This window comes from Imperialibacter sp., assembly GCF_040222815.1.
GTDB lineage: Bacteria > Bacteroidota > Bacteroidia > Cytophagales > Cyclobacteriaceae > Imperialibacter.
Genome location: NZ_JAVKCH010000015.1, coordinates 287,264 through 344,934 on the forward strand (window position 1 = coordinate 287,264; position 57,671 = coordinate 344,934).

The following is a 57,671-nucleotide window of genomic DNA, read 5'->3' on the forward strand; positions in this document are numbered from 1 at the left end:
GCTCTTTTTCAAGATTCCCCCTCATTTCTCTGTCCAATCTGTCTGCCTCCATTTTCGAGAGCTCCTCCACCACCGACTTGTACTTCTTGTACTCCAGCAGGTGTTTAACAAGCTCCTCTCTTGGGTCAATTTCATTGCCTAGCTCGTCCAGCACTGGCCTGGGTAGCAGCATCTTTGCCTTTATGCGCATCAACGTAGCTGCTACTAATATAAACTCACTGGCCACCTCAATATTCATTGACTCGAGGTGCTGCAGGTAGTCAAGAAAGTCGGCCGTAATTTTAGAAATGGGAATGTCATGAATATCCAGCTCGTCTCTTTCAATGAAGAACAAGAGCAGGTCAAACGGCCCTTCGAACAATGCCAATTTGATTTCAAACTTTGAAGAATCTGTTTGTGAGATATCCATTTTCTGTAAGGTAGCATCAAATTTACCAACTCAGTAAATAATAGTAAGCCTTTAGCCAAAAAAATGTACCTTTGCCACCTCGATTGACTCATAAAGAGAAAAAAGTTATAATAAACATTTAAGGAACTGGTTAGTTGATTACCTTATATCACAACCTGCGAATAGTATGCTGATACAGCCCGGCGAGCTTCTTTCCACTATCAATTACCCTTCTGACGTCAGAAAACTTGATCCATCACAGCTAGTGCAGCTAGCGGATGAATTACGTCAATTCATTGTCGACAATGTGTCAGTATATGGTGGGCATTTTGGAGCCAGCCTTGGCGTTGTGGAGCTTACCGTCGCCCTTCACTATGCATTTAATACGCCAAATGATCAGCTGGTTTGGGACGTGGGGCATCAGGCATACGGGCATAAAATTCTCACAGGAAGAAAGGAGGTATTCCACACCAACCGTTTTTATGGTGGGATATCCGGCTTCCCCAAAAGAAAGGAAAGTGAATATGACGCCTTTGGGGTAGGTCACTCTTCAACATCTATTTCTGCGGCGCTTGGGATGGCAGTGGCTTCCCACTACAAAAAAGAAAAGCAGAAGCAACATGTAGCTGTAATAGGCGACGGTGCCCTTACTGGTGGAATGGCCTTCGAAGCCATGAACCATGCGGGTGTAGCCAACAGCAACCTGCTGATAGTGTTGAACGACAATTGCATGTCGATAGACCCCAATGTGGGCGCACTAAAGGATTACCTTACTGACATCACCACCTCCCACACCTACAACAAGGTGAAGGATGAAGTGTGGAACATCCTCGGAAAAATCAGCAAGTTTGGGCCAAATGCGCAGGAAATTGCTTCCAAGGTAGAAAACAGTGTAAAGGGCTTTTTGATAAAGAGCAGCAACCTCTTTGAATCCCTCAACTTAAGATATTTTGGGCCGGTAGACGGCCACGACGTTACGCATCTGGCACAGATTTTTAATGACCTGAAAGACATTCCCGGGCCTAAGATTCTGCATTGCGTAACAGTGAAAGGCAAGGGCTTCGCTTTAGCGGAAAAAGACCAAACAAAATGGCATGCGCCGGGTAAGTTCGATAAGCTGACAGGAGAGATTCACAAGAAAGTTTATGATGCGCCACAACCGCCCAAGTATCAGGACGTGTTTGGACATACACTTGTTGAGCTGGCCGAAAAGAACGAAAAGATAATGGGGATCACCCCAGCGATGCCCTCTGGCTCCTCTATGAACATCATGATGAAAGCCATGCCAGACAGGGCTTTTGATGTAGGCATTGCCGAGCAGCATGCGGTCACTTTCTCTGCCGGCCTGGCTACGCAGGGGTTAACACCGTTCTGTAATATCTACAGCACATTTATGCAACGTGCTTACGACCAGGTGATCCACGATGTATGCCTTCAAAATCTGCCGGTGGTATTCTGCCTCGACAGGGCCGGCTTTTCAGGAGCTGACGGGCCCACCCACCATGGGGCTTACGATATTGCTTTCATGCGCTGCATCCCTAATATGATCGTTTCCTCACCAATGAATGAGGAGGAGCTTCGAAACCTGATGTATACCGCCCAGCTGCAAAAAGAAGGTGCATTCACTATCAGGTATCCAAGAGGCAACGGGGTAATGCCCAATTGGAAGACCCCTTTCAAAGAAATACCAATTGGCCAGGGCAGAAAGCTTAGAGAAGGCGATGACCTGGCTATCCTAACCCTAGGGCACATTGGGAACTATGCCACCGAAGCATGCCATATGTTAGAAGAGGATCATGTGGATGCAGCCCATTACGATATGCGGTTCGTGAAGCCATTGGATGAGGCGATGCTGCACGAGGTCTTCAAAACTCACAAATATGTAATCACAGTCGAAGATGGCTGCCTACAGGGCGGTTTCGGCAGTGCCATCATTGAGTTTATGGCCGACAACGGCTATACAGCCAAAATTGTGCGGCTGGGAATCCCTGACGACGTGATTGAGCACGGAGAACAGCATGAACTGCACCACGAGTGTGGCTTCGATGCGCAAGGGATTTACGACGCAGCTGTCAAACTACTTGAGCCGTCCGGCGTACTAAAATAATCTTACTATATTGGCTCTATGGGCCTATTTGTAAAGAAACTGTCACCAGAAGAGGAACTACCGTCTTCTATCCACCCTCCTGTACTTTTGCTTCACGGTTTTTGTGAGGATCACACCATTTGGGAAAATATGCTGTCGGCTTTTCCTGGCAGAACAATCTATCTTGTCGACCTTCCCGGCTTTGGGAAGAGCAAGGTAGAGCTACCCAACCCACTTTCCATCGATTGGGTGGCTGAGGTTATTTACCGTCAGGTGATTGATCCTGAAAAGATTGAACCGATTGTTGTCGGGCATTCACTGGGAGGCTATGTGGCGCTGGCTATGGCAGAAAAATATGGGAATAGCCTGAAAGGCCTGTGTCTGTTTCACTCCACTGTCTTTGCTGATTCAGGGGAAAAGAAAGCAACAAGAAACAAAGTGATTGATTACGTCACCAAAAGCGGAGTAGAAAGCTTTACCACTGAGTTTGTTCCCGGTCTTTTCCACAGCCTCTTTAGAAGGAAGAATCCGGACATTGTGGAGCAAGTAGTTGGCCTGGCATCAGGAACCAGGCTTGATACCCTGACCGCCTACACTGCTGCCATGCGGGACAGGCCCGAAAGAAGCGAAGTGTTGAAGATGTTTGAGCAGCCAAAGCTCATCATTGCTGGAGAAAAAGACGGGGCTGTGCCATTAGAACAAAGTCTGCTGATGACGGAAATGGTTGGCTCTGATCAATTTGTGCTTTTGGAGGAGACAGCCCACATGGGCATGTACGAACAACCTGAAGCGTGCAAAAAGGCGCTTAGCTCGTTGGCGTAAAAAAAGAAAGGCCACCCCGATGGAGTGGCCCCTGTATTTTACCTAAAAGCAAATTTTAGTCTTCAGATGGCTCTATCTTAACTGTAACAGTAATCGATCTGTTGGTTCCAGAAGTCCCATCAGTTTTGACAACTTTTACAAGACCTTTCTTTGATCCTCTTGCAGAAGCTTGGACAAAAGCAAACACTTTACCAGCCTCAAGGTTATTCACCTTAGAAGCGTCTGCTGCCACTTCGCCATAGGCACTGGCTAGTGCGTCCACATCTCCGATTGCGTCGAATTGTGCAGCAGTCAGGGCAGTTACCTTAAACTTGGTAGCGTTTTTAGTTGGCATTATTGCCGATAGCGCATTGGTAACGTTTAGTGCAGAAGAAAATGCAGTATTTGCGTCGGCATCATCCATTGCAGCAATTGCGTACTTATTAGTGTCGCCATAGAAAAACAAGAAGTCGACGCTGGCTGAATGAGTCTCTCTCGTTTCAGCGTACTTATAAACTTTGTTCTCCTCTGCATCATAAAAGCTTCCTAGCGTTGCATTAGACTGACCACCAATAAGTGTTTCAGTATACACAACTACTTCAACGGGAGCTGCTTCAACGGTAGCTGTAAAAGTTTTTGAAGCTTCCTGCGCCTCATCGTCAACTCCCACAAATTCCCAAGATAGCTCCTTACCAACGTCTTCGGCATCAAACTCATAAGTCACGACAACCGTCCCGACAGTACCTTCCTCAGTAAGTGTCACCGCTGCTTCATCTTTTCCAATAAATTGTGCTGTTCCTGCAACCCCATCAACGGATGGTACAATCTTTAAGGTATTAAACAGCCCTTCTGCGGTAACAACAACTGTGAAGGTAGCTGTCTCACCTTCAACAGCGGAAATCGCAGATCCCGATACTTCAACACCTTCTACTTCTACTTCAATCGAAGGTGCAGTTGGTAGTGGCTCTTCTTCGTCACCACCGCAACTTGCCAAAATGGCTACAGATCCGATTGCACTAAAGAACAATAAATTTCTAAATAGTTTTTTCATGGTTAAATAATTTGAATTGGTTTGCAAGATTATGAATTATATCGTAAAAATTAAAGTTTATACCCAGTTAATACTATTTTTAAATTTTACCAACGTTTTTATCAGGTCAAATGAGATTTTACAAAAAAATTACACTTTGATAACAAACAGAGGCCTAATTGCCCTTAGGGTTAAAAATTTGGGTTGCTAACAACATCTATGCTCCCAATTTATATTGAGGCATTCTAAATAATTATGGTTGGCTTTGGGGTAATGAAATTGAAGAGTCAATAAACTACCCAAAGGTACCAATAACCACATGCAAATTCCATACCTAATAATAGGTATTTCTACTATTGAACCAGATTTTCATCAAAAAGTTGCGAAAGAGAGTGCTATTTCTGCTTTCCGGAAGAAAACCAAACAGCTATGCCTGCCTTTTCGTTTTGCATATTACATTGAGTAGCAGCCCAAAACGACCCGCCCCGACATTCTGATACTTTTGGTTGCCGTCAATTTTTTTTTAATTTTAGCTGTTTATAAGATTGAATAAATGCTGAATTAAATATATTTGTACATTGCAATACTGTAAATGTGCAATTCTCACAACGAAAGAGCTATTTAATTGCCACATAAACCTTACATCGAACAAAACTTACTTTTGAACCTATTAACGTCGAATCGCTATGCAAGAAATTTCACCTAGTCTGCTTGAAGCTTGGAACACCTATGGGAAATATGGGGCTTATGCTTTAGTTGCTATCGGTTTAGTTGTCCTTATTTATCATTTCCTCAGATTAGCTTCTATCGGTGATAAGAAAACTAAATATGACTATATCAACAAAAACGAGATTAACTTTTTGTGGTATGCCTTTCTTCTTATAATCATTGGTGCTGCTTTGTATTCAAATACGCTTGTAGAACAAACAGGTGTTCTTTGGTTCTTCGTAAGGATATTCGTTAGTTCCATGCTTGGTATCATTGCAGGTGTGGTTGTTCAAAATGTACTCAAGTTTTACTACCCCTTCTATATTGAGAAGCGTCTGAAGAAATTGAGATACTCTCCAAGGCTCTCTCCCGATGGCCGCAAGATGAAGCTTCTGAGTGAAGAAGAGGAAGATGAATACCTTGACGAAGGTATGCAGGCTGAAGAACTTGCCTTCTCCGTAGACTATGACGTTTGGATTGATGAAGTGTCAGGTTACGTGAAGATTGAAAAATACAATGGTCGACTTCATGCACTACAGTGCAGCGAGTGTAACTATCAAACCCTCAGAGTGATGAAAGAGGAAGTTACAAGGACGGCTACGAATGATGAAGATGGTGAAATGATGAAATACTATGAGTGCTCTTACTGCGGACATAAGGAGCGTAAGCCATTCAAAATCAACAGACTTAAGCCAGAAGGCGAAGCTGTTTAATCGCTCACTCCGACTTATAAAAAATAAAAGGCCTCAGTTGAGGCCTTTCTTTTTATAGTTTGATGCAAATGTTTTGGGCTTCGGTGAAAAACCGCAGCGACTCGAAACCACCCTCTCTACCCAAACCAGAGTTCTTCATTCCGCCAAAAGGAGTGCGAAGATCCCGCAAAAGCCAGGTATTGACCCATACAATACCAAAATTCAGCTTGTGAGAAACATTGTGTGCTTTCTTCAGGTCAGACGTCCAAATATTTGCCGCCAGGCCATACGATGACTCGTTGCCCAGGCTAATGGCCTGATCGGCCCCTTTAAAAGGTTGAACGGTTACTATTGGCCCAAATATCTCCTCCTGATTTGTCCGGCATGAGTTTGGCAACCCAACAATCACAGTAGGCTGCACAAAATAGCCCCCTTCACATCTGCCAGCAACCATTTCCATGCCGCCGCCACACAAAACATGCCCACCTTCCTGTTTCGCTACCTCCAGATACTGTAGCACCTTCTGTTGATGTTGTTGAGAAATAAGTGCCCCTATCTTTACGTCGCCGTCCAATGGATCGCCCACCTTCAAACCGCCAACCTGTTTTACAAATTCACTCAAAAACTTCTCATAAATACCTTCCTCGACATAAATTCTCGAACCACAGAGGCATATTTCACCCTGATTGGTGAAGGAAGATCGAACAGCGCTCTCAACAGCCAAATCAAATTCACAATCTTCAAAAATGATGGTTGGGTTCTTGCCACCAAGCTCAAGGGATGTCCTTTTAAATGTCTCGGCAGCCATAAGAGCAATCTTTCTTCCAGTGGCAGTTCCTCCTGTAAACGACACGGCTTTGACCTCGCCGTGCTGGACGATGGACTGGCCAACCTTGCCGCCAGCCCCGTGTACAATATTCAGGACGCCAGGAGGCAGCCCGGCCTTTATACAAATTTCTGACAACAGAAAGGCAGTGTAGGGAGTGAGCTCAGAGGGTTTGGCGACCACTGTGTTGCCTACAGCTAACGCCGGCGCTACCTTCCAGGTGAAGAGGTACAAGGGCAGATTCCAGGGAGAAATGCACCCAACCACCCCAAGAGGGCCACGTCGGGTATAATTCAGTGCAACACCGTCCTCCAAATGCGATTCGGAGGCAAATTGGGTTATAGCGTGCCCAAAGAAACGGAAATTAGCTGCTGCCCTGGGAATATCCATGGCATTTGAAAGCCACAGGGGCTTTCCTGTATCGGTTGTTTCAGCAAGAGCAAGCTCTGCCTGGCACAGTTCCACAGCGTCTGCAATTTTAATAAGGTACTGTGACCGCTCCCCGGGAGTGAGGGTAGACCACCCCGGAAATGCTCCTTTTGCTGCGGCTACTGCCTCCTCAACGTCTTCATGGCTACTATCAGGCAACAAACTATAGACTTCGCCCGTCGCCGGATTATAGTTATCCAGATAGTCTTTTGACTTTGGGGTCACCAGCTTTCCGTCGATATAGTTGGCAAACTTCTTCACTTCAATGACGAGTAATAACCAATCGCATTCTTATAGGCAATTCCATCTTCAAAATGCTCCCCACCCCTCTCCCTCATTTCGGCGAGAATTTTCTGATACCAGGAGGCGTTGTCCTGTCCTTGAAAATAGATTGGGTAGCGAGACGGGTCAGGGTGATTCAATGCATAAAAGAAGTCGGCACCAAATGCCAGAAGGTGCTGCGCCCCAAGCTTTGTGCCATGGTCAATGTGATCATACAACACTCCAGGATCGGTGTCGTTGATATAGTTACGCAGAAAATTAATGCCGATCAGTCCACTTTGCCTTATCAGCTCCATAGCAAGCTCATCCGGAAGGTTTCTGACATGGTTGTGAATCTTTCGAAAGTTGGAGTGGCTAGCTAGCACCGGGATATTAAGGCTCCTTTTATCGATATAATTCAGAATGCCGTAAGCCAGCTTGTCACTCGTATGTGCCAAATCAACAGGAATCCTTTTCCCGTCCAGAAAGTCAAGCAGCACTTCACCATCGGCCTTTAGCCCAACATCCGAATAGTTTCCACCGCCAAAACGGTTTTCATAGTGATGAGTCATGATAATATAGGCCAGTGGCCCTGACGAGGCGTCCATTTGCTCCAGCCGAAGTAAGCCTGCGCCGAGGCTCTCGTCCTCTTCACAAAAGGCTGATCCATTTTCTATTGCCAACCATGCGTAGCAGCCAGAGTGGTTCTCCAGTGTCTCCGGAGAAAGTGCACTGCTTGTAAAACGACTAAAAAAACCGTTGGAGAGAATAGGTAGCTCGTCAAAAAGCTTTCGCTGTTTCTCACCAGCCGCACTACTTCCTGCTTTGGTATCGGTGTAGATGGCCATTACCTGAAGTTTAACATTGCCAGCCTTTAAATGCGGTACGGCGGCACCAAATTCCATAGCCTTATCTACCCGGGCACCTGGTACTGACGACAGGTAGGATAGCAAATCGCAATGAAGGTCAACAATAGGCTGCTTCATATCAAATGGAGCCAGTTCTTCCACCATCCACCGGGATGCTTGTGCCGTTAATATAAGCCGCAGCCGGCGTCGCCAAAAAAGCGACCAGCCCCGCAATTTCCTCTGAGGTACCAAAACGCCCCGCAGGTGCCTCCATCTTCATCGACCTGGCCACTTCCTCTTCCGATTTGCCTTCTTTTTCAGCCTTCGATCTGATGAGGGAAAAGAGTCTCTCAGTTTCAGTGAAGCCGGGCAACACATTGTTTACCGTTATTCCAAAAGGTGCCAACTCAAGTGAGAGCGTTTTTGCCCAGCTTGCTACTGCCCCTCTCACGGTATTGGAAACACCCAAACCGTTGATAGGTATTTTGACTGAGGTGCTTATTACGTTAACGATTCTTCCAAACTTCTTTTCCTTCATCCCCGGTGACAGCTTCTGCACAAGTATGTGGTTGCAATGCAGGTGCGCCTCCATGGCATCAAACACCTGCGAATAATTTGCGTCGAGCAATGGCCCGCCCGGAGGTCCGCCGGTGTTATTGATTAGTATATCGAAGCGAGCTCCCCTGTTGATGGCGGCTGTGACGGCTACCTCAACACTAGAGGGGCTACTGAAGTCGGCCGAAAGGTAATTGTGCGATTGCCCATGTTCAGCAGCCAGGCTAGCGACAATTTTTTTCATGGCCGCCTCATTTCGGGCCAGGAGCGTAACTTCAGCGCCGAGCCTGGCCAGCTCAATGGCACTGGCGAGGCCAATTCCCTGGGTACTGCCACAAACCAACGCTTTCCTTCCTTTTAAATCTAAATCCATAGTTTAGTAACCGTTACCGTTTTTCCCCTGATACTACCTTTTCCTAAATGGGTATTATTCGTTATTTTTAGAAAAATACGAAAACATTATTCGTTTAGCTATGACTATTAAAAGACCCTTCAATTTTAAAGGTTGGATAGATGAAAATCGACATTTGTTAAAGCCTCCGGTAGGAAACCAGCAAGTTTATAAAGGAAACGATGATTTTATAGTGATGGTAGTTGGGGGGCCCAACTCCCGAAAGGATTATCACTATAATGAAACGGAAGAATTCTTCTATCAGGTGGAAGGAGATATAAAATTGAAAATAATAGAAGATGGGAGGCCGCTTGACCTGATCATTAAGGAGGGAGATATTTTCTTGCTGCCTGCCAGGGTGCCTCACTCACCGCAAAGGCCAGCTAATACTGTGGGGCTGGTAATGGAAGTGTACCGGGGAGAAAAACACAAGGATGGCTTCATGTGGTTTTGTGAAGAGTGTGGTCACAAACTCCATGAGAAGTTTGAGGTGATTACCGACATCGTTTCGCAACTGCCTCCAATCATGGAGGAGTTTTACGAGAGCGAAGAAAAAAGAACCTGTGGCAACTGCGGCACTGTGATGGAGCCACCAACAAGAACCTAACTTTGTGTTTACGTGGATACTGATTTCAAAATAGACATACACACGCATATTCTCCCGGAGAAATGGCCGGATTTGAAGGAAAAGTATGGCTATGGCGGGTGGATCAGGCTTGAGCACCACAAGCCTTGCTGCGCCCGTATGATGATCGACAATAAGTTTTTCAGGGAGGTAGAAGACAATACATGGGATCCGGCGAGGAGAATTCATGAATGTGACCAGCATGGAGTGGGTGTGCAGGTGCTGTCGACTGTGCCAGTTATGTTTAACTACTGGGCCAAGGCAGAAGATGCTCACGATCTTTCGATGCTGCTAAACGATCACATCGCTTCCATTGTGCAGGAATATCCCGACAGATATATCGGTCTCGGCACCCTGCCTTTGCAGGACACCAGGCTCGCAGTGAAGGAGCTGGAAAGGTGCGTGAAGCAACTGGGCTTGCATGGGATTGAGATAGGCACACACGTAAATAAGCTCAACCTGGACGCAGAAGAGCTTTTCCCCGTTTTTCAGGCAGCAGAAGAGCTGGGAGCTTCGGTATTTGTTCATCCATGGGACATGATGGGCAAAGAGGACATGCCAAAGTATTGGCTGCCATGGCTTGTAGGAATGCCGGCAGAGACCTCCAGGGCCATTTGCTCACTTATTTTCGGGGGAGTTTTCGAAAGGCTTCCAAACCTTAGAATAGCCTTTGCCCACGGAGGGGGTTCATTTCCCTCAACCATTGGCAGAATTGAGCATGGCTTCAATGTGCGTCCTGACCTTTGTGCTGTTGACAACCCAGTTAACCCGAGAAATTATATAGGTAAATTTTACCTCGACTCGCTGGTTTATGATCAAATGGCTTTGGACATGCTGGTGAAGCTGGTCGGAGAGGATCACATTGTTCTGGGATCGGACTATCCGTTCCCCCTGGGTGAGCACGAGCCTGGAAAACTTATACAGTCAATGCCGTATTCGAAGAGCACCCGGCAGAAGTTACTTCACAAAAACGCCCTCAACTGGCTGGGAATCCATCAGAACAAACTGGCCAAGGCGTGAAAATTAGCTGCTCTCATCACTCCAACCTGCCTAATTTACCTATTTTTGCCTTTGGCAGGTGCTAAAAGGAGGCTGACTTCAAACCTTCAGGCGTTACTGCTCATTGCGAGGACGGCGCATTGACCATAGATTTTATCGACAACTTTAGCCAAACAATACATGAGCATCCCTTATAAACATTCTCTTAGCTTCGCCCGGGAGCTCGACGAGAGTGATCCTATGAATTCGTTCCGTCCTCTGTTCAAAATCCCTCAAAGAAATGGAAAGGATTGTATCTACTTCTGCGGCAATTCACTTGGCCTCCAGCCAAAAGCTGCAACCAACAGCATAGCAGAGCAAATGGATAATTGGGCACATTTTGCGGTAGAAGGTCACTTTGAGGGAGCGACACCCTGGATGACCTATCACAAACAAGCCAGGAAAACGTTGAGCCGCCTCGTTGGGGCGAAAGAGCACGAAGTCGTGGCGATGAACAGCTTAACGGTGAACCTGCACCTGCTGCTTGTCACCTTTTACCAGCCTAAAGGGAAGCGAAGAAAAATTCTGATGGAGAAGGGTGCCTTTCCATCCGACCAATATGCCCTGGAAAGCCATTTGAAATGGTATGGCTACGATCCGGAAGAGTGCATCATAGAAGTGGAACCAGATATCGACGCCAACCTTTACTCTACAAATCATATAACAAATGAAATATCGAAGGCCGGAGACGAACTTGCTTTGGTGCTGTTCAGTGGGATACAGTACTATACCGGCCAGCTTTTCGACATGACTGCCCTTACCAAAGCAGCCCATGAGGTCGGAGCGCTGGCGGGCTTTGATTTGGCCCATGCCATGGGGAATGTGCCGATGTTTTTGCATGATGCTGAGGTTGACTTTGCGACCTGGTGTTCTTACAAGTACCTGAATTCCAGTCCGGGAGGCATTTCGGGAATTTATATCCATGAAAAACATGCCGCTAACAAGGAGTTGAATCGCTTTGGGGGATGGTGGGGACATAATGAACAGGAGCGGTTCAAGATGAAAAAAGGGTTCGACCCAACACCCAATGCCGACGGGTGGCAATTAAGTAATGCCCCAGTTTTATTGCTGGCGGCGCATATGGCCTCGCTGGATATTTTTGAAAAAGCAGGCATTGATAAGCTGAGAAAGAAGAGTGTGGCCCTCACCGGCTTTTTGGAGTTTCTGCTCAGGGAGCTTAATGAGGACGACGAAACTGTTCAAATTATTACACCTTCCAATCCTGAAGAAAGAGGTAGCCAGTTGAGTTTATTCATTACGAACGGGAACAAAGAGGTTTTCAACGCTATCCAAAGAAGGGGAGTTATTGCAGACTGGCGTGAGCCGAATGTCATAAGAATTGCTCCCGCTCCACTATACAATACCTTTGAGGAGGTCTTTCAGTTTGTGGAAATTCTTAAAGAAGAACTTTTAAAGTTAGCATCAATAAAACATGGCTAAAGAAAAAATACTGATCCTGGGTGCGGGGCTGGTTGGTTCGCTGCTGTCCATTTTTTTAGCTAAGAAGGGTTTCAAAGTTGAAGTTTTTGAAAAACGCCCTGATCCAAGAAAAAATGATGTGCTGGGAGGAAGATCTATCAATCTGGCTTTAAGCGACAGGGGCTTGCTGGCTTTGGAAAAGGCAGGGGTCACCAAAAATCTCGACAAGGTGATGTTGCCTATGCATGGTCGTATGATTCACCAGTTGGACTCACAGGTTCATTTTCAGCCTTACGGAAAGGCCAACCAGGCTATCAACTCGGTATCGAGGGGTTTGCTGAATGAATACCTTATTGGTGAAGCAGAAGGTGCCGGTGCTTCCTTCAGGTTCGGACACAAATGTGAGCAGGCCGATATCGATGACTCTGTACTTTCCTTCTCAACGGGTGGGAAAACAAAGGAGTATCGTGGTGACGTTATTATTGGAGCTGACGGTGCCTATTCTGTTCTAAGAGCCTCCTTTTTACATTCCGACAGATTCAACTTTTCGCAAGACTACCTGCCACATGGGTACAAAGAGTTAAACATTCCTGCAGGGAAAAATGGGGAGTTCCAGATTGACCCCAATGCCCTCCACATTTGGCCAAGGGGCAAATTCATGCTCATTGCCCTGCCCAACATCGACAAGAGCTTTACTTGTACGCTCTTTCTTCCATTTGAAGGGGCCTCCTCTTTTGACGCATTAAATACACCAGAAAAAGTGGGTGCTTTCTTTTCAGAAGTTTTCCCTGATACGCTACCGGTTATTCCCAATCTCACCGATCAGTTTTTCACCAACCCCACCTCCTCGCTGGTCACCATTCAATGCTACCCGTGGGGTAAAAAAAGAAGCCTGCTGCTTGGTGATGCCTCCCATGCCATTGTTCCTTTCTTTGGGCAGGGGATGAATGCAGGCTTTGAAGACTGTCGGATACTGGATGAGATCATAGATGCTGAATACCCAAACTGGGAAACAGTGTTTCAATCTTTCGAAAAGGAACGCAAGCCAAATACTGATGCCATAGCCAAGCTTGCTAATGACAACTTTATTGAGATGCGGGACAAGGTAGCGGATGCGGGCTTTATCTGGCAGAAAAAGCTGGAAGCGAGGATTCACGAAAAATATCCTGACAAATGGACACCGCTTTACACCATGGTGACGTTTTCGAACATGCCTTACAGCAAGGCACTTGAGCGTGGCAACAGGCAGGAGTCGATTATGCGTAAAATAAGGGAGGTGTACCCAATGAGCACACCTCCGGAAGCTATCGACCTGGAAAAAATCGTTGGTTGGCTGGACTAGTTATTTAAATCCAGCCTGCTTGACAGTTCGTCAATCAATTTTTGCTCAGCACCTGAAATCCCGTCCGTAGCATTGGCAAACAGATACATTGATTCCAGTACCAAATCCTTTGCTGTTGGGTCTTCCTTAAGGAAGTCATTCAGTGCATTAATAAATTTCTTTCTCCAGCGTTCGCTATTGTCAATCAGGTAGCGAAACTCTGTTTTGTACACATCGGAAAGGGATTCGACTTCGTCGGGGCTAGCTGCCAGGTTCTTGCCTAAATTTTCGGCAGCCCTTAGCACAGCATCCCATTCCTCTTTGTCCAACACCCCATCGCTCATAGAAACCAGAAGCGAAGGAAACATTTGAACCAAATAAGTAAATTGCTCAAGAGTAAGCTTGGCAGGGCGGTACCTCTGGTATTCCTGCTGTAATCGGTCGATGGCGTAAGACATGGTGTCGTTAATTGCGTTCATTTTAAGTAGAAATCTAACTGCTGGTTGTCTTTACATCATCGATTAATACGCCTTACAAAATAAAGGTAACCAATTTTTAGAAACTATCTTATAAAAAATATAATTTTTTTTAGTAAAATTTTCCTGTGCGAAAAAATTGTGCTTAGAGAATAACCTAAGCCTGACTTTAATGTTACTAAGAAAATACATTTAATGGAAAAAACCGTCGGAATTATTGGAGCGGGTATAGCAGGCATGGCTGCGGGTATCAGGTTGGCTAACAAAGGATATCAGGTTTCAATTTTTGAAGGAAACGATTATCCGGGAGGTAAATTGACTCAACTCAGGCTTGGGAAATATAGATTTGATGCTGGCCCTTCCCTATTTACAATGCCACATTTTGTTGATGAGTTATTCAAAATATCAAAAAAAGATCCGAAAAATCACTTCGCCTACAAGCGACTCTCAACCACCGCTAATTATTTCTTCGATGACGGGATTTCTCTGAAGGCCTCTGCTAACCCACAACTACTGGCCACAGAGCTCGAGGAAAAGCTGGGAGAGCCAGCCGCAAACACACTGGCAGCTCTCAAGCACAGCTCATTTTTGTACGAGCACCTGGCCGACCTCTTTATTCACAGGTCGTTACACGATGTAAACACGTTTTTCAATAAGCAGGCACTTAAGGCTTACAAAGTGCTGCACAAGCTTGACCTTTTCAGAACAATGCACGCTGCCAACCGACAAAGGTTCGCCAGGGACAAAACCACGCAACTATTCAACAGGTATGCGACCTACAATGGCTCCAGTCCATATTTAACGCCTGCTACGATGAATATCATTCCCCACCTGGAGTTTGGTGTTGGTGCATTCATCCCAGAAAAAGGCATGCACCAAATCACAGAAAGTCTTTTCACCCTTGCGAAAGAGGGTGGTGTGGAGTTTTGTTTCAATAGCTCAGTTGAGAAAATCAATCTGAAGAGCGGCATGGTAACTGGACTCCGAGTCAACGGCCAGGATCATCCATTTGACAACATAGTCAGCAATATGGACATGGTGGCGACCTACAAGCGCTTGCTGCCGGACACAAAAGCACCAGCCAGGCTTTTGAACCAGCCAAAATCCAGCTCAGCCCTTATCTTCTACTGGGGAATTAAAAAGAATTTTAAGCAACTCGATCTCCACAATATTTTCTTTAGCAGTGACTATAAAAAGGAGTTTGATAATATATTCTCCAAGGGAGACATTTATGCCGACCCTACAGTATATGTAAACATTACATCAAAAGAAGTGAGCGGCGATGCGCCAACCGGTTGCGAAAACTGGTTTGTGATGATCAACGTCCCTCACAATTCAGGGCAAGATTGGGGGCTGCTGAAAACCCAGGCTAAGGAACATATCCTTACAAAGCTTTCCAAGGTTTTGAAGACCGACATATCGGAACTGATTGAAGAAGAAGCAGTGCTTGACCCCATCAGCATTGAGTCAAAAACATCTTCCTCGCAAGGAGCCCTGTATGGCAACAGCTCTAACAATAGGTTTGCTGCCTTTCTCCGTCATCCCAACAGAAGCCGGAGGGTGAAAAATCTTTATTTCTGCGGAGGAAGCGTACACCCAGGAGGTGGCATTCCGCTGTGTCTATCGTCTGCCAAGATTGTGGCAAGCTATTTTCCAGACCTACACTGAAATCATTTGAGAATACTGATCGAACAGAGACAAGATGTCGGCAACGTAATTGACCGGTTCGGCTCCACGACAATAACCAAATTCGGCTACAGGGTCATTAAAATAATTCGGTTCTGATTTTTTCAGAAGATACTCCGAAACATCGTTCCAGCTAGTAGCATCTCCATGATACTTCTCAGTGAGCTTAACCGCATCTATCACATGGCCCTGGCCAACATTATACGATGCCAATACAAACTTTATCCGCTCCTTTTTATCGGGAATGCGCTTAGTCCACAATTTATCCAGCCATAGCAAGTACTTAACTCCTGCGTTGATACTCTGAGTGGGATCTGTCAGGTCTTTTGCTCCATAAAGCTCGCCAGTGTCAGGCACCAACTGCATGAGTCCGACAGCTCCTGCCCACGATCTCGCTTTGGGTTTGAACTGAGACTCCTTAAATACCATTGCAGCCAGCAGCTTCCAATCCCAGCCCAGTTCATGAGAAGCTGCTTTAATTTCCTCATCGTAAGGAGAAATGGTGTTGCTGTTCAGGTTAGAAAAGTCACTTTGAGCCAGCAATGTATATGTCTTCGTGTTCTTGAAATACCGGTTATAAATAACATAGTAATCGGCCGTTTTCCGCATACCATCGATCCAAAGGTTCAAAGACTCCTGTAGTTGGCTTGCGTTTTTTCTTATACCCCAGGCTATTTGCTGCGGCAGGCTAATAGCGGTATTAACGTCGAGAATAGGAAAATAGGTGGCGTTGAGCAGGGCAACATTCTCCTCTGCCACCGTGTATTGAATTTTGCCTGTGGCCACCTCATGGATCAGGTTCTCAGTTGTCTGCTCAGCAGAAGCAGGAACAAGCAGGATGTCACCTCCTATTTCATCGCTTAGGTTCTCCAATCTGCTTATGTATGAGGAGCCTTTGCGCACAACGATCTCTTTACCAATCAAATCCACCGGATTCGTCAAAAGCTGGTCTTCTATCTCATGCAGCTTCATCTGGTACCAATTTTCAGGCTTTCGTTGTATAAGCACCAGCCTTACAAGATTGTGGTAATGCGTAAAGGCAATCCTTTCTTTTCGTTCTTTGGTAACAGTAAGGTTGTAAGCCAAAATATCACCCTCACCGCTATTGAGTTTCCTGAAACTTTCCTCCAGGTCCTGAGAAATTATGAACTGTAGCCGCACCCCAATTGACTTGGCATACCTGCGCAGCAGCTCATAATCGTAGCCCATGGGTTGGCCTTTGTAAATAAAGTAGCTTGTAGAACTGTTTTCAATGATGACCTTCAAAACACCCCGGGCCTTAATCTTGTCAAGGTCGAGGTTGACTACTTCTTCGGTCGCTTTCTTATTCTTTTCAATGGCTTTCGAATCAGAAGAAGTCCTGCCGCATCCTGCAAAAAGACACAGGGAGAAGCAAAGGAGCAATCGATAGCGAATGCTAAATGTGGGGAGACACAACAGCGTTATCAGGGTACGTTTGCAAAGAAACATATCCTAAAATAGGCTTTTTTTGGTAAAAAACTAGTTTTGATTTCTAAAGACACGGGACGGGAGGTCACGCCACCCTTTCTGCAACCTACTCTGAGAACGTCGTGATCAGGCTCCCGCTCAGCCTGAGCAGCTCAATTTCAGCCAGCTTTGTTGAGAAGGCGGCATTGATAAGACGGCTCTCAGCCTGTACGGCGTTTATTTGTGCCTCTCTTAGCTCCAAAGGTGTATAATTACCAAGCTGATATCTCTCCAATGCAATGCTTTCATTTTCACGGGCGACCTCGAGATTTTGCCGTTCAATATTGATAAGGTCCAGGCTTGTGATGTACCCATTGTACATCTTGTTAATGTCGGCTTCAAGAGACAATCTCAAATCTGCTATTGAGTATTCTGCCGTCTCCATTAGCACCTTTGCGTTCTGCACTCTTCGGTTAAGATTAAACCCATTGAAGATATTTACGCTTGCAGTCACCCCGTAGTTAAAGCCATTCGTTCTGGTCAGCGCAGCAAAGCCAACCTGCGAACTGCTATTGCCTTTTGAATATGCTGTAGTTAGAGAGACAATTGGGAATCGATCACTTTTCAATTCCCTCATTTGTAAGTGAGCAATGTTCAGTTGTCTTTGCGACTGAAGCAAAGAAGGGTTCTTCATGTTTGCCGATTCAAGCAGCTCGCCCAAAACCAAATTTTCGTTGATATCAATCGTTTGGTCAACTTCAACGCCTGCCTCGATTTCTCTTGCCAGTACTCTGTTAAGATCTACCTTGGCTTGGTATAGCAACTGTTCCTCATTGATCAACAAAGTTTTGTCGGTATTGAAGTCGACTTGAGCAGCTAGGAACTCAACCTTGCTCGCTTTACCTATTTCATATTTATTTTGTGCTATTTCAAGTCTTCTTTCGGACAGCTGCAACGAGTTGTTTAGCACCTTTATTCGCTCCACTTCCAGGGCTACAGTATAGTAAGTGGACAGCACTTCTGCCACTGTGTTCTCCATTGTCACTTTCATCAACAAGTTGCTGGCTTCGTTCTGCTGCCCCAACCTGTCATAGGCATAAAACATTCCTAATCCATCGAAAACAACCCAGTTAAATGAGGCACCTATACTAGCCTGCTCCGACTTTGCCCCCTGAATATCAACTATTGTTCCGTTCGCATCGTTTCGCTCCTGATAAGTATCATTGGATGCAAAGTTTTTAAATGCTGTAACTCCAACAGTCGGTAAAAACCCAGCATTGCCCCTCGTAACATCATTTTCAGAAATTTCCCGGGTATTGTCAGCTATTTTAATGTTGTAGTTGCTTTCAAGCGCTATCCTTACCGCCTCTGGCAGGCTCATTATGTCCTGAGACATCAAGCTCTCTGATAGCAGCAGCGCACCCAGAACAAAAAACGCAATCCTCACTTTGTTCATATTATTATTTAAAAATTAAAATCTAGCCATTCGTTTTTCCTTGCCAGAGATGTAGATATACATGGCAGGTATTACATAAAGGGTGAGTATTGTTGCAAATAACAGTCCTCCAATGATGGCGATACCCATCGACACACGACTTTCAGACCCGGCGCCGAGCGCCAATGCAATTGGCAGAATACCCAGGATAGTCGAAAGGCTTGTCATCAGAATGGGGCGAAATCGCTGCTGTGCCGCACCGACTATGGCTTCTTCCACCGGGATGTCATGAGCTTTGCGTTGGTTGGCAAATTCCACAATCAAAATGCCGTTTTTGGTTACCAAGCCAATCAGCATGATAATACCTATCTGGCTGAATATGTTGAGTGTCTGGTCAAAGTACCATAGCGATAGAAAGGCCCCTGCAATTGCCATGGGCACAGTAAGCATAATAATAAATGGGTCTCTGAAGCTTTCAAACTGAGCCGCCAGCACCAGGTAAATCAAAATAAGAGCAAATATAAAGGCGAAGTACAAACTTGAAGAAGAGTCTCTGAACTCTGCCGAAGGGCCAGATAACTCTGTTTGAAAAGTGCCGTCAAGGACACGGGCTGCAATGGCATCCATAGCATCAATTCCATCCTTGATAGTGTAGCCGGGCACCAACGATGCCGATACAGTTGCAGACACAAATCTGTTGTAGCGATAGAGTTGAGGTGGTGTGCTTTGCTCAGTAATCTTTACCAGGTTATCCATCTGGATAAGATCTCCCACCTGGTTCTTCACATAAAGTGCCTTCAGGTCAAGCGGGTCGTTTCGATCTTCTCTGTCCACCTGCCCTATTATTTGGTACTGCTTTCCGTCTTTGATGAAATAACCAAACCTGGAACCGCTCAATCCAAGTTGGAGCGTTTGAGCGACATCCCGGATCGATACATTCAAACTACGGGCCTTGTCACGGTCTATTTCTATGTTGATCTCAGGCTTTGTAAATTTCAGGTCGAGATCAACAAAATCGAAATGCTCGTCGTCAGTTGCGGCATCGACAAAGGCTGGCAACACTTCTTTCAATTTCTCAATGGTAGTAGCCTGTATCACATACTGGACAGGTAGTCCGCCCCTTCTGTTACCTATCGATTGGCTTTGAGAAACAAAAGAGCGGGCTTCTGTCATTCTCATAACCAAAGGGCTGATAGCATTCACCACATCCTGCTGTGACCGGGTTCGCTCCGACGGGTCGACCATCATCACCCTCACATTTCCAGAATTCACGGACCCCGATGATCCAAAGCTGGGGCTGGTCATGCTTATGAGCGCCTCTTTTTCAGGCACTGCCTCACTGATCAACGCAAGCATCTTATCAAGGTAGGCGTCCATATACTCGAAGGTGGCTCCCTCCGGGCCGGTGCTGTTAATCCTGAACTCACCCCTGTCTTCCATGGGAGACAGCTCGCTTTGGATATTATTATTGAGCAGGTAAATGCCCCCAAAAGAAAGTACCAGAATGACTAAAGCGAGCCATTTACGAGCCATAAAGTTTTCAAGCGACTTGTTATAGCCTTCGTTCATCCAATCGAAGAATGGCTCTGTTACTCGATACAGCCACTGCTTTTTCTCTCTTTTTTTAAGAATTTTGGTAGAGAGCATTGGCGTAAGCGTAAGGGCAACAAACGACGATATTATTACCGCTCCTGCCACGACGATGCCAAACTCCCTGAAAAGTCGGCCTGTGAGCCCGTCAAGAAACACAACAGGCATAAACACCGCCACCAACGCCACGGTGGTGGAGATAACAGCGAAGAATATCTCCGTCGAGCCCTTTAGTCCGGCCTCCAGCGGCGACATCCCATCTTCTATCTTGGTATAAATATTCTCCAACACCACAATTGTGTCATCCACCACGAGTCCTATTGACAGCACGATGCCGAGAAGCGTAAGTACGTTGATGGTGAACCCGGCAAGGTACATGATGAAGAAAGTACCTATCAGGGAAATTGGGATGGTGGCGACAGGAATTAGCGTGGTTCGCCAATCACGCAGGAAAGCGAAAATGATCAACACCACCAGCACAAAAGCCATGAAAATAGTCTCCTGCACCTCAGTAATAGATTGCCTCACATACTCCGTGACATCAAACCCGATTCCGAGTTCAATATCGGCGGGGAGGTCCTTCTTGATAAACTCCAGCCTGCGGTAAAACTCGTCTACAATCTCTATGATATTCGTTCCGGGCTGTGCCTGAAGCACAACGCCAACCATGGGCACGCCATCTCTTTTAAGTATGGTTCGGTTGTTTTCTGGTCCCAGCTCAGCCCTTCCAACATCCTGAAAACGCACAACATTGTTGTCGTCCTCTTTGACGATAAGCTGGTTGAATTCTTCTGGTGTGGAAATGCGGCCCATGGTTCTCACCGTGAGTTCCATGTTGGTTCCTTCTACCAGCCCCGAGGGAAGTTCGACGTTGTCACGTGTGACTGCATTCAGCACCTCCAATGGCGTGAGTGAGTAAGCCGCCAGCTTGGCAGGATCCATCCAAAGCCTCATAGAGTAGCGGCGCTCACCCCAAATCTGGACGGCCGCCACTCCTTTTATCGTCTGAAGTCTTTCTTTAAAAATATTCTCTGCTACATCGGAAAGGCCCAAAAGGGTCCTTTTGTCACTTTTTACATTCAAAAAAACAAGGGGCATAGCATCTGCATCCGCTTTTCTCACCGACGGCGGGTCACAGTCGGGTGGAAGGTTTCTGGTAGCCCTCGACACCCGGTCTCTGACGTCGTTGGCGGCAGCTTCCAGGTCAATTTCCAGGTCAAACTCAACCCTGATAGAGCTGGCGCCATCCCTACTTGTGGACGTAAGACTTTTGATGCCGGCAATTCCGTTGATCGACTCTTCCAGGGGCTCGGTGATCTGCGACTCAATGATGCTCGCATTGGCTCCGGTGTAAGAGGTGCTTACTGAGATAATAGGCGGATCGACACTAGGATACTCTCTGATACCCAGAAAGTTGAATCCTATGATGCCAAAAATGATGATAATGATGGACATTACCACCGCCAGCACGGGTCTGTTAATACTGATGTTGGATAGACCTGCCATAGTTTTAATGTTTTAGTTAAAATCCGTGATCTCCACAACAGAATTCGGGCGGATCTGGAGTAGCCCTGAAGTGATCACTGTGTCGCCTTCCTTAATGCCCTCAATTATTTCAATGCTGTTGGCAGTACGTATACCTATTGTAACGGGCTGCTCAACCACTTTTCCTCCTCTCTCAAGGAATACTTTATGGCCAGCCAGGTCATTTACAACAGCTATAGACGGCACCATTAAAGCATTGTCTTTGTGGTTCAATACCACCTCCACCCTCGTAAACAACCCGGGGAACAGTTCTCCTTTGGAGTTGTCGCTGGTTGCCCTTATCCTCATGGTTCTGGTAGCCTGGTCAATTTGAGGCTCAACAGCGTAAACAGTACCCTGATAGGTCTTATCGGAAGCGTCGGTAGTAAAGAAAATCGGGTCGCCGTCATTTATCACTGTTCCATACTTTCCAGGAATTGAAAACTCTACTTTGATAGGATTGATGTTGATTAAACTTGCAATACGGGAGTTTGAGTTGATGAAGGCTCCATCACTAATATATCTCAAGCCAATGGTGCCATTGAAAGGCGCCCTGATCTTGCTTTTTGCAATTTGAGCTTCCAGCACTTTGATGTCAGCAGAGGCAGTGTTTAACTCAGTCAATGCCACGTCATACTCTTCCTGGCTAATTGCTTCCTTTTCAAGCAGCTGACGTTGGCGATATTCACTGGTCTCTCTCAGCTTCTTCGAGAATTTCAATTTCTCCAACTGGGCCTCCTGGTCTTCTGTATTTAAAGTCAGCAGCAGGTCTCCCTTTTTTACCTTAGATCCTTCTTTGAAATAAATTTTTTGCACAACTCCGGATACTTCGGACGCAATCTCTACCGCCTCATTGGCGATAAGAGCACCTGTAATAACCAGTTTATCATCAAGAGCCTCTGGCTTCATAACTATGGCTGTCACTGGCAGCGCCCCACCTGAGGATCTTGTCTCACTCTGAGCAACTTCTTCACTCTGGGAAATAAAATGCAACCTTCGGTCGGCCAGATACACCAAAACAACCAACACCATTACATAAAATAGTACCCTTCTAACTGTTTTCTTCATACGTTTGGTTGATAGAACGATCCGTTTTTGCGGATTTCTATTTTTCGGAAATGACAAAATTACACTCAAAAAACGGCGTACATTGCAATTTGTTTGTTGTTTGTGGCAAGCGGGGTGAAGGGTAAATAAATGGCTTTAAATCGTCGCTAAATTGTAACCGCTTATGTATGTCCCCTTAAAAGTGGGAAAGTCTGTTTGATTCTTCGAGAAGTCTGCAAAACTGAGTTGGAAAGAACAATTACTTACCACCTCAAGGATAAGTGATTTCGCAATCCCATTTTTCTATGATCAAGAAGACAAAAAAAGAGGCTCTAGCGAGCCTCTTTTTTTGCATTACATTATGAAGTAAATTATTTAAATATATATCTCAGGCCAATCTGCATCTGCCAGCGGGAGCTCTGGAAACCAGAGTCATCAATTTGCCATGGCTGGTAGTCTGCACCTTTCCGGTATGTAAAGTTTGGAACTGTTTGCGCCGCATCAGCCCATCCTTCAAACCTAAGCAGCTCGGCACTTTGGAAGTTGCCTCCATCGCTCACAAAATATCTTCTACCCCAATCCTGATTGATGAGATTTGTTATGTTGAAAATGTCAAGTGATACCTGGAGGGTATTCCTTTTACCAGAGGCTGTTTGAATATAGAAATCCTGTAAGAATCTGAAGTCAACTACTCCCTCGAAGGGTGACCTGCTTTGATTTCTGTCAGCATATTCACCTCTGTGCTCGCTGAGATACTTATCAGATTTGATGAATGCATCCAAATCGGCCCATTGCTCAGCGGGAGACACCGTGTAGCTTGAGGTAGAAACCAAGTTGATATCACTTTGAGTAGCAGGGATATAAACCAAGCTTCTTTCTCTTGAATCTTCCCTGGTCAAGTTACCACTGTCGTCATATATGTAAGAATAGGTTCTGCCCGACTGTCCATTGTAGAACAGCGATATTTGCGAGGCACCAAACCCAAGGTATTCTTTTCGATACGAAAGTTGCGCAATAACTCTTGACCCCATTGAGAAATCAGACCTCATGGCCTCGTCAAATACATTGCGGCCGTTCACAGAGTGAAGACCTCTCCACTGCGAAGAGTTCTGTGATGAGGTACCGTCGTAGACTGAAAAGGCATCATTCCAGGTGTAAGACAAGCTAGAGGTGAAGCCATTGGAGAAAGGCTTAGCCACAGTGGCTGACAGGTTATAGGTATACCCCTTATTAGTATTAGAGGCAAGATAAATGCCTGTATACGTAGGGTCGACTGGACTAGATCTGTTGTATTTATTTCGATCATCGGGGGTACCGGATAGCTGTGTAGCAGCCGGTCTGATGTTCAGGTTCTCATAGAAAATATTATTAAGAAACTTAGTATAAAGTGCTTCAAAGGAGCCCACCATTCCCCAGGGAAGTTTTTGATCTACCGCCAGGTTGGCCTTGAATACCTGTGGCAACTTAAAGTCAGACGCAAACAAATCTATCTGTCCTGACGGCGAACCTTGTCCGGGAGCTACGTTGCGAGGCTGGCCATCCCACTGGCTATTGAAGGGCACATTGGTTCTGAAATCTCCGCCAACTGTCAATCCATTGTTATTGTATGCACCACCTGGCCACACCAAAGGAATTCGGCTATTGAAGATTCCCAATCCACCTCGAAGCTGAGTCGACCTATCACCAGTCACATCGTAGTTAAAGCCAAACCTTGGAGCGAAAAGAATGGATGAGCCAATAAACTCACCAGTTTTCGCACCTTTCAGGTCATACCCTGCAGCCTCAATTAAGCCTGCTGTTGTTGTATTGAAGGCCGTGTTTTCAAGCGTTTCATCGCCGAAGATTGGCATATCAATGCGGAGGCCCAGTGTCAATTTCAACCTATCAGTAGCTTGAAATTCGTCCTGGCCATAAACGCCAAGCTGCATGCCACCAAATTCAGCTGCACCGGCCGAACCGTCACCAACCTTTGTGTCTACCAGAGAATAGCTGACATTGTAGTTGTCGGCGTTCAGGTTATTCATAAAGCCTGAAAGGCTGTCATAGTTGTATGATCCAAAAGCCTGCCGAATGAACAGGTTGTACGACTTATAGAATTCGTTGTGTGTACCGATGGTGAAAGTGTGCCTTCCCTTGAAAATCTGGAAGTTATCCGTCACTGTGATCACATCTTGTTTCAACTGGTTGGCAGTTGAGAATTCTTCGCTACCAAATGCTATTGAACCAGCGCCGTCGCTTATTCTCACAAATGGGAAGGGGTCGCCCGCCTGGTCTCTGTCGTCATTAACAAAGGTAGCACCAATGGTAAGATGGTTCGACATGTTGCTTCCAAAATTGCTTTTCAACTCAAGCGCAGAAGAGTTGGTTGTTGAAGGGAAGTAAACAGAAGCGTTCTGGAAGTTGATGGAGGTTGTTCCCGACTGGTTAGCCTGTAGGTTTTCCGCCTTTACGTAAGAATGGCGCACAGACAACTTATGGTTCTTGCTAAGGTTCCAATCAATCTTGGCAATCACCTTGTCGCTATTCAGGTAAGAGGCATTGTTGGTGTATGTGCCCGGATCGTAACCATACTCACTTTTGAGCTTGGTAACCAACGCTTGAATGTCGGCTGTTGAGGCATCGCCAGTGTATGTAGCTGCGTTGAATGGCCTGGGTGTTTCGTCTCTCTGCATCTCAGCGTTAGCAAAGAAAAATACTTTGTTTTTCACAATTGGGCCGCCGATACGGAATCCCATAGTTTTGGCAGTGAATTCATCCAGCTGCTCTCTCTCGAAGTCCTTGTCATCCGTCGGTGTCTTTCCGGAAAGTTTTTGATTTCTTAGAAAGCCATACGCCGACCCTTCGAATTCATTTGTTCCGCTTCTGGTAACCGCATTGATAGAGCCGCCTGCAAACCCGGATTGAGTTACGTCAAATGGCGCTACGGCCACCTGAAATTGCTCAATGGCGTCTATTGAAATAGGAGACACTCCAGTTTGGCCACCGTTGGTTCCGCTAGCTGCAAGGCCGAAAACATCATTGTTAACCGCTCCATCTATGTAAATAGCGTTGTAGCGGTTGTTCATTCCGGCAATTTCTATGGCGTCACCCTGAATGTTTACCAGGGGATTAAGGCGTGTGAAATCAGTAAGCGACCTTGATACGGTTGGCAGCGTGTTGATTGTTCCTTCATCAATAATTGTCGACTGGCCTGTTTTGTTACCGTCAAACACATCGTTGCCGCTGGCAATGATTTCCACTCCCTCAAGTTGGGTGCTTTCTTCCTCAAGAACAGATTTGATCCTGAAGGTTTGACCAAGCGTAAGAAATACGCCAGACTGCTGGTAGGGCTTGTAGCCCACAAATGAAATCGTTACGGTATAAGGTCCGCCTACCTGCATTCCGGAAATACGGAAGTAACCCTCCACATCCGAAACATTGCCATACTGGGATCCAGTTGGTGTGTGCACAGCAAGCACCGTAGCACCTGGCAGGGCAACCCCGTTTGCGTCTACCACCTGGCCGTTAAGCGCAGAAGTGGTGGTGCCTTGCCCGAAAAGCGTCGAAAACGAAGCCGTAATCAACAGTGTCAGAGCCAATTGTAAAATTCGCCTCATAATTTGTTTTTTTGGTTGTTAAATAAATTTTACGGTCGATAAAATATGGTGCAAAGCTAAGGCATACATGTTTTTACACCAGTATGAAAAGATTAACTTTTCGATATGAATGAAATTAAATTTTAACGAAAGATTAACCCTAAAACGCCTTGTTAAACAATGCTTTAGATTCAAGTTATTCTTTTGACCAGATCAATTTCTTTAGTATAAAACCCTGCTATAAAGTGATGTTGCCAAAGATAAATTGACCCGAACCTTCAGGCCAGTCAACTTAAGTCAAGAATTTCTATTATCCCGGTGCGCATTAAGACTACTGTCGCCAACCGAAAAATTAAGGGGATGTTATTTAATTGTTAAGATAAGGTGCGGAAAAACAAATAGCAAAACACTTTGGAATGGTTTTAAGGGAACCCATTTTTTCATGTTCTAATTCTATTTTTTTTGGTGTGGTAAAAATTCAAAAGCTTATATTTGTGCCTATATGGAGTTGACAGATCACCGCTTTTTTCCCTACGACAAAAACCTTATATTAAAGCAAGCCCAGGCCCATCTGGAAGCCGACCTTCTCACGGAGCTGATCTCAATTTCAAAAAGTGCCTATCAGCAGGTTTATAACCCATTGGGGCTCAACGACGACACCTCGCTGCGCATTGAAAGCTACGAAAAAAACCAGCTCATTTATCTCCATACCTTCTACACTTCTCTGTGTGGAATCTACAGATACAAATACGGCAACAACCAACTTGAGCTCATCTGGGACGGCAGCAGTCACTTCGAAAAGTATTCTAAAGAATGGGCGGAACGTTTTGTAATCTGGTGCACTGAATTTGGGCAAAACCCTCAATTCCTTAAAGCCGTGCTGGCCGCCACCGTTTTTTGCAAAAACAGAAGACAAGGGGAGCTTGCTGAAAACCGCTTGCGGGTATTTTTAAATAGCCAGTTTGAGGTGCGGGTTCACAAAGTAAGAGGCATAGTGCCCATGAAAGTGGCCTAGTGCCTGATCAAAAATACGTTGTGATGCTTTAAATCGACCTCAATACGTTCTATGCTGTCAACCTTGGCGTGCAGAGGCCCCTTCTTACACCAGGCCATTAAATCAATCAGTTTGTCCTTGGTGCCCTCGGCTTCTATTAATACGCTGCCGTCCACCTCATTCTTCACCCATCCCTTCACGCCCAGTTCATCAGCCACGGTTTTAGTGCTGGCTCTGTAAAAGACACCCTGCACCTTGCCCACCACACGTATTTGATAACAGACCATCTAACAATTGCCGGTTTAGGATTGAAAAATGAAAATTCCAATTCAAAAATCAAACAGCCTTGTGGAAATAAATGAGAACGAAGTTCAGGAGGGCTTTGAAAGCTCACTAACAATGGCCACGCCGGACGAAGTGCCAATCCGGTCAGCGCCTGCAGTGATCAGCTCCATCATTTGCGCCAAAGTTTTGATACCGCCTGAAGCTTTGATACCTACATGGGATGGCAATATCTCTCTGAGCAGTTTAATATGCTCAACCTTTGCTCCGGCACCCGCAAAGCCAGTACTGGTTTTAACAAAGTCAGCGCCAGCATCTTTGGCAGTCGTAGCTGCTTTTTCTATTTCTGCGTCTGTGAGGTAAGCCGTTTCGATAATCACTTTCAAGATGGCCTCTTGCTCATGAACTAGTTTAGCTACTTTAGCCAACTCAATCTTGAACCAGGGGTGGTTCATTTTGAAAGCAGAAATGTTCATTACCATGTCTATTTCTGTAGCGCCGTCCCTCAATGCCAGCCTGGCTTCTTCAAGTTTAGTTTCGGTCATCTGGTAGCCCAGTGGAAAACCAACTACAGTTACGAGCTGAATATCAGCGGAATCAATTTCCCGCTGCGCTCTTTTCACCCAAAAGGGCGGCACACATACCCCACAAAAGCCATAGGCTTTAGCTTCGGACACCAATTGATCAATGTCTTTGTCGGACAGTGTCGGGCGTAAAAGAGTATGCTCAATGCACCTGGCTACGTGCTGCATGCGCTATAATCAGAACTGGAATATTTTAGAGCAATATTATTAATGGACAATGCCACATTCCTTACAGAATTTACGCTTGCCGAGTGGCCTTTTCTTAGGCGGTTTCTTATGACCAAAATAGGACTGATCGGAGTACTGAGGCTTTTCCATCTCCTTGGCTGCCTTTTTATCGGCCTTAGCATTCTGCTTCATCCGCTCCTGATAGTCTGCGATAAGCTGATCCTTCTTGTTCTTCTTTTTCTTCTTTACCTTCCTTATCTTTTGAGTGGAGTTGTACTGTGAACCCTGCTTCTGAGCGGTATTTACTTCCCTTGACGATTGGGCTGAGGCTCCCCAGCTAAGAAAAAACAAAAAGACGATTACACCAAAATACTTCATACATCAAAGATTATAATTATACATAACACTGCCTAATTAACGGGCTATGTTTGAATATATTACCTTCAAATCTCAGGCAGCTTTGTCATCAGAAATAGCAGTGGCATCCATGAGCGTAGCTGCCGATGCTATCTCGAAGTTATGAACTATTTTGGTCATGATCCGATGCAAATGCACGTAGTCTTCTTCATTCAGGCCTTCCCAACCCTGGTTTCGAAAGTCATCCACTACAGGTTTGAGCTGTGAAATAAGTATCTCTCCTTCTGGAGTTAATCCCACGCTGAACTTCCTTCTGTCGTTGGGGTCGGCCTTCCTCACCACCAGGCCCTTTTGGCCAAGCAAATCTATAATGCGGGTGACAGTTGGAGGGTCTTTGTAAACCGCTTCCACAACCGCTACCTGTGACTTGGGGCCTTCGGATAGTTGATCGAGAACCACCCACTGGTCAACCGTTAAGTCAGCTCCCGAGAGTTGCAGCTTTCGCTGAAACGCCTGTTTTATTTGGCGGGAGGCTACTTCAATAAGAAATCCATATTTATTCTGCATGTATTGGCAATTGTAGGGGAACTACAATGTTCCCCTTAGCTCTTGTTCTCGTTCTATCGCTTCAAATAATGCCTTGAAGTTTCCTTTGCCAAAGGATTTGGCCCCTTTTCTTTGGATGATCTCGAAAAACATGGTCGGCCGAGGCTCGACAGGCTTAGTGAATATCTGTAGTAAATAGCCCTCATCGTCTCTATCGACGAGAATCCCGAGTTTCTTCAAAGGTTCCAAATCTTCATCAATATGGCCTACCCTGTCGAGCAGATCATCGTAGTAGGTAGTAGGCACATTTAGAAATTCGACTCCTCTGTTCTGAAGCTGAGTAACCGTTTCAATGATGTCATCAGTCGCAACGGCTATGTGCTGAATGCCTGACCCATTGTAGAAATCCAGGTACTCCTCCACCTGCGATTTCTTCGCACCGTCGGCTGGTTCATTGATTGGGAACTTTACCCTGCCATTGCCATTGCTCATCACTTTGCTCATCAGCGCAGTGTATTCTGTAGAAATGTCCTTATCGTCGAAAGACACCAGCTGAGCAAATCCCATCACATTGGCATAAAAATCCACCCACTGATTCATTTCTCCCCAGCCTACATTGCCCACCATGTGGTCAACATACTTCAGGCCGATCGGTTTTGGGTTGTAGCTACTCTTCCAGGGCTTAAAGCCAGGCAGAAACACGCCGATATAGTTTTTTCTTTCGACAAAAATGTGAACAGTATCTCCATAAGTATAAATACCTGAACGAACCACCTCGCCATTTTCATCCTTTTCAACTTGCGGCTCCATAAATGGCTTGGCGCCCCTTGCTGTTGTTTCTTCGAAGGCTTTAGTTGCGTCTTCAACCCAAAGTGCTACCACCTTCACGCCATCGCCATGCTTATCAATGTGTCTGCCGATTTCGGTGTCTGCCTTTAAGGGAGTAGTCAGCACCAGGCGGATCTTGTCCTGCACCAGCACATAAGAAGTCCTGTCTTTTACGCCGGTTTCCAGCCCGCAAAAAGCCAGCGACTGAAAGCCAAAGGCAGTTTTATAATAGTGAGCTGCCTGCAAAGCGTTACCAACATAAAGCTCCAGATAGTCGGTGCCCAAAAGTGGCAGAAAGTCCTCCGGTGCCTCAATTGTGTTTTGATGAGAATGATCTAAAATATTCATAATGGGTGTATTGTTGTTATACTAACTATTAGTAATATAACAAAACTAGCTCTTTGCTTTGAAGTTTCAAAACGTTGAAGTTCATACCCTCTAACTACCGTTCCTATAAGCTGTTATGCCCAAGCCTTTCTATCTTTCGTAATTAGATAAGTTATAAAATCTATCTCATGAAGAAACTCTTACTTACCCTTGCCTGTGGTCTTCTTATTTTTTCGCAAGCACTGGCACAAAAAGTGGACACAGAAATGATCATGGACTGGGAGAAATATGATCCCCCGTCAACACTGGTTGTGCCGGAACACCCGTTGACAAAATCGAAGTACCCGTTTGTAGATGTCCACAATCACCAATTCAGAATGAATCAGCAGGATCTCGCTCCTCTGGTAAAGGAAATGGATGATTTGAACATGGGTGTGATGGTCAATTTGAGCGGAAGGGGACGGGGAAGCCGTGGATATTTGCTGGAGGTGCTGGATAACGTAAAGAAAAACTCGCCCAACAGGTTCATCATTTTCACTAACCTTGATTTTACAGGCATAGATGACCCGGAATGGGGTAAAAAGGCTGCGGCCTCTCTTGAAGAAGATGTGAAAGCCGGAGCTAATGGCTTGAAAATTTATAAAAGTCTCGGCTTTAGTGTTACAGACGGCTCGGGGAAACGGGTGGCTGTGGATGATCCAAGAATTGACCCTGTTTGGGCAAAATGCGGTGAACTGGGGATACCTGTGCTGATACACTCTGCAGATCCAAAGTCGTTCTGGGACGACTATGATGAAAATAACGAGCGGTGGCTTGAGCTAAAAACACACCCGAACCGTAAGCGCTCTGCTACCGACCCGGTTCCCTGGGAGCAGATTATTCAGGAGCAGCACAACGTGTTTAAGAAACACAAGAAAACTACCTTCATTAATGCACACTTCGGCTGGTACGCCAACGACCTGGCGACCCTTGGCAAGCTACTGGATGAAATGCCCAATATGTACACAGAGATCGGCGCCATCATCGCTGAACTAGGCAGGCAGCCAAGAGCAGCCAAGGCCTTCTTTACTAAGTATCAGGACCGGATTTTATTTGGCAAGGATGCTTACAACCCTGAAGAATACTATACCTACTTCAGGGTGCTGGAAACGGCCGATGAGTACTTCCCCTACTACAAAAGGTACCATGCTTTCTGGAGAATGTATGGACTAGATTTGCCTGATGAGGTGCTGAAGAAGGTGTACTATAAGAACGCTCTCAAAATCATTCCTAATATTGACAAGAGTGTGTTTCCTAAGTAATTGAAATAATTATTTCCGGGTGAACATTCGTATGAGTGTTCACCCTTCTTTGTTAAAAGTACGGCCCCTCTTCAATAAGTATCTTCAATCCCGGCTTGTTCTTTCTAAGTGCTTCGACCACCTGCGGTGTGCATTTGGTACCAAGCAAATACACTTCTTTCAGGCTTGGGAACTTCAAGAGGTCTAACGCAACCTTGTCATCAACTTTGGTGAAAGAGAGATTGAGTGTTTCAAGGTTCGGCATTTGCATCAGGTAGATAAACCCACTACCATCGATGTTTGTCTTCTGGAGAAAAAGCTTTTTCACATTAGTCATTTGGCTGATGTGGTATAGCCCATCGTCATCTATACTGCTAGAGACGATGGAAAGCCGACTGAAAGCGTCATTGTAAGGAGCCAGTTCCCTGAACTGGTCATTAGAAAAAGGGGCCGGTGGAAATTTCACTCTCAGGCTAAAAAGGCCTGGGTCAAGGCTGTCTGGTTCTACGGCCAGGTTCAGTTTTTTGCCCACGGTTACCAACTCATCAGTTACTTCTTTCAATTTCAATTCGGCTATAGCCTGCTTGCGCCGGTACCGGGCCAGCTGTGGAAGCAGTTCATTGGTTACCCTGGCAATCTCGGGTTGTGCCTGTAACGCTGTCACTTTCTGCTCGGGGGAGGCCCCAGAAGTAATCCAGTATTTAAGTAATTCAATTTCCTGCTCACTCATGGGTGACTGCCCTTCCGGGGGCATTACGTCATCGTGGTCAGCGGGAAGGGTCACTCTGTTGAATAGCTCGCTTTGCTCCAAATCTTCAGGCGTTATGAGTGCCAGCCCACTGTCGCCTCCTTTCGCAATACTTTGCAGGGAACTCATGGTGAGTCCGCCTTTTGACCGGGACTGATTGTGGCAGCTCATGCATTTGGCCTCGAAAATAGGGCTTATCATATCGTCGTACACCAGCATCTCCTCAACCTCTTTGTTACCGCTTGCTTCTTCCTGAAAAATGAGAGGAATGTATTCGGTAAGGTAGTCCTTACCGTGGGTGATGGAGCCACCGATATGCCCGGTGAAGCCTATCGACAGATTAGTAAGCACCAGGAGGCCAATATAGAATGGGTAGACTGGCGTAAAGCGCTGAGACAGCAAATACAGCCCGGTTACAAAAAAAACGCCTGCTCCGCTCACCGTAGCTCCCCAAAAATGCTGCTCCATCAGGTCTCCCGAGTACTCTCCGCCAACAAAAAGGAAATAGCCAGCCAGAATAGCAGCCAATGCCGTGAAAGCAGAGGCCACAAGCATCGTTAGCTGAAGGCCGGGGGCTTTAGGAACGAAGTTGAACTTGATAGCCAGCTCCAGCATCAAAGCCAGGATAATAAGGACTATAGGAAAATGCAGCACCAGGGGATGGAACCTCCCCAGCATCAAAAAGAAAACCGGCGCCTCAATTTTGCCAATAAATGGCAATCCCAAAACAAGAACTCCGATAACAAACCAACAAACAACCAGCGCCGGATGCTTAACTAATGCTTCTACTCTCAAATGCCAAACTAATTATAGGGTCTTGTTAACTATGCCAGTATGTTTGCCAGTTTACCGGTGCTGTCGGCAAAGCTGGTCTTTTCAATGTTCAATGCCTCCAGCATGGTCACATAAAGATTGGCCAAAGGGGTTTCTTTTTCGTAGATCAGGTTTTGCCCCGGGTTAATTCTCCCCCCAGCCCTGCCAGCCAATAGCACGGGCAGGTTGCGGGGCGAGTGTCGGTTGCCGTCCCGCAGGTCGGAGCTGAACATGATCATGGAGTTATCAAAAACGTTGCTCTCACCTTCCTTCATCGATTTCAGTTTTTCAATGAAGTAAGCGTATTGTTCCATGTGCCACTGGGTGATCTTGACGTACTGTGCCAGTTTCTTTTCGTCCTCCATATGGTGAGAAATGGAATGGTGGCCGTCATTTACGCCAGGGAGGAAGGAGAAGTTACGGTTGCTCACCGAGTTGCCAAACAAAAAGGTACTTACCCGTGAGGCGTCGCTCCAGAATGCCAGGGCCATGATGTCGAGCATCATGCGGGTCTTTTCGGTCACGTCCACACCACTGCGCACCTCCGCATATTCTTCAATGTTCTGATTCAGGCGAATCAGCTCCTTTTTAACGTCACCGGTCAGGTTGGCTGCAAACTTTTCCTGATTGGCTCCGTCGGAAATTCTTTTTTCCAAACTGTAAACAGAGTCAAGGTATTCCGTCAACTTATCCTGATCTGACCTTCCCAGGTTTCTCTTGAGACTTTTGGCATCATCCAGCACGGCGTCGAGAACACTTTGCTTCCATGGATCATTTTTTATTTTTGCCCCTGGAACATACCTCCCAAACAACCTGTCGAAAGCCATCTTTGGGTCGATCTCCTTGGTAAGGGGTTGTGTGGCAGTTTTCCAGGAGATGCTTGAGGCATACAATCTTGTGAGCCCGACGTTAATGTCCACGCCGGTAGCTATTCGATCCAGGCCATATTCTAACGAAGGAAACAAGGTGTCTCCGCCCACGTGATTGGCGATGACCTGATCGATAGAAACACCTCCGCTATTGATATTGTCACCGGTAGTCTGCCGGATTCTTGTGGAAGTAAGAAGGTTGGCGGTTTTGGTGTAGTGACCGTCAGCAGTCCTGAGCGAATTCATATTCATCAGCTCGCCCAGCACGAGGAAATCATCTTGCAGGTGCTTAAGCGGCAGTAGCTGTTGGGTGAACTCATAACCCCGGCCGACGGTAGCCGGTGTCCAGTGATGAGGGTGTACGCCGTTTGGCATCACAATAAAGGCTGTTCTCAGCGGGGATTTAGACGGAACCGGGGAGCTCATGCCAGGTAGCGCCATGGCGTCGAGAAAAGGTAAGGCCATACAGGCACCCACCCCTTTTAGCATTCGTCTTCTGGATATTTGCCACTTCTTGCTCATAATACTTCATTTATCTTGTCCCTGAAATCATTGATTTTCATTCTGAACGGATAGCTTTTCACCAATTCAACAATAAATGGATCAGGATTAAAATTATTCTCTAACAAGGCTGTTTCCAGCTTTCGAAGCGCCGGCTCATCTGTAAAAATGGTGCCACGGCCCAAAGCATAAGAAAGCACTTTTGTAGCCAGATTTCTCGCAATTTTTTCTTTCTCGTCCATTAACAATACCTTCAGCTCAGCAGGCCCGTTAAACTCCCTGCCATCTGCCAGAGTACCGGAGGCATCAATGTCCGCTTTGCCATAGCTGTCTCTCCACCGTCCGGTAGCATCAAAATTTTCAAGCCCCAGCCCCAGCGGATCCATTTTCTGGTGGCAGCTAAAACATCCGGGACTCGAACGATGCCTCTCCAGTAGTTTTCTAAGGCCCAGTTCGCTATGTGCTCCTTCATCTTCCACCAGCTCAGCCACTTCTGGTGGTGGTGGTGGTGGTGAAATACCCATGATTTGCTCCATCACATATTTCCCTCGCAGCACCGGGCTTGTGCGCACCGGCAGTGAGGAAACAGTCAGCACACTGCCCATGCCCATCACTCCACCTCTGTTGGCATTGGCCAAAAGCACTTTTTTGTATTCGTCGTTAAAGTCGCCCTCCACACCATAGAAATCGGCGAGTTTCTGGTTCAGGAAGGTATAATTGCTGTTGACCAACTCCATCATGTTCTTGCTGTCAGTCAGCACATAATAGAAGTACTCGACCGTTTCCCGGTACAGGGCTTCACGCAGAGGCATGTCAAAGTCAGGGAATTTCTCCGGATCTACTATGGGTTGGGTGTCCAATAGCTTGTTGATCCCCAGCCATTGTGTAGAGAAGCTCTCTGCAAATCGCCTGGCTTTTGGATCAGCCAGCATACGTTTTACTTGCCCTTCCAATACAAGTGTGTCCTGTAGCTTGCCCATGTAGGCCAGGCTAAATAGCTCATCGTCAGGCATGCTTGACCACAAGAAATAAGAAAGCCTTGAGGCCATCTCAAAATCGCTGAGGTAATAGGCTTTACTGTTTGGTGGTTCTTCTTCTGTTCGGTAAAGAAAATTCGGTGACACTAACACCATCTTGTACACCTGGGCGATGCTTTGGTCAAACCTCTGAGGGTTATCAAGCGTGTCCATGCCCTGGTACACCTGGGTGAACAAAGTGCCCAATCTGGCTTTCTCGTCATCTTTCAAAAACCTTCGGTAGGCTTTGGTAGCAAATGGGAAAATGGTTTTTTCGGCCGCCAGTTGTGCATGAGTCATGCTACTATAAGAGTCGTCGAAAAGAGATTTCACCCACACAGTTAGCCTGGTCAGCCATGAGGGATCATATGCCTCCGGCGCTATGTTTCTCCACAATTGTTCATTTTCTGCTACGCCTTGTAGTACCAGGTCTGCGGCATCGTAGTATCTCTCCAGTTTCAGTGGCGTGATAAAAAGCGAGCCTCCCTGATTGTCGAAGCCACCACCACCCGAACCATCGGAGGGGAAATAGCTTCGGGCATCAAAGTCGTAACCCGTCAAATCTTTGATGGTATATTGATATTCGGTATGGCTGAGTCGGCGAATAACGATCTGGCCTGGCACATGTTCTTTGAGCGAGCTCTGAAGAATGCCATTAATGCCATCTACCAGCAGGCGATAGTCTTCGTCGGAAAGAGGTGACTTTGATTTGGGAGGCATATCCCGGCTCTCAATTTGTTCAAGTACTTTGAGCCAAAAGGCACCATCTTTGACTACCCTGGCCTTTTCCTTGTAGTTGTCAAGGTTGACGTTTGCCTTGGGCATGTTGGTATTGTGGCATTCGAAACACTTCTGCGAGAGCAGTGGTCTGATCTCGGTGTCGTAGTCATACAGCTCCTGAGCTGAGGCTTTTGTTGCAAAAGCGCTCAGCAAAAAGGCCAGGCAAAAGCATATAAATTGAGTGTGCTTCATAACTGTTTCGCAGTTGTTGGCAGAAAATGTTCCCGCACAAATACTCAGTACGCATCAATTTAGCAATTTTTGCCTCTGCAAACGATACAGATAAGAGGGAGGGCTAAAAAATTATGTGTTCGGAGGAATGGAGTGATTGAGAATAGCCCCATCCTCAATATTCAACCACCGCCTCCACCCTTTTGGTTTCCAGGTAGTGGTAAATCAGGCGGTTGACCTCTCTATTTGGTTTCTTTGGTTGAATGCAGTCCCTGATCAGGTCGGGGCTATTGCCTAGTAGGTCGGCGTCGGCGTAGCCAAAGCCCCGGTAGTTGCCATTTTCTATACAAATGATCGTCTTCTCTTCCGTGTGGCGGCCCTTGTCAAAAATAAAGCAGTTGGGATGCTTGAATTGCCATGAGCGCATGGCCAAAGTCGCTCGCTCATTATAAATATCACTTTCCTCCTTGCCAACGCAGGCTCCTTGACATGACTGCAAGCTATAATCAAAGCAACCCCGCTCCGGGGTCATTTGCCTTTCCAAGCCTGCAATATGAGCGCATAGCTGAAAACGTTTGACCAATCGCCTTAGCACCTTCAACGATTCGTCTTCAGAGGAGCAAACAACAAATGGTTCTGCTTTGCCATCAATCTTTCCGACTTTGAAATGGATGTAGCCATCGATTTGAAGGTCGGCAAAAAGGCCGTAGCGATAGGAGTTCCGCAACTGCATCCTGTTGTACATCGGCTGCACTTTTTTGATTTCTTCACTTTCCAGCAAAAGTGCCACCAGCTCATTGCCCGTCTCCTCAAAAGTGACAGACGCTGCCTTGTTTTTCAGCTCTCTGCCTTTCAAACCAGCCGGTTTCTTCAGGTGTTGAGTAACCCGGCTTCTGATGTTCTTGCTTTTGCCTATATAAATCACCTCCCCGGCTCGATTATGGAAATAGTAGACGCCTGGATTCTCTGGCAAGCTGGAAATTTCCTCCCAGGTAAGAAACTCGTTGACCTTGCCAATGCCCACTCCGGCCTCTAAAAATTTGTTGAAAACCGTTCCACTATCGGTCTGAAGCAAAATCTCAATCAGTTTTACGGTTGCAAAAGCGTCACCGCCAGCTCTGTGCCGGTTTTCGATTTCAATCCCCAGGCTCTTGCACAGATTACCCAGGCTATAGCTCGCCTTTCCGGGCAGTATTTTCCTGCTCAGTTTTACTGTACAAAGTGTGTCCCGCTTAAATTCATACCCCAGGCGCTTAAACTCGTGCCTCACAAATCCGTAATCGAAGTTGACATTGTGTGCGACAAATATTTTACCCTCAGTCACCTCCACAATCTTCTTTGCCACCTCAAAAAACCTGGGGGCGTCTTCCACCATTTCGTTGGTAATACCAGTGAGTTTGGTGATGAAGGGAGGGATATTGCATTCGGGGTTAATCAGCGTAGTAAATTCATCGACAACCTGCGTGCCATCATGGACATAAATGGCAATTTCCGTGATTTTGGAAAACTGCGCATTGCCCCCCGTTGTCTCAATGTCGATGATAGCGTACATACACTCAAATATGTGAAGTTTTTTCGGCTTTCTGAAGCTGTGGGAAAGCCAGTGGATAACAAAAGGCCGTAATAAGGCATTCCGGCCCAGGCAATTTTTTTCATTTGGCCTGTCAACCAGCGTCGTCTAAATCGTTTGCGTAATTTTTTCTGTAAAAACTGGAAACTTTCCGAAGCCTACTTCGTTTCTTTGCATATTAGTTCGTTTGCAACCGAACTAAATAAACTAAATTTTTAGCACCCATGAACGAAAAGGCCAGAGTTGATTATGTTGAGAAAGTCGGCGTGTTCTTTGAGCAGAACGGGTACCCCCCAGTGGCGGGAAGGCTCATTGGGTATCTGATGACTTCGAATGAGAAAGGTAGAACTTTCTATGAGATTCATCAGTTCGTGAATGCCAGCAAAAGCTCTGTAAGCAACGCCCTTAATAAACTCGTAGAAAAGGGTTTAGTTAAGTATTTAACAATATCCGGCGACAGAAAAAGATATTTCTTTCTCGACCTTAAGCCGTGGATCGGGCAAACAAAAGAGAGAGCAGAGTTCTTTTCTTCTTTTTCATCATTGATCAATGACTGCGTGTCCATCAGGGATGACAAACAGTCTGAGTTTACTCAAGACTTGATGAAGCTGGAGGCCTTCCACAAGTACCTGGCCGAGGAGATGCCAAAGATCATTGATAAGTGGGAAAAAATGCATTCATAAAAATTTTACATAGTTAGTTCTTTTAAAAACGAACCAAACGAATCAAATGAAAGGAATAATAATGTGTGTGGGGTTGGTAGCCGCAAGTTTGATTGCCCAACCAGTGCTGGCGCAAGAAGCTGCGTCGGATGGAAATTACAGCCTTCAGGAAATGCTTGGGAGGGCGCTTGAGCATCATGTAGAGATACGGAAAGCAGACCTCAGTATCCTAGAAGGTCAGCAAAAAGTAAGAGAGGTGAAGGCTCAAGCATTGCCACAACTCAATGGCAACGCCAACCTAACCGACAACTTATTATTGCCTGTCCTTATTTTGCCGGGTGAATTTACCGGCAATCCCGGCACGGTGTCGCAGGTTCGAATTGGTACACAATACAATTTTGCTGCCTCAGCTTCAGCGTCCCAGCAAATATTTAACCAGTCGGTGTTCACCGGACTTCAGGCAGCCAAGGCCAGCGAAGAGTTTTATGAGCTGAGCAAGTCACTTACTGAGGAGCAGGTGATTGAGCAGGTAGCCTCGCTTTACTATCAGGTGCTCATTACCCAGCATCAGTTAGAGCAGATGGAAAGTACATTACAAAAGCTGGAAGAAAATGTGAGGCTGATAGCGTTGCAGGTCGATGCGGGCTTTGTAAAGAAAACTGATTTGAGCCGTCTGAAAGTAAGTCAGACCAATCTGAAAACGCAGGCTCAGGGCATCAGCGATGGCCTGTCGCAACAAAAGAATTTACTAAAGTATTACACTGGCATTCCGCTTGAGCAGGATGTTAATTTGGAAGCATTAAACCCAGCTGAGATGCCCGGTCAGGTTCAGTTAGCTGATGATTCGGAAGTAACTAATCTGACCTCCTACCGCTTGCTCGACGCACAGCAGCACTTGTACAGCCTGGAAGAAAAAAGCTTCAGGTCGGGCTACTTTCCCACCCTGGCGCTGACAGCCCAGTATGCCTACAACGGCGTGGGCAACAACTTCGACTACTTCAAGTCAAAAGAGAACAGCACACTGAACTGGTACGACAATGCATCAATCGGGCTTCAACTGAGCATCCCTATTTTCGATGGGTTTAGAAAGGATGCCCAGATTCAGCAGTCAAAAATTCATCTGCTGAAAGTACAGGAAGACAAGAGGTCAACCGAAAAAATGTTGAACCTGCAAAGAGCCAACGCTTTGAACACCATCAGAACAAGCAGAGAAAGCCTTCTGGCTCAGCAGGAGAACGTAGCCCTGGCGCAGGAAGTATACAATGAAGGCCAACAGACTTATAGCGAAGGAGTCACTTCGCTATCCGACTTGCTCGACGCCGAGACAGCACTCACAGACGCTCAGCTAGGCTATGCATCTGCTCTTTTACAATACAGATTATCAGAACTCCAACTCCTTAAATCAGAGGGAAATATCAAATCATTAGTCAATCAATAACACATCGACAAAGAAGATGAAAAAGATCATTATAAATATAGTAGTAGTGCTTGCCATCATTGGCGGCATTGTGTGGGTGCTGAAAGGCAACAAAGAAGAGGCAGCTGCCCTAACCAGCCTGGCTCAGCAATCGAACGGCTACGTGGCGGTGAGAGTGGAAAAAGCCAAACTGGAGTCACTGAAAGACGGCTTCGCTGCGTTTGGAAATTTTGAACCAACCAGAGAGCTCACCTTTGTTTCTGAAATTTCGGGCAGGGTCATCTCAATCAATGCCGAGAAGGGGGACAAAATTTCACGGTCTCAAACCATGGCAACGCTTGATCATGAGCTGCTTCAAAACGAGGTAGTCGCATCAGAGGCAGCGTTCAAAAAGATGAAAGCTGACCTTGAAAAGTACGAAAAGCTAGCCGAGGGCGGTGCCATCACATCTCAGCAGCTGGAAGATGCCAAGCTTGGCTACACCAACGCTGACATAAGGCTCAAAAATGCAAAGAGGAAGCTGCAAGACTCGAGCATCAAAGCTCCGTTTGCAGGCACTGTGAATGCCCGATACATCGAAGTAGGCTCCTACCTGAATGCCGGAGCAAAAATGTTTGACATTGTTGATGTGAGCAAGCTAAAGCTGGTTGTGAAAGTGACAGAAGCACAGGTTTTCGAAATTCAAAAAGGCATGGCTGTGATTGTTTCGTCGGACATTCTTCCTGACAGGGCGTTCGACGGTAAAGTGACTTTCATTGGAGTGAAAGCGGACGCAAGCCTGAACTATCCTGTGGAAATAGAAGTCAACAACTCATCAGACCAACTGAAAGCTGGCATGTATGCTCAGGCGCAATTTGGCACGGGAGATGTGACTCCACAGCTTACTGTAACCAGAAATGCGATCATTGGCAGTCTTGACCACGCACAGGTGTATGTGAATGAGGGCAACAAGGCTGTGCTAAGGTCAGTGACCACTGGAAGCTCGGTGGGCGAAAGGGTAGCTATTGTAGCGGGGTTGAAAGAAGGTGAATCAGTTATCACCAGTGGTCAGATCAACCTGAGCAATGGTGATGTCATTGAAGTACTACAAAACTAAGCACCAGCAATCATGGAAATTACCAAAATATCTATCAAGAGACCCTCATTAGTAGTGGTGCTGTTTACCGTCCTGATTTTTCTGGGTGCTATCAGCTACTTCTCACTCAACTATGAGCTGATACCTAAATTCAGCCCTCCAATACTAACGGTGAGCACAGTCTATCCGGGTGCTTCTCCTTATGAAGTGGAAAACTCGGTGTCGAAAGAGCTGGAGAACACACTATCTTCTCTGGAAAACATCGATCAGCTACGCACCACCTCCATTGAGGGTGTGTCCATTATTGTGATTCAGTTAAAGGCTGATGCCGATGTCGATCTGGCACTGCAAGAAGCTCAGCGAAAAATCAACACCATTATGGGCAACTTGCCCGAGGATGTACGGGCTCCTGCCCTCAACAAGTTCAGCTTCGATGACCTCCCCATTATGAGAATGGGAGCCACTGCTGATATGGAGGCAACCAAGTTTTACGACGTGGTGGAAAACAGGATACAGCCAGCTCTGGCACGTATTCCAGGTGTAGCTCAAATCAATATCATTGGCGGTGAAGAACGTGAAATCCGGGTGAACATCAATCGTGAGAGACTGAACGCCTACAACCTGTCCATCCTTCAGGTATCTCAGCTGATTCAAAATGCCAACCTTGATTTCCCTACAGGTAAAATAAAAACCAATGAAGACCAGGTGCTTGTTCGCCTGGCTGGAAAATATGAGTCACTCGATCAAATGCGGAATTTGGTTGTGACTGTGGTGGATGGTGCGCCTGTGAGGCTGAAAGACATTGCCGAAGTACAGGATACAAAGAAAGAGGCTACCATGATTACCCGTGTGGACAGGGTTAACTCATTGGGAATTTCCATTCTTAAGCAATCGGATGCCAACGCCGTGGAGGTAAGCCGTCTGGTGAATGCCGAAATCACCAAGCTTCAAAAAATATACGCCGGCGACAATTTGAGATTCAGTATTGCTTCCGACTCTTCAGGATACACCCTGGAGGCGGCCGATTCGGTAATACACGACTTATTTATCGCTATCATTCTCGTGGCAATCGTTATGTTATTGTTTCTTCACTCGCTGCGAAATGCCATCATCGTAATGATAGCAGTGCCGCTATCGCTCATTTCGACATTCATTGCTATCAACTTGCTGGATTATTCATTGAACCTGATGACACTACTGGCGCTTTCGCTGGTGGTAGGTATCCTGGTGGACGACGCTATTGTGGTAATTGAGAATATCTACCGCCACATGGAAATGGGAAAAAGCAGGGCAAGAGCTGCCTTTGATGGTGTAAAGGAAATCGGATTTACTGTAGTGTCGATCACCATGGTAATTGTGGTGGTGTTCTTCCCTATCGCCCTCACTTCAGGACTTATCTCTAACCTGATGAAGCAGTTTTCGATTGTTGTCGTCATCTCCACACTTCTCAGTCTACTGGTTTCATTTACGGTCATCCCTCTTCTTTCTTCCAGGTTTTCAAAACTCGAGCACCTTTCTAATAAAAACCTCTTTGGAAGATTCATCCTTGGTTTCGAAAAAGGAATTGACGGGTTTGCATCCTGGCTCAAGGGAATTCTTGTGTGGGCTCTTGGTCATAAGTTTGTAACCATCGCTGTCACTTTCGTTCTCTTTGTGGCAGCCGTAGCGCTGGTTCCAATGGGTTTCATTGGCGCTGAATTTGTCACACAAGGCGACCGTGGAGAGTTTATCGTTCAGGTGGAAATGCCAAAAGATGCCACGCTGGAACAAACAAACCTTGCCACCAGAAAAATTGAAGATCTTCTGGCAGAAAAGCCCGAAATTACATCGCTGTTCACCACTGTTGGTCAGCAGTCTACGGGCGGCGTGGGAGGTTCCGCACAGGGAACAGCCTATGCTGCCGAAATTACGGTAAAGGTTGTGCCTGAAGACCAAAGAGAGCACTCCAGCAATATCCTGGCGAGCTTGCTTAAAAATGAATTGGAGGCCAAAGTGCCGGAAGCCAAAATCAAGACCACGCCAATTTCTATCATGGGTACAGCCAACCAGGCGCCTATCGACATCATTGTGAAAGGGCCTACCCTTGACAGTGTGATGGTGTATGCCAACAAAGTGTTGGAAGAGGTGAAGAAAGTATCCGGCACCACAGAAATGAAACTGTCGGTGGAAGCAGGTAACCCTGAAATATTTGTGGCGGTTGACCGTGACAAGATGGCGTCACTTGGTTTGTCGCTTGAGATGGTTGGTGCCACGATGCAAACAGCATTTAACGGCAACAACAATGCGAAGTTCCGTCAGGGAGAGTACGACTACGATATCAATATCAAGTTCGACGACTTCGACAGGAAGAGCATTGACGATATAAAAGCGCTTAGTCTCGTCAATAACAAAGGGCAGCTTATCCGGTTGGATCAGTTCGCTGCGGTCAAGGAAAGCACCGGCCCTTCAAGGCTGGAGAGAAAGGACAGAATTACCTCTGTGTCTGTACAGTCGCAGGTAATAGGTCGTCCCTCAGGTACTGTAACTGCTGAGATCAGGGAGAGATTGGCGAAACTCGATCCTCCGACGGAGGTAAGCTATGAGTTCGGTGGGGATGCGCAGAACCAGTCGGAAGCTTTCTCAAGCCTTTTGATCGCCTTTGCATCCTCCATCCTCCTGGTGTATTTAATTCTTGTAGCCCTGTACGATAACTATGTCTATCCTTTCGTGGTGTTGTTCTCCATTCCACTGGCCATGGTTGGTTCGTTGCTGGCCCTTGCCATGACGCAGAACACACTCAGTATTTTTACCATTCTGGGTATCATTATGCTGATAGGTCTCGTGGCGAAAAACGCCATTCTGGTGGTAGACTTTACAAACCACTTGAAAGAGAAGGGCATGAAAACGAAGGATGCCCTGGTCGAAGCTACTCAGGAACGTCTCAGGCCCATTCTTATGACCACTATTGCCATGGTGATTGGTATGCTCCCAATCGCCATCGCCACGGGACCTGGTGCTGCGTGGAAAAACGGCCTGGCGTGGGCCATCATTGGTGGCTTGATCAGCTCTATGTTCCTGACCCTGGTGGTGATACCCGTGGCCTATCAAATTGTTGACAGCGTCCTGGCCAGACTTGGGCTTGACAAAAAAGGACACGACTATGCCAAAGAACTTGACGAAAGCGAAGGCGTGGAAGAGAGACATATCGAAGAATTAATGCACGCATAAGTTTGGTTGGTGGATGGGCGGAGTTAAGGAGTTCATGGCTCCCCTCCGCCCTTATTTCTTGAATACATGGAAGCAAACGACACCAAAGAAAGAATCATCAGCTACCTGCTGGAGAAATTCCTGACAGAGCCTACTCGGCTGGACACCGTCGACGAATGGGCCAGGGATCTGGGTATGTCCAAGAAGACGATCTACAAGTATTTTCCAGCAAAAGAGCATTTGCTTAGCGAGTTATTTTCTACCATGCTGGAGAAGCAAAAGGAGATGTTAACAGCCATAGTAGAGGGCGAAAATTCTTCCCTTCACAAACTGCTACTCTTCATCAATCATTTCAAAATGGTTTTGGAGCGAATCCCCGGCGGGGTAATCCTGCAGATTGAGAAGCACCACCGGGAGGTATACAGCATTTGGGAGACCTACAAGCAGGAGTTCATAGACCAAATTTTCGTCCAGATGATCGAAGGCGGCAAAAAAGACGGCCACATTCTCACAGATTTAAGCCCATTATTCCTTTCCCGTTTCTGGGAAAACAATATCCGAAACCTCATCCTCCAGATGCCCTATGTTTCGGTTATGTCCACCCCGGCTGCATTTGATGAAATCAAAAAAATCTTCCTTCGTGGTATCTCAACTGCCGAAGGCATCGCCGAGCTTGAAAGAATAGGTGCCATAAAATAACCACTCATCCCAAATACGTTGAGGCCGTTGCCAGTCATGGTAACTTTGATATTCACCACGACAAACACGGTTATGAAGCGTATATTTCTACTACTATCTGCTTTTGTATTCACAGGGTTAGCTCAGGCCCAAAACGAGTATTTCTTTCCGGAGCACGGAAATTTTGACTCAAGCATACCAAGCCCGGAGGAGTTTCTCGGCTACCCCATCGGGGAGTGGCATACCCGCCACGACAACATCGTAGCCTACATGGAAAAGTTGGCGGCCGTGTCCGACAGGGCTACTGTTCAAAATATTGGCTACACCTATGAGCACAGGGCTCAGGTGGTGCTTACCATCTCCAGCCCGGCCAATCTTGGCCGCCTTGAAGCCATCCGCACCGAGCACCTCAAGCTCACCGACCCTGCGCAGCCAATGCCCGACATCAGCAAAATTCCGGCCATCATTCACCTGGGCTACAACGTGCATGGCAATGAACCCAGCTCAGCAGAAGCTGCTTTATTAACGGCCTACTACCTTGTAGCTTCCAATGAGCCGGAAGCCGAACAATACCGCCAAAACGGGGTCATATTCATCGAGCCCTCACTGAACCCGGACGGCCGTGACCGCCACGCCAACTGGGCCAATATGCACAAAGGATTTCCACCAGTGGCTGACCCGATCGACAGGGAGCATAACGAAGTATGGCCCGGCGGACGAACCAACCACTACTGGTACGACCTCAATCGTGACTGGCTGCCGCTCGCTCACGTCGAAAGCCAAAACAGAATTAAGTGGCACCAGAAGTGGTACCCCAACATGGTGACCGACTTCCACGAAATGGGCACCAACAGCACCTATTTCTTTGAGCCTACCAAGCCTTATGGCTCAGAAAACCCTGTAGTTGGCCGCAAAAACTACGACGTGCTCAATCCTGTCATGGCCAAATACTTTCACGAATCGCTTGACGGGCTGGGCTCTCTTTACTTTCTGAGAGAACAATACGACAACTCTTACCCTGGCTACGGAGCCACTTATGCCGACATACATGGCGGCCTGGGCGTAACTTTCGAGCAAGCCAGTAGCCGTGGGCACCTACAGCACACCTCTACAAAAGACATCACCTTTGCCTTCACCATTCGGAATCACGTGGCCACCAGCCTGGCGACAGTGAAAGGGGTCGTAAAAGAAAAGGAAACCTTCCAGCGCCACATGAAGGAGTTCTTCGAAGAAAGTGTGAAGCAGGGCGCAGCCGACCCTATCAAAGCCTATGTGTTTGGTGACAACTTTGATAGTGGAAGAACCAATGCCTTTGTTGATCTGCTGCTTCAGCACCACGTGAAGGTGTACGAAAATCCTACAACACAAACACTTTCAGGCCAGCGTTTCGAAAGCGGAAAATCTTATCTCGTGCCCACCAACCAGAAGCAGTACCGCATGGTGCGCTCTGTTTTTGAGAAGGTGAAACAATACGAGGACTCGGTGTTTTACGATGCCTCCACCTGGACGATGATACTGGCTTACGGACTGCCACATGCCGAAATCAAAGCCAAAGCGCCTTCGCTAGGTGCAGAGCTTACGGCCGTCCCGATGCCGACGCCAACTGTAGAAAAGGCTTCATACGCCTACATTCTTGACTGGAGAGAATATGCGGCACCAAAGGCACTTTATCATCTGCTGAAAAACGGCGTTTTTGCCAAAGTAGCTTACCAGCCATTTTCAGCCATAGTGAAGGGGGCAGAAAAGAATTACTCCTATGGCTCCATACTCGTGTCAGTCGCTGATCAGAATGTAGACCCCGAAAAACTCTTTTCACTCGTAAAGGAGGCAAGTGAGCTCTCAGGCTTGTCCTTTGATGCAACCGCCACTGGCTACACCGACAAAGGAGTAGGGCTTGGATCAAGAAGCTTCGAAACCGTTACACTTCCCAAAGCACTGATGGTTATCGGTGAGGGAATATTTCTTTATGAAGCTGGTGAAGTGTGGCATTTACTCGACAGCAAAATCGGTATGCCCATCACAAAAGTGGACAAGGGCGACATAGGACAGGTGAGGCTCTCGGACTACAACACAGTGATTCTGGTGAACGGACGGTACAATGATGTGTCAGATAGTTTCGTTGAAGATTTGAAAGCCTGGATTCGTGGTGGTGGGACACTTATTACCCAAAAAGGGGCTACCCAATGGGCGATCTCCAAAGGACTGGTGAAAGAAAAGCTGGTAGAAAGTAAAGACGAAAAGACGCCAGGGAGAATGGACTATGAAGATGCCCGCAACTACTATGGTGCTCAAAGTATTGGTGGAGTGATTTTCGAAGCTGACATCGATTTAACCAACCCAATTGCCTTTGGGTATACCTCAAAGAAACTGCCGGTATACCGGAACAGCACCATCTTTATGAAACCTAGCGAAAACCCTTTCCGCACGGTGGCACAGTACACTGCCCAGCCCTGGCTGGCGGGTTTTGTCACCCCGTCTAATGTGGAAAAGGTGAAAGATTCTCCGTCGATTCTGCTGGATGGCAGCGGCCGGGGCAGAACTATTTTGTTTACCGACAACTGCAACTTCAGGGGCTACTGGTATGGCACCAACAAGCTTTTTTTGAATGCGTTGTTCTTTGGGAGCACCATTTCGGTACCTTAATACCGACCATGGCTCCGATTTTAACATGTTTTAAAAGGGTAAGCCGAAAAGATTTTCTATATTTTGAATTGAATACAACGGATACATAATATTTAAACTACACATCCTTATCTCATGAATTTGAACCTGAAAGCAAAGCAGCAAAACTCCTACGATGCGATTGTGGTGGGAACCGGAATCAGTGGTGGGTGGGCTGCCAAGGAGCTCACAGAGAAGGGACTCAAGACATTGGTGCTGGAAAGAGGCAGAATGGTGCGCCACGTTGCTGACTATCCAACGATGAACCTGAATCCCTGGGAGCTTGAAAATGGTGATAGAATCACCGCCGAAGAAGAGAAAGATTACCAAAAGCAAAACCGAACGGGCTACACAGTAAAAAATTCTACCAAGCATTGGTGGCTCAAGGACACAGACCAGCCCTACTCAGAGGTAAAAAGATTTGACTGGATCAGAGGCTACCATGTGGGAGGCCGCTCGATCATGTGGGGTCGTCAGAGCTACCGCCTTGGGGAATTCGACTTTGAGGCCAACGCCAAGGATGGTATAGCAGTTGACTGGCCTATCAGGTACGCCGACATAGCACCGTGGTACGACTACGCCGAGCAGTACATCGGGGTAAACGGTATAGCGGACAATTGGATAGGGCTCCCGGATGGGAAATACCTCCCACCTATGGAGATGAACTGTATCGAAAAGCATGTGAAGCAGGGCATTGAATCCAACTTCAGTGACAGAATCATGACCATGGGCCGCTCGGCCAATATCACGCAGGATCACAACGGTCGCCACAAGTGCATGTACCGTAACCTTTGTATCAGAGGATGTCCTTTTGGTGGCTATTTCAGCAGTAATGCCTCCACCCTTCCAGCTGCCGAAGCAACCGGCAATATGGAACTGCGCCCCAACTCCATCGTTCACTCGGTGATTTACGATGAAGCAAAAGGCAAGGCTACTGGCGTGAGGGTGATTGACGCAGAAACGCTTGAGACAGTTGAGTATTTTGCCAATATTATTTTCCTCAATGCCTCCACCATTAATACCACGTCTATCATGCTCAACTCCATTTCGGATCGATTCCCTAATGGACTTGGCAATGACAGCGGCGAGCTTGGGCACAACCTGATGGATCACCATTTCCGTGTGGGCGCCAGGGCTGATTATGACGGCTTTGAAGAGGAATACTACGTGGGCAGAAGGCCTAACGGCATCTATATTCCACGCTTCAGAAACATCGGAAGCGACAAGCAGGACTACATCAGGGGCTATGGCTATCAGGGTGGTGGCAGCCGTGATGGCTGGGGCCGTGGCGTTGCGGAAATGGAAGTAGGGCCTCAACTCAAAGAAGCGATGATGACTCCTGGCAAGTGGGGTATGGGTCTCACTGGCTTTGGTGAAATGCTTCCTTACCATGAAAACAAAATGGTAATGAACAACGACCTGAAAGACAAATGGGGCATGCCCACGGTCACTTTTGATTGCGAGATCAAAGAAAACGAGTTGAAAATGCGGGTGGATATGAAAGAACAGGCTGTTGCAATGCTTGAAGCGGCAGGACTGAAAAACGTGACGCCTTACGACGACGCTGGTGGGCCTGGACTGGGAATCCACGAAATGGGTACCGCCAGAATGGGCCGTGATCCGAAAACTTCAGTGCTGAACAAATGGAATCAGGTACATGCCTGCACAAATGTGTTTGTAACTGATGGCTCGGCCATGACTTCAGCTTCCTGTGTGAATCCGTCGCTTACCTACATGGCACTGACTGCCAGAGCGGCTGATTATGCAGTGAAGGAAATGAAAAAGCAAAACCTGTAAACAGAACAACCATGAACAGAAGAGAACTAATAAAAAAGACGGCCCTTTTCATGGGAGCATCTGTTTCAGCTCCTGCGATAATGGGTATTTTGAATGGATGTACTGCGGAACCCAGCCTTTACTGGACACCGAAGTATGTTACCAAAGAGCAAGCCATGGAACTGGAGGCGATTGCAGATGCCATCATTCCAGCTACGGATACGCCAGGCGCCAAAGATGCGGGAGTGCCTGCTTTCATAGAGAAAATGGTGCATGAAGTATACAAGCCTGCCGACGTGAAAAAATTCATGGATGGCCTGGCTGCTTTCAGCAAGAAGGTGGAAGACAAGGAAGGTGACCCTTTCAGTCAATTGGATGCCGCCAAGCAATTGGAAGTCATCAAAGCTGAGAACTCTGCCGCACTGAGCGGTGCGGGTGGTGGTGAAAGGCCGTGGTTCTTGTCGATGAAAGAGCTTACATTGCTTGGGTTCTTTACTTCAGAGATTGGTGCCACGCAGGTGCTCCGTTATGAGGCCATTCCCGGCAGGTACGAAGGATGTATTCCATTCTCTGAGGTTGGCAAAACCTGGGCGACTTAGGAATGTTGGATTGCTGATTTGAGATCTATGATTTGGATATGGAAAGCTCGGTGACCAACCGGGCTTTCTGCATTTTTGCTGGCCGCCTATTACAAACAAAAGGCATGTGTTGAGTTGACAATTGTCATTCAATTGCTCAGATCTCCTCGTTAGGTTTGATTCTAAATCGCAGGCAATGAAAAAGGTATACCTCTTGATAGTAGTTTTGATTCTTGGGCTGACCGGATGTGCCACCAGGGTAAGCACGTCGTTCGACAGGCAGGCCGATTTTAGCAAGTACAAAAGTTTTTGCTGGCTGCAAGGATGCGAGTTCACCTTCACCGGCCCAAGGTACATGAACGACAGCGCTGTTGTTAGCAACCTTAAGAACGCCATTATCAAAGAAATGGAAGAAAAGGGCTTCATCTACGACGCCGAAAACCCCGACCTCCTGCTCGATTTTCATGTGACCGTGGAAAACAGACAAACCAATGTGTACAGGTTTGAGGAAGACAGGTTTCTGCAACTCGACCCGGTTGATCAGTCAGACGTCTACTACTTTCTGGAAGGCACACTCATCATGGACATTGCCGACAGGGAAACAGGCCAAATGATTTGGCGCTCCAGCGCTAACCGCTATCTGGAACTAAATCCTCAAATGACCGAGAAGAACCTTCGAAAAGGAATTGGAATGGTGTTGAGAAAGTTTCCTCCGAAAGAGAAGAAATGATATTCCTGCCGTGCCTCACTCCTTCGGCCTGCTTCAGAGAATCACACGGGAAAGCACCCAACCATCCTTATTATACACATCGGGGTAATAAACTATTTGACCGTCTTCTGCCCAGGCAGTGAAATACCTGACATAAATGGGAATAGGCTGAATGACGCTTATCTCTGTGCGTTTCTTAAGCTTAAAATATTGCTCCAGCAATAAAGGGTTGCTGTATACTGTGTCGTTCCTTACGAGATAATAGGCAAACTCTTCTGCCTTTTCCATGCGAATGCAACCGTGACTCAGCGCTCGTTCCTTTCTTGAAAAAAGCTTTGGGGCATTTGTATCGTGCAGGTAAACACCGTAAGGGTTATCGAACCGAAACTTAACAATCCCCAGTGCATTCTCCCGCCCTTCCTTCTGCCGGAGATAGTAGGGAAAATTATTTTCATCATACTGAGACCAGTCAATGGCCTTCGTATCCACCAGATTGTTTTTGTAGTCTAGCACTTCGTAGAGATGTCGGCTGAGGTAGCCGCTGTCTGTCTTCATCTTAGGCAGAATCTCTTTCACGGCAATGCTCTTTGGTACCGTCCAGTAGGGGTAAATTGTGAAGCACCAGATGCTGCTTTCCAGCACTGGCGTGGGAGTACTTTTAGCACCTACTATCACCTTCGACTGGAGTACAGCCTCGCCTCCTTCTATCACTGACAGCTGATAGGCGGGAATGTTTATGAACACATACCTTTCTGGCAGCGGCCCTGTCTCCCAGCGCCACCTTTCTATGTTGACATTTAACTTCGAAATCTGGTTTTGAGTGCTGACAAGATCAGCCTTTGGATCCAACTGCTCCCTCAAAATACTCTTTAGCTTCTTCCTTAAGGCCAGGTATTGTTCTCCACAAGGCTCTTGCGACTCAAGCGACTTCCTTACCTCACCCGTTCTCAGCGCCTCGTTCAAAAGCTCTGCATAAGCAACATCCATTTCACGGGTGCTGATAACCAGCCGGGAAACGCCATGCCCTAAATGCCTGGCCATGGAGACAAATGCGTCGGTCAGGAGAATATCCAGTCTGTCGGGCGTTGTAAACTGGAAAGCCAGTAGGTCGTTGCGCAACACCTCCAACTCAGCCAGCTTATAGGCTTCGGGTGGCAGGCCATATACCCCGGCATCCCTCACCATCTGCAGCATCGAATCAGCGGCTGGCAGCAAATTGCTGTCGCTGAACCAGGCCAGCGAAGCACCGTTGCTTTTGTAGAACGCCATAACGGACGATGTCGAATTCAGGCCATATTCTTTGAGCAAGGTGGTATCAACTGTCGTGGCAGCCACTCCAATTTCCAGGGAATCGTCCGGGCCACCTAACACATGGCCCGCTGTTGGTTTGCAACTGTTGAGCACTACCATAACAGCCGCCACTAAAATGGTGATAAACGCTGCACTGCGGTATGTGACCCTTTTGCTCATTTCCCTTCGATTACCGCCCGAAATCCCACTACTCACTTCAGCTGAGACTCCTTCACTTCAAACAGGTGCTCCAGCCTGTCCAAATACTCATGCTCAGCCTTGCTTATTCCTCTGAAAGAGACTGCAATATCAGTCGCCGTGGTTAGTATCTTGGCTTTCAATTTTTCGCTGAAAACAGCCTTGTGTATTTCGTAATACTCCTTAAATGTATTGAAAGCCTCCTCAGCAGTTGTGAAACTGTCAGTCAGGTAATCAAAGGAAATATAGATATAATAAGCGGCATCGGTGCCGAATTCATCTGTTGAATGCTCCAAAGGCACCCACTCTTTGTTTACAAGCTCTTTCAGTTTTTCAACCTCTTTGTGTTTTAGGTGGTTGTCGGCCATAGCGATGGCAAAAAACAGGTTGCCCAGTTGTTCGTAAATCTTTTGATAATTGGTAGTCATGGTTGTAAGTGTTTAGTTCCTATTCTTGTCCTTCAGGTCATCGCTTATTGTTGATGACCTGATCACATATAAAACTACCGTTTTGATGGTGGATATCGGATGATTGAGATCAGTCGCAAAAGGTGATTATGGTCAACCAATTATCTTGCAAGGCATTTGACAAGTCTGGGGAAAAGGGACAATATCCATACATGTCCTGCGTTTGAACTATATTTAAAATATGAAATTTCTCATCAAAATATTCTTCATTCTTCTAATCGCTTCCTCTTGCGACAAAAGCAGTAAATATTCGGAAGGCCATTTTCCTGATGACGTGGTCAACTTTGAGGCGGTAAACTCCAGTGAGGATGACTACAACATGGATCTTCCGGTAATTCACGATGAACACATGTTTCATTTCTCATCAAACAGGGGAGATGTAAATCATTACGACATTGTTGGTAAGAACCTCATTTTGCAATGGGACTATGCTGCGGAACATTTAACAATTGATGTAAATAAGGCCCGGGGCACTTCGTTACCGATGCGCTCCCTCTTCGACTCTGTCAACACATTCTGCAATGAACTGGGGCCATACTCATTTACTTACGAAACCCAGGCGAACAGCAACATCCAGCTGACCTATTTGTTCCTGTATGCCAATGATTGTGCCGGCAATTTTGATATCAAATTTACGTATATCGATCCCACTGAAAATAATCAGATACCAGCAGCATCGCCCACCAGCATCGCCATGGTTAACACGGAAGCCAATGAGCTTTATCCATCATTCTTTGGTGAAGATTTTACTTGGGAGTCCAGGTATATCACTAGTCCTGGCTCAGTGCAAAAGTTGGTCTATTGCTCTGACAAAGATGGTGTCTATGATTTCTATCAAATCGACCTGACTATCGACGACCCCGTTGCGTCACTATCAGCTGCTGAGGCTACAGCACCTGAGAAACTCTCTATCAGCAGCGCTGGAGGGAACGATAAATGTGCCTTCATTAATGGCAAAGTAATGGTCTTCACCTCTGACTGACCCGGTGGCTATGGAGGCTTTGACCTGTACTACAGTCTTTACGACGGAAATACCTGGTCCGAGCCAGTCAATTTCGGCGAGCGCATCAATACGGAATTTGATGAATACAGGCCTGTGATTCTGACCTACGATACGGGCTTTGACAATAATCTTCTATTGTTCTCGTCGAACAGACCCGGAGGCAAAGGTGGTTTTGATTTGTACTATGTGGGGGTGGAGAAGGTGATAAATTAGCCTCCATCAATTAGGCTCTTTATCGGCACCTTTCAGCCGATCCGTGTCCCAGTTCGCCGGATTATTGATAATATATTGGGCTATGCGGTCGTAAGATTTTTGATCCCGTATGATATGTTCCCAATAATTCCGCTGCCATAATTTACCATTAAATTCAGGCCACCCGGCATTTTTCACACCACGGATATATTCGTTGGTTGTCATGGTTTTGAACCATTGTATAACCCGATATAGGGGCGAACCCTTGTGTTCGCCCAACAACTTCGGTGTCGAATTATTGGGTGAAAACGACACGTCCGCTGCGTTATTTGGACCGACACACAGGTCGGCCCCTACGGGATTGCCGTTGTTGATTATAATGGCATGAAAATGATTGGGCATCACCTGCCAAACATCACATTTTATATCCGGAAATTTGTTAGGTAATTCCTGTACCCATTTATCAACCATGATCCCGGCGTCATTCAAAATCATGCTTTGGTCAATCACCTCCCCAAAAAAACAATGCCTACCCTTGTTGCAAATTGTGACAAAATATGCCCCTTGTTGCGAATAATCATATCCCTTCAATCGGATCGATCGGCGATGGTGTTTTTGAGGATCGTAAACCATGGGTCTTAACCGGCAGCTACAACAATGCCTTTTGCTTCGGCAAATTCCCGAATTGCCTCCTTTACCTTTATTGAGATTTTGGGGCTCGTTTTATAGTCAATGGCTCTATTGCTTTCTGCCAACCGAAATGTCATGCCATATGAATGGAGGTCAATAGCCCTGACATCATGCCATTTAATACTCACATTGGCTTGAAAAAAGCCCAGTCGAAACTCAATGTGATCATTATTTAGCTTCACTTTTGGTGCAAACCTGGATGACTTGGACATCATGGAAAATCCAAAAAAGAGAAAAAGACACCCTCCTAAGATTTGAGCAAAAGCCAACAGCGTTGTAAACAAAGAAAAAGGGCTCTCCCTCGCAAAAGAGAAAGCCCCCTGGGCAATAAACATAAAGCCGAGAGCGAAATTTAATAACCTCTGGGCTTTCAAGGAAAAGTTACCATTGCCTGGCCCAAGAAGAAAAGTCTTTTCCATCAACCCGGCCATTTGTTACACATCACAGATATCAATCGACTGCCTCAGTGAAGCAAACATGTCCTCTCTTTTAGGAATGAACTCCTGCGCTACATAGCCTTTGAAGCCTGTTTCGATAATGGCCTTCATGATGGCGGGGTAGTAAAGCTCCTGGGTTTCGTCAATCTCATTACGGCCTGGTACGCCTCCTGTGTGGTAGTGCGAAATGTATGGGTGAAATTCCTTGATCGTGGCAATTACGTCACCTTCCATGATCTGCATGTGGTAGATGTCGTACAGCAGCTTGAAGTTGGGTGAGCCCAGCTTGTCTACCAGTTTCACACCCCATGGTGTCAGGTCGCACATGTAGTCGGGGTGGTTGCGCTTGCTGTTGAGCAGCTCCATGCTGATGGTCACGCCATATTTTTCGGCCACCTTCATCACAGGCTCAAGCCCTTTGGCGCAGTTTTCCAGGCCTACCATGTCGTCCATGCCGTTGCGATTGCCAGAGAAGGTAATCACATTGGTGAAGCCAGCATCGGCTGCTTTTGGTATAGAAGCTGTAAACTGCTTCAAAAGCTCAGCGTGCAAGCTTGGGTCGTTGAATCCTTTGTTGAGCCCAATATTGGAGCCGTAAGCCATGGCGCAATGCAAGTTATACTTTTTGAGCGTAGGCCAGTCTTTTTCCCCCAGCAGCTCCACCGATTTGATGCCGATATCGACAGCAGCCTCACAAAGCTCCTCAATCGTTTTCTTGCCATAGCACCACTGGCAAACCGAGTGGTTGATATTGCCTTTCCGTGTTGCTTTGCCAGTGGACGGAGCCGCCTGGCTTATGATAGATGGTGCCATCGCCACTCCCAGGGAGGAGACGGCCATCTTTTTTAATGCTTCTTTTCTCGAAATGTTCATAGTAAATATATTTTAAGTAGGCTATTTCTGGTTAAAGGTTATTTCCTGTATTTGTCGCCAGGTCACTGGCTGAATGCCCTCACTCTTGAGCACTTCTTTAAATTCATCACTTAGCACATAATTGAGGTCTCTTTGCCGCCATGCAGCGCCAAAGTCGGGGTGATTGACTGTCACTGCCTGCATCTCGTCGTCGTCATAAGCCAGATGCACCAGCAACACATTAAGTCCAGGTTGCAACTCTTTCATCCAACCTGTGTAGGTACTGCCCCACTGGTCGGCGGCCACACCCTCCCCCATCATATATAGACGGTTAACTGGCACAAAAACCTCATCTATCGCCTCAAAAAGTGGTGGTGCTGCCTCCAACAACCCAGCGGGGATCATCACAGGGATGCCAAACTCCCTCCCTACCTTCTGGTATATTTTGAAAAGGTCAGGGGTTTGAAACAAGCTCCCCATATGGGAATCGAGATGCGTGGGGTTCAGGCCGGCATTGATGGCCATTTGCACCTGCGCCCTTATTTCCTTCTCCACCTCTTCTGGTTTGGCATTCTGTGCCACTTCCTCCGAAGTAGGATAGAAGAATCCGTCGGCTCCGATAAGACTCGGAATTTGTGACGGCATTGAAACTCCATCCCATTTATAGTTTTCCCATTCGGCTGTCAATGTAAGATGAAGGCCAAGGTCTTTGTCGGGGTGTTCTTTTCCGTATTTCGCAATCTCAGGAAACCATGGGCAGGGCACCATGATGCTGGCGGAGCTGACGCCGCTTTTTTCAAATGCTTCGATAGAGGCCGCATTTTCTGAATGTGCTACTCCCAGGTCGTCGGCATGGATAATCAGCAGCTTGGTATCAGCAGGGTAGCCCAGTTTTTCAGCTATGTTTGGGGGCTGACAGCTAATAGTAGCGGTCAATGCCAATGCCGAAGAATAGATCAATACCTTTTTTGAAATCATGAGAGCGGGTGTAGTAATCAACTATCAAATTATCACCTATTCCCCTATTTCAAAAGCTTTATTCCTTTTTATCCACAGGCTCCATCAAAACCCGTGTGGTTGGCAGATAGTGTGGGTAGTTGTCTTTAATAAAGGTGATAAGCATTTCCCGCACGTTGCAGCGCAGATCAAAGGCATCTGATGAATTGCGGGCAGAAATCAGGGCTCGCACCAGCATGGTGGACTCTGTGGTGTCGGTGACCTGAACAACTTGTGTCTCTTTGTCCCAGAGAGGATCCGTTTTCAGGTATTTTACCAACTGCTTACGTAGCGGCTCAAGGGGAAGTCGGAAATCGGTATAAATAAATACCGTACCAATCAGGCTGGCCTCTGTTCGGGTCCAATTTTGAAAGGGTTGCTCCACAAAATAAGTGATAGGCACCACCAGCCTTCGCAAGTCCCATATCTTCACCACCACATAAGTGAGATTAATTTCCTCAATCCTACCCCACTCCTTTTCCACTATCACCACATCGTCTATTTTGATGGGTTGGGTAAAGGCAATTTGCAGCCCTGCAAGCAGATTGGAAATAGTCTTTTGCGCAGCTAAGCCTACAATGATAGAGAGAATGCCGGCTGATGTAATAAGTCCAGCTCCAAATTTTCTACCCTGCTCAAAACTTAGCAAAATGGCAGATAAAGCGATGATGCATAACCCAACAATCACCAGCTTTTTCATAAACGTAAGCTGGGTAATGACCTTCCTTTCCTGGATATTGTCATCTTTGCCAATATCATACTGGCTGAGTATGATATCCTGAAAAACTTTG

Annotated in this window: 47 protein-coding genes (2 of these 47 running past the window's edge); 20 read left to right on the forward strand and 27 right to left on the reverse strand. The window is 46.6% G+C overall.

Going from position 1 to position 57,671, the window contains the following annotated elements:
• Positions 1 to 409, reverse strand: the 5' portion of a protein-coding gene (locus tag RIF36_RS05725; protein WP_350126161.1) for a segregation and condensation protein A. Its footprint begins 380 nt before the window's first position; only the first 409 of its 789 coding nucleotides appear in the window; its start codon is at positions 407 to 409; the stop codon falls past the left edge of the window.
• Between the two features lie 166 nt (positions 410 to 575).
• Between RIF36_RS05725 and dxs the strand changes: the two genes are divergently transcribed.
• Both dxs and RIF36_RS05735 read left to right on the forward strand, forming a co-directional pair.
• Entirely contained in the window at positions 576 to 2,495 is a 1,920-nt protein-coding gene (gene dxs, locus RIF36_RS05730; protein ID WP_350126164.1) for a 1-deoxy-D-xylulose-5-phosphate synthase, read from the forward strand.
• Between the two features lie 18 nt (positions 2,496 to 2,513).
• Positions 2,514 to 3,296 carry an alpha/beta fold hydrolase gene (locus RIF36_RS05735; RefSeq protein WP_350126166.1) on the forward strand — a complete coding sequence of 261 codons (783 nt, stop codon included), beginning with the start codon at positions 2,514 to 2,516 and terminating at the stop codon, positions 3,294 to 3,296.
• Positions 3,297 to 3,351: 55 nt separating this feature from the next.
• Here the strand turns inward: RIF36_RS05735 and RIF36_RS05740 are convergent, their stop codons facing one another.
• Positions 3,352 to 4,326: a hypothetical protein gene (locus RIF36_RS05740; RefSeq protein ID WP_350126169.1), complete on the reverse strand. Its 975-nt coding sequence runs from the start codon at positions 4,324 to 4,326 to the stop codon at positions 3,352 to 3,354.
• Between the two features lie 665 nt (positions 4,327 to 4,991).
• On the opposite strand from RIF36_RS05740, the gene RIF36_RS05745 reads away from it, so the two are divergent.
• Positions 4,992 to 5,726: a hypothetical protein gene (locus RIF36_RS05745; RefSeq protein WP_151998066.1), complete on the forward strand. Its 735-nt coding sequence runs from the start codon at positions 4,992 to 4,994 to the stop codon at positions 5,724 to 5,726.
• Between the two features lie 52 nt (positions 5,727 to 5,778).
• On the opposite strand, the gene RIF36_RS05750 is transcribed toward RIF36_RS05745, so the two are convergent.
• From RIF36_RS05750 to RIF36_RS05760, 3 genes are read right to left on the reverse strand one after another with little or no spacing between them, the layout of a single operon-like run.
• Positions 5,779 to 7,221 carry an aldehyde dehydrogenase gene (locus RIF36_RS05750; RefSeq protein WP_350126172.1) on the reverse strand — a complete coding sequence of 481 codons (1,443 nt, stop codon included), beginning with the start codon at positions 7,219 to 7,221 and terminating at the stop codon, positions 5,779 to 5,781.
• Positions 7,218 to 8,207, reverse strand: a complete 990-nt coding sequence (locus RIF36_RS05755) for a dipeptidase (RefSeq protein ID WP_350149322.1) — start codon at positions 8,205 to 8,207, stop codon at positions 7,218 to 7,220. The genes RIF36_RS05750 and RIF36_RS05755 overlap by 4 nt, the downstream gene beginning before the upstream one ends.
• A gap of 1 nt (position 8,208) precedes the next feature.
• A complete protein-coding gene (locus RIF36_RS05760) occupies positions 8,209 to 8,997 on the reverse strand; it encodes an SDR family oxidoreductase (RefSeq protein WP_350126178.1) in 789 nt (262 codons plus the stop codon).
• Between the two features lie 100 nt (positions 8,998 to 9,097).
• Between RIF36_RS05760 and RIF36_RS05765 the strand changes: the two genes are divergently transcribed.
• From RIF36_RS05765 to RIF36_RS05780, 4 genes are all read left to right on the forward strand, one after another.
• Positions 9,098 to 9,622, forward strand: coding sequence for a 3-hydroxyanthranilate 3,4-dioxygenase (locus RIF36_RS05765; RefSeq protein WP_350089002.1), 525 nt, complete (start codon positions 9,098 to 9,100; stop codon positions 9,620 to 9,622).
• Between the two features lie 12 nt (positions 9,623 to 9,634).
• Positions 9,635 to 10,660 (forward strand): amidohydrolase family protein, encoded by a 1,026-nt coding sequence (locus tag RIF36_RS05770; protein WP_350126180.1) that lies wholly within the window; start codon positions 9,635 to 9,637, stop codon positions 10,658 to 10,660.
• Positions 10,661 to 10,819: 159 nt separating this feature from the next.
• Positions 10,820 to 12,118, forward strand: a complete 1,299-nt coding sequence (kynU, locus tag RIF36_RS05775; protein WP_350126183.1) for a kynureninase — start codon at positions 10,820 to 10,822, stop codon at positions 12,116 to 12,118.
• Complete coding sequence (locus RIF36_RS05780; protein WP_350126186.1) at positions 12,111 to 13,439, forward strand: FAD-dependent oxidoreductase; 1,329 nt, start codon at positions 12,111 to 12,113, stop codon at positions 13,437 to 13,439. The genes kynU and RIF36_RS05780 overlap by 8 nt, the downstream gene beginning before the upstream one ends.
• On the opposite strand, the gene RIF36_RS05785 is transcribed toward RIF36_RS05780, so the two are convergent.
• Positions 13,436 to 13,897 (reverse strand): hypothetical protein, encoded by a 462-nt coding sequence (locus RIF36_RS05785; protein WP_350126189.1) that lies wholly within the window; start codon positions 13,895 to 13,897, stop codon positions 13,436 to 13,438. The two genes, RIF36_RS05780 and RIF36_RS05785, sit on opposite strands and share 4 nt — an antisense overlap.
• Positions 13,898 to 14,089: 192 nt before the next feature.
• On the opposite strand from RIF36_RS05785, the gene crtD reads away from it, so the two are divergent.
• Positions 14,090 to 15,562 (forward strand): 1-hydroxycarotenoid 3,4-desaturase CrtD, encoded by a 1,473-nt coding sequence (crtD, locus tag RIF36_RS05790; protein WP_350126192.1) that lies wholly within the window; start codon positions 14,090 to 14,092, stop codon positions 15,560 to 15,562.
• On the opposite strand, the gene RIF36_RS05795 is transcribed toward crtD, so the two are convergent.
• The 5 genes from RIF36_RS05795 to RIF36_RS05815 form a co-directional block, all read right to left on the reverse strand.
• A complete protein-coding gene (locus RIF36_RS05795; protein WP_350126195.1) occupies positions 15,554 to 17,050 on the reverse strand; it encodes an MltF family protein in 1,497 nt (498 codons plus the stop codon). The two genes, crtD and RIF36_RS05795, sit on opposite strands and share 9 nt — an antisense overlap.
• 85 nt (positions 17,051 to 17,135) lie before the next feature.
• Positions 17,136 to 18,464 carry a TolC family protein gene (locus tag RIF36_RS05800; RefSeq protein WP_350126198.1) on the reverse strand — a complete coding sequence of 443 codons (1,329 nt, stop codon included), beginning with the start codon at positions 18,462 to 18,464 and terminating at the stop codon, positions 17,136 to 17,138.
• 15 nt (positions 18,465 to 18,479) lie between these two features.
• The gene (locus RIF36_RS05805; RefSeq protein ID WP_350078356.1) at positions 18,480 to 21,539 is read right to left on the reverse strand and encodes an efflux RND transporter permease subunit; all 3,060 of its coding nucleotides are present in this window, start codon (positions 21,537 to 21,539) and stop codon (positions 18,480 to 18,482) included.
• 12 nt (positions 21,540 to 21,551) lie between these two features.
• Positions 21,552 to 22,625, reverse strand: a complete 1,074-nt coding sequence (locus tag RIF36_RS05810) for an efflux RND transporter periplasmic adaptor subunit (RefSeq protein ID WP_350126201.1) — start codon at positions 22,623 to 22,625, stop codon at positions 21,552 to 21,554.
• 350 nt (positions 22,626 to 22,975) lie between these two features.
• Positions 22,976 to 26,200, reverse strand: coding sequence for a TonB-dependent receptor (locus tag RIF36_RS05815; protein ID WP_350078360.1), 3,225 nt, complete (start codon positions 26,198 to 26,200; stop codon positions 22,976 to 22,978).
• Positions 26,201 to 26,681: 481 nt separating this feature from the next.
• On the opposite strand from RIF36_RS05815, the gene RIF36_RS05820 reads away from it, so the two are divergent.
• Positions 26,682 to 27,194 (forward strand): hypothetical protein, encoded by a 513-nt coding sequence (locus tag RIF36_RS05820; protein ID WP_350088976.1) that lies wholly within the window; start codon positions 26,682 to 26,684, stop codon positions 27,192 to 27,194.
• Here the strand turns inward: RIF36_RS05820 and RIF36_RS05825 are convergent.
• From RIF36_RS05825 to hppD, 5 genes are all read right to left on the reverse strand, one after another.
• Positions 27,191 to 27,460 (reverse strand): acylphosphatase, encoded by a 270-nt coding sequence (locus RIF36_RS05825; protein ID WP_350078364.1) that lies wholly within the window; start codon positions 27,458 to 27,460, stop codon positions 27,191 to 27,193. The two genes, RIF36_RS05820 and RIF36_RS05825, sit on opposite strands and share 4 nt — an antisense overlap.
• Before the next feature lie 84 nt (positions 27,461 to 27,544).
• Positions 27,545 to 28,207, reverse strand: coding sequence for a deoxyribose-phosphate aldolase (gene deoC / locus RIF36_RS05830; protein ID WP_350126204.1), 663 nt, complete (start codon positions 28,205 to 28,207; stop codon positions 27,545 to 27,547).
• Positions 28,208 to 28,246: 39 nt separating this feature from the next.
• Positions 28,247 to 28,585: a hypothetical protein gene (locus RIF36_RS05835; protein ID WP_350126207.1), complete on the reverse strand. Its 339-nt coding sequence runs from the start codon at positions 28,583 to 28,585 to the stop codon at positions 28,247 to 28,249.
• A gap of 72 nt (positions 28,586 to 28,657) precedes the next feature.
• Positions 28,658 to 29,131, reverse strand: a complete 474-nt coding sequence (locus RIF36_RS05840; protein ID WP_350126210.1) for a MarR family winged helix-turn-helix transcriptional regulator — start codon at positions 29,129 to 29,131, stop codon at positions 28,658 to 28,660.
• A gap of 21 nt (positions 29,132 to 29,152) precedes the next feature.
• Entirely contained in the window at positions 29,153 to 30,286 is a 1,134-nt protein-coding gene (gene hppD, locus RIF36_RS05845; RefSeq protein WP_350126213.1) for a 4-hydroxyphenylpyruvate dioxygenase, read from the reverse strand.
• Between the two features lie 167 nt (positions 30,287 to 30,453).
• Between hppD and RIF36_RS05850 the strand changes: the two genes are divergently transcribed.
• Positions 30,454 to 31,566 carry an amidohydrolase family protein gene (locus RIF36_RS05850; protein ID WP_350126216.1) on the forward strand — a complete coding sequence of 371 codons (1,113 nt, stop codon included), beginning with the start codon at positions 30,454 to 30,456 and terminating at the stop codon, positions 31,564 to 31,566.
• Positions 31,567 to 31,618: 52 nt separating this feature from the next.
• Here the strand turns inward: RIF36_RS05850 and RIF36_RS05855 are convergent, their stop codons facing one another.
• The 4 genes from RIF36_RS05855 to RIF36_RS05870 all read right to left on the reverse strand — a co-directional run bounded on the left by RIF36_RS05855 (position 31,619) and on the right by RIF36_RS05870 (position 37,995).
• The gene (locus RIF36_RS05855) at positions 31,619 to 33,088 is read right to left on the reverse strand and encodes a c-type cytochrome domain-containing protein (RefSeq protein ID WP_350126219.1); all 1,470 of its coding nucleotides are present in this window, start codon (positions 33,086 to 33,088) and stop codon (positions 31,619 to 31,621) included.
• 29 nt (positions 33,089 to 33,117) lie between these two features.
• Complete coding sequence (locus tag RIF36_RS05860; protein ID WP_350126222.1) at positions 33,118 to 34,497, reverse strand: DUF1552 domain-containing protein; 1,380 nt, start codon at positions 34,495 to 34,497, stop codon at positions 33,118 to 33,120.
• Positions 34,494 to 36,464 carry a DUF1592 domain-containing protein gene (locus RIF36_RS05865; protein ID WP_350126225.1) on the reverse strand — a complete coding sequence of 657 codons (1,971 nt, stop codon included), beginning with the start codon at positions 36,462 to 36,464 and terminating at the stop codon, positions 34,494 to 34,496. The genes RIF36_RS05860 and RIF36_RS05865 overlap by 4 nt, the downstream gene beginning before the upstream one ends.
• 154 nt (positions 36,465 to 36,618) lie before the next feature.
• Positions 36,619 to 37,995, reverse strand: coding sequence for a 3'-5' exonuclease family protein (locus tag RIF36_RS05870; RefSeq protein ID WP_350126228.1), 1,377 nt, complete (start codon positions 37,993 to 37,995; stop codon positions 36,619 to 36,621).
• A 242-nt stretch (positions 37,996 to 38,237) separates the two neighbouring features.
• Here RIF36_RS05870 and RIF36_RS05875 point away from each other — a divergent pair, with 242 nt between their 5' ends.
• The 9 genes from RIF36_RS05875 (at position 38,238) to RIF36_RS05915 (ending at position 50,776) form a co-directional block, all read left to right on the forward strand.
• On the forward strand, positions 38,238 to 38,696 hold the full coding sequence (locus RIF36_RS05875) for a GbsR/MarR family transcriptional regulator (protein ID WP_350126231.1): 459 nt from the start codon (positions 38,238 to 38,240) through the stop codon (positions 38,694 to 38,696).
• 46 nt (positions 38,697 to 38,742) lie between these two features.
• Entirely contained in the window at positions 38,743 to 40,113 is a 1,371-nt protein-coding gene (locus RIF36_RS05880; protein WP_350126234.1) for a TolC family protein, read from the forward strand.
• A 16-nt stretch (positions 40,114 to 40,129) separates the two neighbouring features.
• A complete protein-coding gene (locus tag RIF36_RS05885) occupies positions 40,130 to 41,188 on the forward strand; it encodes an efflux RND transporter periplasmic adaptor subunit (protein WP_350126237.1) in 1,059 nt (352 codons plus the stop codon).
• Positions 41,189 to 41,200: 12 nt separating this feature from the next.
• A complete protein-coding gene (locus RIF36_RS05890) occupies positions 41,201 to 44,374 on the forward strand; it encodes an efflux RND transporter permease subunit (RefSeq protein WP_350126240.1) in 3,174 nt (1,057 codons plus the stop codon).
• A gap of 66 nt (positions 44,375 to 44,440) precedes the next feature.
• Positions 44,441 to 45,052 (forward strand): TetR/AcrR family transcriptional regulator, encoded by a 612-nt coding sequence (locus RIF36_RS05895; RefSeq protein WP_350126243.1) that lies wholly within the window; start codon positions 44,441 to 44,443, stop codon positions 45,050 to 45,052.
• Between the two features lie 72 nt (positions 45,053 to 45,124).
• Positions 45,125 to 47,674, forward strand: coding sequence for a M14 family zinc carboxypeptidase (locus tag RIF36_RS05900; protein WP_350126246.1), 2,550 nt, complete (start codon positions 45,125 to 45,127; stop codon positions 47,672 to 47,674).
• A gap of 114 nt (positions 47,675 to 47,788) precedes the next feature.
• The gene (locus RIF36_RS05905) at positions 47,789 to 49,489 is read left to right on the forward strand and encodes a GMC oxidoreductase (RefSeq protein ID WP_350126249.1); all 1,701 of its coding nucleotides are present in this window, start codon (positions 47,789 to 47,791) and stop codon (positions 49,487 to 49,489) included.
• Positions 49,490 to 49,500: 11 nt separating this feature from the next.
• A complete protein-coding gene (locus tag RIF36_RS05910) occupies positions 49,501 to 50,067 on the forward strand; it encodes a gluconate 2-dehydrogenase subunit 3 family protein (RefSeq protein ID WP_350126252.1) in 567 nt (188 codons plus the stop codon).
• 175 nt (positions 50,068 to 50,242) lie between these two features.
• Positions 50,243 to 50,776: a DUF4136 domain-containing protein gene (locus RIF36_RS05915; RefSeq protein WP_350126255.1), complete on the forward strand. Its 534-nt coding sequence runs from the start codon at positions 50,243 to 50,245 to the stop codon at positions 50,774 to 50,776.
• A 33-nt stretch (positions 50,777 to 50,809) separates the two neighbouring features.
• Here the strand turns inward: RIF36_RS05915 and RIF36_RS05920 are convergent, their stop codons facing one another.
• Together RIF36_RS05920 and RIF36_RS05925 are read right to left on the reverse strand one after the other, a co-directional pair.
• Positions 50,810 to 52,225 (reverse strand): L,D-transpeptidase family protein, encoded by a 1,416-nt coding sequence (locus RIF36_RS05920; protein ID WP_350126258.1) that lies wholly within the window; start codon positions 52,223 to 52,225, stop codon positions 50,810 to 50,812.
• Positions 52,226 to 52,257: 32 nt separating this feature from the next.
• Complete coding sequence (locus RIF36_RS05925) at positions 52,258 to 52,671, reverse strand: hypothetical protein (RefSeq protein WP_350078395.1); 414 nt, start codon at positions 52,669 to 52,671, stop codon at positions 52,258 to 52,260.
• Positions 52,672 to 52,891: 220 nt separating this feature from the next.
• Between RIF36_RS05925 and RIF36_RS05930 the strand changes: the two genes are divergently transcribed.
• Positions 52,892 to 53,692 (forward strand): hypothetical protein, encoded by an 801-nt coding sequence (locus RIF36_RS05930; protein ID WP_350126261.1) that lies wholly within the window; start codon positions 52,892 to 52,894, stop codon positions 53,690 to 53,692.
• A 240-nt stretch (positions 53,693 to 53,932) separates the two neighbouring features.
• Here the strand turns inward: RIF36_RS05930 and RIF36_RS05935 are convergent, their stop codons facing one another.
• The 5 genes in view from RIF36_RS05935 to RIF36_RS05955 are tightly spaced (at most 58 nt apart) and all read right to left on the reverse strand, a layout consistent with a single transcriptional unit that may run on beyond the window.
• Positions 53,933 to 54,538, reverse strand: a complete 606-nt coding sequence (locus RIF36_RS05935; RefSeq protein ID WP_350126264.1) for a transposase — start codon at positions 54,536 to 54,538, stop codon at positions 53,933 to 53,935.
• Positions 54,539 to 54,543: 5 nt separating this feature from the next.
• Complete coding sequence (locus RIF36_RS05940) at positions 54,544 to 55,014, reverse strand: hypothetical protein (protein WP_350126267.1); 471 nt, start codon at positions 55,012 to 55,014, stop codon at positions 54,544 to 54,546.
• Between the two features lie 15 nt (positions 55,015 to 55,029).
• Complete coding sequence (locus RIF36_RS05945) at positions 55,030 to 55,905, reverse strand: hydroxypyruvate isomerase family protein (protein WP_350126270.1); 876 nt, start codon at positions 55,903 to 55,905, stop codon at positions 55,030 to 55,032.
• Positions 55,906 to 55,926: 21 nt separating this feature from the next.
• Positions 55,927 to 56,862, reverse strand: coding sequence for a polysaccharide deacetylase family protein (locus RIF36_RS05950; RefSeq protein WP_350088892.1), 936 nt, complete (start codon positions 56,860 to 56,862; stop codon positions 55,927 to 55,929).
• Positions 56,863 to 56,920: 58 nt separating this feature from the next.
• Positions 56,921 to 57,671, reverse strand: the 3' portion of a protein-coding gene (locus RIF36_RS05955; RefSeq protein ID WP_350126273.1) for a mechanosensitive ion channel family protein. Its footprint extends 302 nt past the window's final position; 751 of the gene's 1,053 nt are visible here — the last part of the coding sequence; the start codon falls outside the window, past its right edge; the stop codon is at positions 56,921 to 56,923.

Bases quoted from the DNA above. Each gene is read 5' to 3' on its own strand.
- dxs (WP_350126164.1), top strand. From the start codon at position 576: ATGCTGATACAGCCCGGCGAGCTTCTTTCCACTATCAATTACCCTTCT.
- RIF36_RS05735 (WP_350126166.1), top strand. From the start codon at position 2,514: ATGGGCCTATTTGTAAAGAAACTGTCACCAGAAGAGGAACTACCGTCT.
- RIF36_RS05740 (WP_350126169.1), bottom strand. From the start codon at position 4,326: ATGAAAAAACTATTTAGAAATTTATTGTTCTTTAGTGCAATCGGATCT.
- RIF36_RS05745 (WP_151998066.1), top strand. From the start codon at position 4,992: ATGCAAGAAATTTCACCTAGTCTGCTTGAAGCTTGGAACACCTATGGG.
- RIF36_RS05755 (WP_350149322.1), bottom strand. From the start codon at position 8,207: ATGAAGCAGCCTATTGTTGACCTTCATTGCGATTTGCTATCCTACCTG.
- RIF36_RS05760 (WP_350126178.1), bottom strand. From the start codon at position 8,997: ATGGATTTAGATTTAAAAGGAAGGAAAGCGTTGGTTTGTGGCAGTACC.
- RIF36_RS05765 (WP_350089002.1), top strand. From the start codon at position 9,098: ATGACTATTAAAAGACCCTTCAATTTTAAAGGTTGGATAGATGAAAAT.
- kynU (WP_350126183.1), top strand. From the start codon at position 10,820: ATGAGCATCCCTTATAAACATTCTCTTAGCTTCGCCCGGGAGCTCGAC.
- RIF36_RS05780 (WP_350126186.1), top strand. From the start codon at position 12,111: ATGGCTAAAGAAAAAATACTGATCCTGGGTGCGGGGCTGGTTGGTTCG.
- RIF36_RS05785 (WP_350126189.1), bottom strand. From the start codon at position 13,897: ATGAACGCAATTAACGACACCATGTCTTACGCCATCGACCGATTACAG.
- crtD (WP_350126192.1), top strand. From the start codon at position 14,090: ATGGAAAAAACCGTCGGAATTATTGGAGCGGGTATAGCAGGCATGGCT.
- RIF36_RS05795 (WP_350126195.1), bottom strand. From the start codon at position 17,050: ATGTTTCTTTGCAAACGTACCCTGATAACGCTGTTGTGTCTCCCCACA.
- RIF36_RS05800 (WP_350126198.1), bottom strand. From the start codon at position 18,464: ATGAACAAAGTGAGGATTGCGTTTTTTGTTCTGGGTGCGCTGCTGCTA.
- RIF36_RS05805 (WP_350078356.1), bottom strand. From the start codon at position 21,539: ATGGCAGGTCTATCCAACATCAGTATTAACAGACCCGTGCTGGCGGTG.
- RIF36_RS05810 (WP_350126201.1), bottom strand. From the start codon at position 22,625: ATGAAGAAAACAGTTAGAAGGGTACTATTTTATGTAATGGTGTTGGTT.
- RIF36_RS05815 (WP_350078360.1), bottom strand. From the start codon at position 26,200: ATGAGGCGAATTTTACAATTGGCTCTGACACTGTTGATTACGGCTTCG.
- RIF36_RS05820 (WP_350088976.1), top strand. From the start codon at position 26,682: ATGGAGTTGACAGATCACCGCTTTTTTCCCTACGACAAAAACCTTATA.
- RIF36_RS05825 (WP_350078364.1), bottom strand. From the start codon at position 27,460: ATGGTCTGTTATCAAATACGTGTGGTGGGCAAGGTGCAGGGTGTCTTT.
- deoC (WP_350126204.1), bottom strand. From the start codon at position 28,207: ATGCAGCACGTAGCCAGGTGCATTGAGCATACTCTTTTACGCCCGACA.
- RIF36_RS05835 (WP_350126207.1), bottom strand. From the start codon at position 28,585: ATGAAGTATTTTGGTGTAATCGTCTTTTTGTTTTTTCTTAGCTGGGGA.
- RIF36_RS05840 (WP_350126210.1), bottom strand. From the start codon at position 29,131: ATGCAGAATAAATATGGATTTCTTATTGAAGTAGCCTCCCGCCAAATA.
- hppD (WP_350126213.1), bottom strand. From the start codon at position 30,286: ATGAATATTTTAGATCATTCTCATCAAAACACAATTGAGGCACCGGAG.
- RIF36_RS05850 (WP_350126216.1), top strand. From the start codon at position 30,454: ATGAAGAAACTCTTACTTACCCTTGCCTGTGGTCTTCTTATTTTTTCG.
- RIF36_RS05860 (WP_350126222.1), bottom strand. From the start codon at position 34,497: ATGAGCAAGAAGTGGCAAATATCCAGAAGACGAATGCTAAAAGGGGTG.
- RIF36_RS05865 (WP_350126225.1), bottom strand. From the start codon at position 36,464: ATGAAGCACACTCAATTTATATGCTTTTGCCTGGCCTTTTTGCTGAGC.
- RIF36_RS05870 (WP_350126228.1), bottom strand. From the start codon at position 37,995: ATGTACGCTATCATCGACATTGAGACAACGGGGGGCAATGCGCAGTTT.
- RIF36_RS05875 (WP_350126231.1), top strand. From the start codon at position 38,238: ATGAACGAAAAGGCCAGAGTTGATTATGTTGAGAAAGTCGGCGTGTTC.
- RIF36_RS05880 (WP_350126234.1), top strand. From the start codon at position 38,743: ATGAAAGGAATAATAATGTGTGTGGGGTTGGTAGCCGCAAGTTTGATT.
- RIF36_RS05885 (WP_350126237.1), top strand. From the start codon at position 40,130: ATGAAAAAGATCATTATAAATATAGTAGTAGTGCTTGCCATCATTGGC.
- RIF36_RS05890 (WP_350126240.1), top strand. From the start codon at position 41,201: ATGGAAATTACCAAAATATCTATCAAGAGACCCTCATTAGTAGTGGTG.
- RIF36_RS05895 (WP_350126243.1), top strand. From the start codon at position 44,441: ATGGAAGCAAACGACACCAAAGAAAGAATCATCAGCTACCTGCTGGAG.
- RIF36_RS05900 (WP_350126246.1), top strand. From the start codon at position 45,125: ATGAAGCGTATATTTCTACTACTATCTGCTTTTGTATTCACAGGGTTA.
- RIF36_RS05905 (WP_350126249.1), top strand. From the start codon at position 47,789: ATGAATTTGAACCTGAAAGCAAAGCAGCAAAACTCCTACGATGCGATT.
- RIF36_RS05910 (WP_350126252.1), top strand. From the start codon at position 49,501: ATGAACAGAAGAGAACTAATAAAAAAGACGGCCCTTTTCATGGGAGCA.
- RIF36_RS05915 (WP_350126255.1), top strand. From the start codon at position 50,243: ATGAAAAAGGTATACCTCTTGATAGTAGTTTTGATTCTTGGGCTGACC.
- RIF36_RS05920 (WP_350126258.1), bottom strand. From the start codon at position 52,225: ATGAGCAAAAGGGTCACATACCGCAGTGCAGCGTTTATCACCATTTTA.
- RIF36_RS05925 (WP_350078395.1), bottom strand. From the start codon at position 52,671: ATGACTACCAATTATCAAAAGATTTACGAACAACTGGGCAACCTGTTT.
- RIF36_RS05930 (WP_350126261.1), top strand. From the start codon at position 52,892: ATGAAATTTCTCATCAAAATATTCTTCATTCTTCTAATCGCTTCCTCT.
- RIF36_RS05935 (WP_350126264.1), bottom strand. From the start codon at position 54,538: ATGGTTTACGATCCTCAAAAACACCATCGCCGATCGATCCGATTGAAG.
- RIF36_RS05940 (WP_350126267.1), bottom strand. From the start codon at position 55,014: ATGGAAAAGACTTTTCTTCTTGGGCCAGGCAATGGTAACTTTTCCTTG.
- RIF36_RS05945 (WP_350126270.1), bottom strand. From the start codon at position 55,905: ATGAACATTTCGAGAAAAGAAGCATTAAAAAAGATGGCCGTCTCCTCC.
- RIF36_RS05950 (WP_350088892.1), bottom strand. From the start codon at position 56,862: ATGATTTCAAAAAAGGTATTGATCTATTCTTCGGCATTGGCATTGACC.